Source organism: Actinosynnema sp. NPDC002837 (assembly GCF_040295345.1).
Taxonomy (GTDB): Bacteria; Actinomycetota; Actinomycetes; order Mycobacteriales; family Pseudonocardiaceae; genus Actinosynnema.
In genome coordinates this window covers 1-53,124 of the sequence record NZ_JBEOVG010000064.1, presented here as the reverse complement: position 1 = coordinate 53,124, position 53,124 = coordinate 1, and the positions used below count along the sequence as shown (strand labels likewise).

Annotated in this window: 50 protein-coding genes and 1 pseudogene; 19 read left to right on the top strand and 32 right to left on the bottom strand. The window is 72.3% G+C overall.

The window, feature by feature from the left end:
• Nucleotides 1–186: 186 nt before the first annotated feature.
• Nucleotides 187–1,575, bottom strand: a complete 1,389-nt coding sequence (locus ABTZ99_RS32075) for a class II 3-deoxy-7-phosphoheptulonate synthase (RefSeq protein ID WP_498773693.1) — start codon at nt 1,573–1,575, stop codon at nt 187–189.
• A gap of 64 nt (nt 1,576–1,639) precedes the next feature.
• Between ABTZ99_RS32075 and ABTZ99_RS32070 the strand changes: the two genes are divergently transcribed.
• Nucleotides 1,640–2,659 carry a DUF2891 domain-containing protein gene (locus ABTZ99_RS32070; protein WP_499616597.1) on the top strand — a complete coding sequence of 340 codons (1,020 nt, stop codon included), beginning with the start codon at nt 1,640–1,642 and terminating at the stop codon, nt 2,657–2,659.
• On the opposite strand, the gene ABTZ99_RS32065 is transcribed toward ABTZ99_RS32070, so the two are convergent.
• Nucleotides 2,646–4,361, bottom strand: a complete 1,716-nt coding sequence (locus ABTZ99_RS32065) for an AfsR/SARP family transcriptional regulator (RefSeq protein ID WP_499616594.1) — start codon at nt 4,359–4,361, stop codon at nt 2,646–2,648. The two genes, ABTZ99_RS32070 and ABTZ99_RS32065, sit on opposite strands and share 14 nt — an antisense overlap.
• Nucleotides 4,362–4,462: 101 nt before the next feature.
• Here ABTZ99_RS32065 and ABTZ99_RS32060 point away from each other — a divergent pair, with 101 nt between their 5' ends.
• Nucleotides 4,463–4,711 (top strand): DUF4242 domain-containing protein, encoded by a 249-nt coding sequence (locus tag ABTZ99_RS32060; RefSeq protein ID WP_498773687.1) that lies wholly within the window; start codon nt 4,463–4,465, stop codon nt 4,709–4,711.
• A gap of 22 nt (nt 4,712–4,733) precedes the next feature.
• Nucleotides 4,734–5,090, top strand: coding sequence for a cupin domain-containing protein (locus ABTZ99_RS32055; RefSeq protein ID WP_498773685.1), 357 nt, complete (start codon nt 4,734–4,736; stop codon nt 5,088–5,090).
• Between the two features lie 66 nt (nt 5,091–5,156).
• On the opposite strand, the gene ABTZ99_RS32050 is transcribed toward ABTZ99_RS32055, so the two are convergent.
• The 3 genes from ABTZ99_RS32050 to ABTZ99_RS32040 form a co-directional block, all read right to left on the bottom strand.
• Nucleotides 5,157–6,182 (bottom strand): 6-phosphofructokinase, encoded by a 1,026-nt coding sequence (locus ABTZ99_RS32050; protein WP_498773683.1) that lies wholly within the window; start codon nt 6,180–6,182, stop codon nt 5,157–5,159.
• A gap of 80 nt (nt 6,183–6,262) precedes the next feature.
• Nucleotides 6,263–6,775 (bottom strand): polyadenylate-specific 3'-exoribonuclease AS, encoded by a 513-nt coding sequence (locus tag ABTZ99_RS32045; protein ID WP_498773681.1) that lies wholly within the window; start codon nt 6,773–6,775, stop codon nt 6,263–6,265.
• 22 nt (nt 6,776–6,797) lie between these two features.
• Nucleotides 6,798–7,529: a lysophospholipid acyltransferase family protein gene (locus tag ABTZ99_RS32040; protein WP_498773679.1), complete on the bottom strand. Its 732-nt coding sequence runs from the start codon at nt 7,527–7,529 to the stop codon at nt 6,798–6,800.
• A gap of 201 nt (nt 7,530–7,730) precedes the next feature.
• On the opposite strand from ABTZ99_RS32040, the gene ABTZ99_RS32035 reads away from it, so the two are divergent.
• Complete coding sequence (locus tag ABTZ99_RS32035) at nt 7,731–8,213, top strand: hypothetical protein (protein ID WP_498773677.1); 483 nt, start codon at nt 7,731–7,733, stop codon at nt 8,211–8,213.
• Between the two features lie 43 nt (nt 8,214–8,256).
• Here ABTZ99_RS32035 and ABTZ99_RS32030 read toward each other — a convergent pair whose 3' ends face one another.
• From ABTZ99_RS32030 to ABTZ99_RS32000, 7 genes are all read right to left on the bottom strand, one after another.
• Nucleotides 8,257–9,189: an anti-sigma factor RsbA family regulatory protein gene (locus ABTZ99_RS32030; RefSeq protein ID WP_499616587.1), complete on the bottom strand. Its 933-nt coding sequence runs from the start codon at nt 9,187–9,189 to the stop codon at nt 8,257–8,259.
• A 101-nt stretch (nt 9,190–9,290) separates the two neighbouring features.
• Entirely contained in the window at nt 9,291–10,262 is a 972-nt protein-coding gene (locus tag ABTZ99_RS32025) for an ROK family protein (RefSeq protein ID WP_498773673.1), read from the bottom strand.
• Complete coding sequence (locus tag ABTZ99_RS32020) at nt 10,256–10,591, bottom strand: hypothetical protein (protein WP_498773671.1); 336 nt, start codon at nt 10,589–10,591, stop codon at nt 10,256–10,258. The genes ABTZ99_RS32025 and ABTZ99_RS32020 overlap by 7 nt, the downstream gene beginning before the upstream one ends.
• 5 nt (nt 10,592–10,596) lie before the next feature.
• The gene (locus tag ABTZ99_RS32015; RefSeq protein ID WP_498773669.1) at nt 10,597–11,805 is read right to left on the bottom strand and encodes an ArsA family ATPase; all 1,209 of its coding nucleotides are present in this window, start codon (nt 11,803–11,805) and stop codon (nt 10,597–10,599) included.
• Nucleotides 11,802–12,251 carry an SRPBCC family protein gene (locus ABTZ99_RS32010; protein WP_498773667.1) on the bottom strand — a complete coding sequence of 150 codons (450 nt, stop codon included), beginning with the start codon at nt 12,249–12,251 and terminating at the stop codon, nt 11,802–11,804. Before ABTZ99_RS32010 ends, ABTZ99_RS32015 begins: the two co-directional genes overlap by 4 nt.
• Before the next feature lie 27 nt (nt 12,252–12,278).
• Entirely contained in the window at nt 12,279–13,067 is a 789-nt protein-coding gene (locus ABTZ99_RS32005; RefSeq protein WP_498773665.1) for a metallophosphoesterase family protein, read from the bottom strand.
• A gap of 11 nt (nt 13,068–13,078) precedes the next feature.
• Nucleotides 13,079–13,459 carry a polyketide cyclase / dehydrase and lipid transport gene (locus ABTZ99_RS32000; protein WP_498773663.1) on the bottom strand — a complete coding sequence of 127 codons (381 nt, stop codon included), beginning with the start codon at nt 13,457–13,459 and terminating at the stop codon, nt 13,079–13,081.
• Between the two features lie 111 nt (nt 13,460–13,570).
• Between ABTZ99_RS32000 and ABTZ99_RS31995 the strand changes: the two genes are divergently transcribed.
• A complete protein-coding gene (locus ABTZ99_RS31995) occupies nt 13,571–15,379 on the top strand; it encodes an AMP-dependent synthetase/ligase (RefSeq protein WP_498773661.1) in 1,809 nt (602 codons plus the stop codon).
• A 427-nt stretch (nt 15,380–15,806) separates the two neighbouring features.
• The gene (locus ABTZ99_RS31990; RefSeq protein WP_498773659.1) at nt 15,807–18,752 is read left to right on the top strand and encodes an AfsR/SARP family transcriptional regulator; all 2,946 of its coding nucleotides are present in this window, start codon (nt 15,807–15,809) and stop codon (nt 18,750–18,752) included.
• 67 nt (nt 18,753–18,819) lie between these two features.
• On the opposite strand, the gene ABTZ99_RS31985 is transcribed toward ABTZ99_RS31990, so the two are convergent.
• The 4 genes from ABTZ99_RS31985 to ABTZ99_RS31970 all read right to left on the bottom strand — a co-directional run bounded on the left by ABTZ99_RS31985 (nt 18,820) and on the right by ABTZ99_RS31970 (nt 24,023).
• Nucleotides 18,820–19,950: a glycosyltransferase family 4 protein gene (locus tag ABTZ99_RS31985; RefSeq protein ID WP_498773657.1), complete on the bottom strand. Its 1,131-nt coding sequence runs from the start codon at nt 19,948–19,950 to the stop codon at nt 18,820–18,822.
• 9 nt (nt 19,951–19,959) lie between these two features.
• Nucleotides 19,960–21,273 carry a basic secretory protein-like protein gene (locus tag ABTZ99_RS31980; protein ID WP_499616580.1) on the bottom strand — a complete coding sequence of 438 codons (1,314 nt, stop codon included), beginning with the start codon at nt 21,271–21,273 and terminating at the stop codon, nt 19,960–19,962.
• A gap of 62 nt (nt 21,274–21,335) precedes the next feature.
• Nucleotides 21,336–22,376: a C40 family peptidase gene (locus ABTZ99_RS31975; protein WP_498773653.1), complete on the bottom strand. Its 1,041-nt coding sequence runs from the start codon at nt 22,374–22,376 to the stop codon at nt 21,336–21,338.
• A 297-nt stretch (nt 22,377–22,673) separates the two neighbouring features.
• Nucleotides 22,674–24,023, bottom strand: a complete 1,350-nt coding sequence (locus ABTZ99_RS31970; protein ID WP_499616578.1) for an NYN domain-containing protein — start codon at nt 24,021–24,023, stop codon at nt 22,674–22,676.
• Nucleotides 24,024–24,116: 93 nt separating this feature from the next.
• Here ABTZ99_RS31970 and ABTZ99_RS31965 point away from each other — a divergent pair, with 93 nt between their 5' ends.
• Nucleotides 24,117–25,820 carry a DEDD exonuclease domain-containing protein gene (locus ABTZ99_RS31965; RefSeq protein ID WP_498773649.1) on the top strand — a complete coding sequence of 568 codons (1,704 nt, stop codon included), beginning with the start codon at nt 24,117–24,119 and terminating at the stop codon, nt 25,818–25,820.
• 42 nt (nt 25,821–25,862) lie between these two features.
• Nucleotides 25,863–26,147 (top strand): Lrp/AsnC family transcriptional regulator, encoded by a 285-nt coding sequence (locus tag ABTZ99_RS31960; protein ID WP_053718754.1) that lies wholly within the window; start codon nt 25,863–25,865, stop codon nt 26,145–26,147.
• 13 nt (nt 26,148–26,160) lie between these two features.
• Here the strand turns inward: ABTZ99_RS31960 and ABTZ99_RS31955 are convergent, their stop codons facing one another.
• Nucleotides 26,161–26,661, bottom strand: coding sequence for an HAD domain-containing protein (locus ABTZ99_RS31955; protein ID WP_499616573.1), 501 nt, complete (start codon nt 26,659–26,661; stop codon nt 26,161–26,163).
• 180 nt (nt 26,662–26,841) lie between these two features.
• Here ABTZ99_RS31955 and ABTZ99_RS31950 point away from each other — a divergent pair, with 180 nt between their 5' ends.
• Complete coding sequence (locus ABTZ99_RS31950) at nt 26,842–27,192, top strand: hypothetical protein (RefSeq protein ID WP_499616570.1); 351 nt, start codon at nt 26,842–26,844, stop codon at nt 27,190–27,192.
• 66 nt (nt 27,193–27,258) lie between these two features.
• On the opposite strand, the gene qcrB is transcribed toward ABTZ99_RS31950, so the two are convergent.
• From qcrB to ctaE, 4 genes are read right to left on the bottom strand one after another with little or no spacing between them, the layout of a single operon-like run.
• Nucleotides 27,259–28,929 (bottom strand): cytochrome bc1 complex cytochrome b subunit, encoded by a 1,671-nt coding sequence (gene qcrB, locus ABTZ99_RS31945; protein WP_498773643.1) that lies wholly within the window; start codon nt 28,927–28,929, stop codon nt 27,259–27,261.
• The gene (gene qcrA, locus ABTZ99_RS31940) at nt 28,926–30,050 is read right to left on the bottom strand and encodes a cytochrome bc1 complex Rieske iron-sulfur subunit (protein WP_498773641.1); all 1,125 of its coding nucleotides are present in this window, start codon (nt 30,048–30,050) and stop codon (nt 28,926–28,928) included. Before qcrA ends, qcrB begins: the two co-directional genes overlap by 4 nt.
• Entirely contained in the window at nt 30,047–30,856 is an 810-nt protein-coding gene (gene qcrC / locus ABTZ99_RS31935) for a cytochrome bc1 complex diheme cytochrome c subunit (RefSeq protein ID WP_498773639.1), read from the bottom strand. The genes qcrA and qcrC overlap by 4 nt, the downstream gene beginning before the upstream one ends.
• 44 nt (nt 30,857–30,900) lie before the next feature.
• Nucleotides 30,901–31,509, bottom strand: coding sequence for an aa3-type cytochrome oxidase subunit III (gene ctaE / locus ABTZ99_RS31930; protein WP_082404045.1), 609 nt, complete (start codon nt 31,507–31,509; stop codon nt 30,901–30,903).
• A gap of 84 nt (nt 31,510–31,593) precedes the next feature.
• Between ctaE and ABTZ99_RS31925 the strand changes: the two are divergent.
• From ABTZ99_RS31925 to trpD, 3 genes and pseudogenes are all read left to right on the top strand, one after another.
• Nucleotides 31,594–31,971, top strand: a pseudogene (locus tag ABTZ99_RS31925) (hypothetical protein); the annotation flags it as partial.
• Nucleotides 31,972–32,038: 67 nt separating this feature from the next.
• Nucleotides 32,039–32,449, top strand: coding sequence for a hypothetical protein (locus ABTZ99_RS31920; RefSeq protein WP_498773637.1), 411 nt, complete (start codon nt 32,039–32,041; stop codon nt 32,447–32,449).
• Between the two features lie 7 nt (nt 32,450–32,456).
• Nucleotides 32,457–33,509, top strand: coding sequence for an anthranilate phosphoribosyltransferase (trpD, locus tag ABTZ99_RS31915; RefSeq protein WP_498773634.1), 1,053 nt, complete (start codon nt 32,457–32,459; stop codon nt 33,507–33,509).
• 193 nt (nt 33,510–33,702) lie between these two features.
• Here the strand turns inward: trpD and ABTZ99_RS31910 are convergent, their stop codons facing one another.
• Nucleotides 33,703–34,554, bottom strand: a complete 852-nt coding sequence (locus ABTZ99_RS31910) for a LysR family transcriptional regulator (RefSeq protein WP_499616564.1) — start codon at nt 34,552–34,554, stop codon at nt 33,703–33,705.
• 82 nt (nt 34,555–34,636) lie between these two features.
• On the opposite strand from ABTZ99_RS31910, the gene ABTZ99_RS31905 reads away from it, so the two are divergent.
• A complete protein-coding gene (locus ABTZ99_RS31905) occupies nt 34,637–35,533 on the top strand; it encodes an MBL fold metallo-hydrolase (protein WP_499616562.1) in 897 nt (298 codons plus the stop codon).
• 67 nt (nt 35,534–35,600) lie between these two features.
• Nucleotides 35,601–36,269 (top strand): lysophospholipid acyltransferase family protein, encoded by a 669-nt coding sequence (locus ABTZ99_RS31900; RefSeq protein WP_498773628.1) that lies wholly within the window; start codon nt 35,601–35,603, stop codon nt 36,267–36,269.
• 60 nt (nt 36,270–36,329) lie between these two features.
• On the opposite strand, the gene ABTZ99_RS31895 is transcribed toward ABTZ99_RS31900, so the two are convergent.
• The gene (locus ABTZ99_RS31895; protein ID WP_230566755.1) at nt 36,330–36,746 is read right to left on the bottom strand and encodes a cytochrome c oxidase subunit 4; all 417 of its coding nucleotides are present in this window, start codon (nt 36,744–36,746) and stop codon (nt 36,330–36,332) included.
• A gap of 12 nt (nt 36,747–36,758) precedes the next feature.
• Nucleotides 36,759–37,691 carry an aa3-type cytochrome oxidase subunit II gene (gene ctaC, locus ABTZ99_RS31890; protein WP_498773626.1) on the bottom strand — a complete coding sequence of 311 codons (933 nt, stop codon included), beginning with the start codon at nt 37,689–37,691 and terminating at the stop codon, nt 36,759–36,761.
• Nucleotides 37,692–37,898: 207 nt separating this feature from the next.
• Between ctaC and asnB the strand changes: the two genes are divergently transcribed.
• The gene (gene asnB, locus ABTZ99_RS31885) at nt 37,899–39,827 is read left to right on the top strand and encodes an asparagine synthase (glutamine-hydrolyzing) (RefSeq protein ID WP_498773624.1); all 1,929 of its coding nucleotides are present in this window, start codon (nt 37,899–37,901) and stop codon (nt 39,825–39,827) included.
• 56 nt (nt 39,828–39,883) lie between these two features.
• Here asnB and ABTZ99_RS31880 read toward each other — a convergent pair whose 3' ends face one another.
• The gene (locus ABTZ99_RS31880; RefSeq protein WP_498773622.1) at nt 39,884–40,303 is read right to left on the bottom strand and encodes a MerR family transcriptional regulator; all 420 of its coding nucleotides are present in this window, start codon (nt 40,301–40,303) and stop codon (nt 39,884–39,886) included.
• An 81-nt stretch (nt 40,304–40,384) separates the two neighbouring features.
• Between ABTZ99_RS31880 and ABTZ99_RS31875 the strand changes: the two genes are divergently transcribed.
• Together ABTZ99_RS31875 and ABTZ99_RS31870 are read left to right on the top strand one after the other, a co-directional pair.
• Nucleotides 40,385–41,563, top strand: a complete 1,179-nt coding sequence (locus ABTZ99_RS31875) for an MFS transporter (protein WP_498773620.1) — start codon at nt 40,385–40,387, stop codon at nt 41,561–41,563.
• A gap of 73 nt (nt 41,564–41,636) precedes the next feature.
• Nucleotides 41,637–41,810, top strand: coding sequence for a hypothetical protein (locus tag ABTZ99_RS31870; protein ID WP_498773618.1), 174 nt, complete (start codon nt 41,637–41,639; stop codon nt 41,808–41,810).
• 178 nt (nt 41,811–41,988) lie between these two features.
• Here ABTZ99_RS31870 and ABTZ99_RS31865 read toward each other — a convergent pair whose 3' ends face one another.
• The 3 genes from ABTZ99_RS31865 to ABTZ99_RS31855 form a co-directional block, all read right to left on the bottom strand.
• Complete coding sequence (locus ABTZ99_RS31865) at nt 41,989–42,303, bottom strand: PASTA domain-containing protein (RefSeq protein WP_499616555.1); 315 nt, start codon at nt 42,301–42,303, stop codon at nt 41,989–41,991.
• An 84-nt stretch (nt 42,304–42,387) separates the two neighbouring features.
• On the bottom strand, nt 42,388–42,762 hold the full coding sequence (locus ABTZ99_RS31860) for a HesB/IscA family protein (RefSeq protein WP_498773614.1): 375 nt from the start codon (nt 42,760–42,762) through the stop codon (nt 42,388–42,390).
• 90 nt (nt 42,763–42,852) lie between these two features.
• Nucleotides 42,853–43,872 (bottom strand): glycerate kinase family protein, encoded by a 1,020-nt coding sequence (locus tag ABTZ99_RS31855; protein WP_499616552.1) that lies wholly within the window; start codon nt 43,870–43,872, stop codon nt 42,853–42,855.
• Nucleotides 43,873–43,914: 42 nt separating this feature from the next.
• On the opposite strand from ABTZ99_RS31855, the gene ABTZ99_RS31850 reads away from it, so the two are divergent.
• On the top strand, nt 43,915–44,547 hold the full coding sequence (locus ABTZ99_RS31850) for a DUF3043 domain-containing protein (RefSeq protein WP_499616549.1): 633 nt from the start codon (nt 43,915–43,917) through the stop codon (nt 44,545–44,547).
• An 83-nt stretch (nt 44,548–44,630) separates the two neighbouring features.
• Here ABTZ99_RS31850 and ABTZ99_RS31845 read toward each other — a convergent pair whose 3' ends face one another.
• From ABTZ99_RS31845 to ABTZ99_RS31830, 4 genes are all read right to left on the bottom strand, one after another.
• Entirely contained in the window at nt 44,631–44,981 is a 351-nt protein-coding gene (locus ABTZ99_RS31845) for a hypothetical protein (protein WP_498773608.1), read from the bottom strand.
• Nucleotides 44,981–48,700, bottom strand: a complete 3,720-nt coding sequence (locus ABTZ99_RS31840) for a hypothetical protein (protein ID WP_498773606.1) — start codon at nt 48,698–48,700, stop codon at nt 44,981–44,983. Before ABTZ99_RS31840 ends, ABTZ99_RS31845 begins: the two co-directional genes overlap by 1 nt.
• Before the next feature lie 490 nt (nt 48,701–49,190).
• Complete coding sequence (locus ABTZ99_RS31835) at nt 49,191–51,191, bottom strand: FG-GAP-like repeat-containing protein (protein WP_499616546.1); 2,001 nt, start codon at nt 51,189–51,191, stop codon at nt 49,191–49,193.
• Nucleotides 51,188–51,715 carry a hypothetical protein gene (locus tag ABTZ99_RS31830; protein WP_498773602.1) on the bottom strand — a complete coding sequence of 176 codons (528 nt, stop codon included), beginning with the start codon at nt 51,713–51,715 and terminating at the stop codon, nt 51,188–51,190. Before ABTZ99_RS31830 ends, ABTZ99_RS31835 begins: the two co-directional genes overlap by 4 nt.
• Nucleotides 51,716–52,011: 296 nt before the next feature.
• Here ABTZ99_RS31830 and ABTZ99_RS31825 point away from each other — a divergent pair, with 296 nt between their 5' ends.
• Nucleotides 52,012–52,998, top strand: a complete 987-nt coding sequence (locus ABTZ99_RS31825) for an aldo/keto reductase family protein (RefSeq protein ID WP_498773600.1) — start codon at nt 52,012–52,014, stop codon at nt 52,996–52,998.
• The last annotated feature ends 126 nt before the right edge of the window (nt 52,999–53,124 follow it).

Sequence of the window (53,124 nt, the reverse complement as noted above, 5' to 3'; positions counted from 1 at the left end):
GGAGTCGGGGGCCACCGGGCGTTTCATGGTCTGCGCTGTCCCGTCGGCGGACTCGACCACCACGCGAGGTCGCGTCGATCGTTCGCGCCTCCTTTTCCGGCGATCACGCTTTTCGATCGTCGGAAAACGAGGCGCGAGCGGTCGACTTCCAGGCGACCGAGCCGCCGTCTGCGGAGCAGCGGCAATTCAACTCCGCAGCATTTCGGCGACCAGGAAGGCCAGCTCCAGCGACTGCTGCGTGTTCAGCCGCGGGTCGCAGGCGGTCTCGTAGCGGCCGGCCAGGTCCAGGTCGGAGATCTCCTGCGCGCCGCCGAGGCACTCGGTGACGTCCTCGCCGGTCAGCTCGATGTGGATGCCGCCGGGGTGGGTGCCCAGGCGCCGGTGCACCTCGAAGAAGCCCTGCACCTCGTCGACGATCCGGTCGAAGTGCCGGGTCTTGTAGCCGGTGGACGCCTCGTGCGTGTTGCCGTGCATCGGGTCGCACTGCCAGATGACCTGGTGGCCGGAGGCGGTGACCTTCTCGACGATCGGGCCGAGCACGTCGCGCACCTTGCCGTTGCCCATGCGGCTGATCAGGGTCAGCCGGCCGGGCTGGTTGTGCGGGTCGAGCCGCTCGACGTACTCGACGGCCATCTCCGGCGTGGTCGTCGGGCCGATCTTCAACCCGATCGGGTTGGACAGCAGCTCGGCGAACGCGATGTGCGCGCCGTCCAGCTGCCTGGTCCGCTCGCCGATCCACAGGAAGTGCGACGACAGGTCGTACAGCCTGGGCTGCTCGCCGTTGGTGTCCAGGCGCAGCAACGCCCGCTCGTAGTCCAGCAGCAGCGCCTCGTGCGAGGCGAAGATCTCGGTGGTGTGCAGCGAGGAGTCGTTCACGCCGCACGCCGACATGAACCGCAGGCCGCGGTCGATCTCGCCGGCCAGCGCCTCGTACCGCTCGCCGGCGGGCGACTGGCGGACGAAGTCCTTGTTCCAGTCGTGCAGCCGGTGCAGGTCGGCCATGCCCGCGGTGGTCATGGCGCGCAGCAGGTTCATCGCCGCGCCCGCGTTGGCGTAGGCGCGGATCATCCGGGACGGGTCCGGCACGCGCGCCTCGGGCGTGGCGACCAGCGAGTTCACGATGTCACCGCGGTAGGACGGCAGGCCGAGCGCGTCGATGCCCGACGAGCGCGGCTTGGCGTACTGGCCCGCGATGCGACCGATCTTCACCACCGGCAGGCTCGCCCCGTAGGTGAGCACGACGGCCATCTGGAGCAGGGTCCGGACGTTCGCGCGGATGTGCGGCTCGGTGTTGTCCGCGAACGTCTCCGCGCAGTCGCCGCCCTGCAGCAGGAACGCCTCGCCGCGGGCGACCTCGGCCAGGTTGTCGCGCAGCCGGTCGATCTCGGCCGGCACGGTGATCGGCGGCACGCTCTCCAGCACGGCGCGCACCCGGCGCACCTGCTCGGCGTCCGGCCACTCCGGTTGCTGGGCGGCGGGGCGGCCCAGGGCGTCGTCGAGCCGGTCGCGCAGCTCGGGCGGGAGGGGCGGAAGCTCGGGAAGCGTGTCCACGGGCACGTCCACGGTCCAGTTCACACGTTAAAGATAGCTGTCCACATCGAGAGACGGACGCGGGTCCGACCTGTGCATTATGTGGACCATGTCGGACACCCGATCGGATGACAACACGGCGGCGAGGCTGCTGGCGACCGCGGTGGAGAACCTCCAGCGGGACTACCCGACGCACTGGTCGCACGTGGTGAGCGGCGACGGCGACCTGGTGCCCCAGCGGGTGCTGCACCCGATCTTCGCCGGTTCGTTCGACTGGCACTCGTGCGTGCATCAGACCTGGTTGGCGGTCCGCCTGCTGCGGTTGCGGCCCGAGGTCGAGGGTGCGGCACAGGCCCGTCGGGTGCTGGACTCGTTGATCACGGTGGAGCACGCGGAGGTCGAGGCGGCGTTCTTCGACGGGCCGAGCGGCGGGTTCTGGGAGCGCCCCTACGGGTGGGCGTGGCTGCTCGTGCTCGACGCCGAACTCCGCACCTGGGGCTCGCCGCTGGCGACGGCGCTGCGGCCGTTGAGCGAGGTGCTGCGTGACCGGTATCTCGCCAAAGTGGCCAACGCGCGGCTGCCCGTGCGGACCGGCACGCACGGCAACACGGCGTTCGCGACCGGGCTCGTGCTGGACGCGGCACGCGCGGTCGGTGACGAGGAGCTGGCCTCGGCGTGCGCGGAGGCGGCGTTGCGGTGGCACCGCGAGGACGTCGGGTACGGCGGGTTCGAGCCGGACGCGGCCGACTTCCTCTCGCCCGCGCTGACCGAGGCGGACCTGATGCGGCGGGTGCTGCCGGCCGACGGGTTCACCGCGTGGTTCGAGGCGTTCCTGCCGCACCTGGAGGACTCGCGCTGGAAGGTGCTGCGCGAGCCCGTGCCCGTGGACGACCCCGGTGACCCGTACGGCTCGCACCTGGTCGGGCTGGCGCTGTCGCGGGCGTGGCAGTGGCGGGCCGTCGCCGACGCGCTGCCGCCGGAGCACCGGTACGCCGACCTGGCCCGCACGGCGGCCGAGGCGCACCGGGAGACCGGCCTGCGGCTGGTGTTCGGGCACGGCTACTACGCCGAGCACTGGCTGGGCACGTTCGCCGCCTACCTGGACGTCGGCGCGTTCACGGATCGCTGAGGGACGCGGCGGCGTCCCGGCACCGGCGCTCTTCCAGCGGTCGGCGCATCGCCGCGAACCGCTCGGCCGCCTCCAGGAACAACGCCGACGCCTGCGTGCGGTGCCCTTGGGCGCGCCGGAGCTCGGCGCGCACCTCCCACAGCGCCGCCGTCCACGGGCCGCCCTGCCAGAGGCCGCTGATCCGCTCCGCCTCGGCCAGGTGCGGCCCGGCCCGGCTCGGGCTGCCCGCGTTCGCGCACGCCGTGGCCGCCGCGATCCGGAAGCCGATCGAGCACGGGTCGCACACGTGCGGCGCCTCGCCGAGCCACCGCTCCGCCTCGCGGATCGCGCCGAGCGCGCCGCCGAGGGTGCCCGCGGCGAGCACGCGGACCCCGTGCACCCGGATGACCAGGTGCGACGGTATGCGTGACGAGCGGGCCAGCGGCAGTGCCCGGTCGAGGTCGGCGCGGGCCGCCGCGCGGTCGCCGCGCCGGGCCTCGGCCTCGGCCCGCCGTTCCAGCGCGAGGCACTGGGCGGACACGCAGCCCGCGCGCTCGGCCTCGGCCAGGGACTCGCCCAGCGCGGCCACCGCGTCGTCGAGGCGCCCGGACAGCAGCGCGAACTCGCCCAGCAGCAGGTGCGCCAGCGCCTTGCCTCCCGCGGAACCCGCCCGTGACGCGATGGCGAGCAGGTCGCGGCCGAACGACTCCGCGCCGTCGTGCCCCTCCGGCCCGTACAGGTAGAACTCCTGCAAGCACAGGTGCGCGTCGTAGACCTCGGGACGGGGCGGCTGCCGCACCGCGTCGGCGAACTCCTCCCGGAACAGCCGGTGCCACGTGCCGCGGGCGTGCGCGACGAGGGCCAGCAGGGTCGAGGCCTCGCCCAGCTCGTGCCCGAGGTCGGCGTCCAGCGCCAGCACCCGCGCCTGCCTGGCGAGCCGTTCGGCTTCGGCGAGGTGACGTCTCCCGAACGCCACCAGGCCGTTGGCCAGCGCGACCGCCGCGCGCTGCGCGGGTGACGGCGGCTCGGCGGCGTCCAGGGTGAGCGCCGACTCGTACAGCGCGACGGTCTCCGCGTCCGGCCCGACCCCGATCCGCTCGCGCAGCGTGCGGCGCAGCCGGTCGAACTGGCGCAACGCCTCACCGCGGCGACCGGCGGCCAAGTGGCGGCGCATCACCGCGCGGTGCGCCTGCTCGTCGGTCTCGTCCAGCTCGAGCAGCCGTTCCCAGGCGCCGGCGGCCCTCAGCAGCGCGACGTACCGGCCCTCGACCTTCTCGTGCGGCTCCGCGACCCAGCCCTCGTAGCGGTCGTCGACGAGCAGGCCGCCGTGGTACTCGGCGGCGACGAGCGCGCACCGGCCGGCGTCCCCCGAGGCCAGCGCGGCGTCGGCGGCCCGTTCGAACCGGTCGAGGTCCACGTCCACGACACCACCGGGCCACAACGTCAGCAGCCGTCCCTCGCAGCGGACGGCGTCGGCACGTCCCAGCGCGCGCCGCGCGTAGTACACCGCCTTGCGCAGGTTCGCCCCGGCCGCGTCGGCCGGCAGGTCGGGCCACAGCCGGTCCATCACCTGCTCGCGGTGCAGCCGGTGGTCGGGCGCCACGGCCAGCAGCTTCACCACGTCGGCCGCGCGCCGGTTGCGCCACACGTCACCGGGGACGGGCCTGCCGTCGACGGTGACGGCGAACCTGCCCAGCACGCGCACCTGGCAGGTGGACGGCATGGCGGCACCCTACGTCCGGCCCGGCGGGACCGCCGTGGGAACGGTTTGGGAACGCCGCGACGCCTAGCGTGTCCCGATCCACTCCGAGTCTGGAGGACCCCATGTTGTTCATGGACGTGCACAACCACCTGCCCGAAGGCGCCGGTCCCCAGGACGTGGCCGAGGCGCACGCCGCCGACCTCCGCACCCAGGACCAGTACGGCGTCCGGTACCTCAACTACTGGGTCGACGAGCAGGACGGGAAGGTCTTCTGCCTGGTCGACGCGCCGGACGCGGAGACGGCGCACCGGGTCCACCGCGAGGCGCACGGCTTGGTGGCGGACGAGATCTACCCCGTTGTCCAGGGCTGAGACACGACGAGAGGTGACGAAGATGTCTGTGTTGGCGTCGAAGAGCTTCACGGAGCCGGAAGAGGTGCGGGAGTTCCCGCACGGTCACGTCGACCTGGTCACCGTCGGTGACACGACGGTCGGCAGAGCCGAGTTCGAGCCGGGTTGGAAGTGGTCGCGGGACGTGAGCCCCATCGCGGGCACCGCCTCGTGCCAGGCCGCCCACACCGGGTACGTCCTGTCCGGTCGGATCCACGTCGTCATGGACGACGGCGCCGAAGGCGAGGCCGGGCCGGGCGACGCGGTCATGGTCGAGCCCGGCCACGACGCGTGGGTCGTCGGCGACGAGCCGTGCGTGATGGTCGACTTCACGGGTCTGCGCGACTACGCGAAGAAGTGAGGGGCGCGGGAAACCGAGAGCGCCCTCGGACGCGGAGTCCGAGGGCGCTCGTCGTCGTCGATCGGCTCAGCCGAAGAAGACCTCGGCCTCGGCGTAGCGGTGCACCGGAACGGTCTTCAGCTCCGCCGTCGCCTCCGCCAGCTTCACCCGGACGATCTCCGTGCCGCGCAGCGCGACCATGACGCCGAAGTCGCCCTCGGCGACCGCGTCCACCGCGTGCAGGCCGAACCGGGTGGCGAGCACGCGGTCGTAGGCGGTGGGGATGCCGCCGCGCTGGACGTGGCCCAGCACGACCGCGCGGGACTCCTTGCCGGTCCGCTCGGCGATCTCCTCGGCCAGCCAGGTGCCGACGCCGCCCAGCCGGACGTGGCCGAACGCGTCCTTCTCACCGGAGTGCAGCACCTCGGCGCCGCCCTCGGGCATCGCGCCCTCGGCGACCACGATGATCGGGGCGAACTGGCGCTCGAAGCGCCGCTCCACCCACTCGACCACCTTGTCGACGCTGAACTGCTTCTCCGGCACCAGGATCACGTTCGCGCCGCCGGCCAGGCCCGAGTGCAGCGCGATCCAGCCCGCGTGGCGGCCCATGACCTCGACCACGAGCGCCCGGTGGTGCGACTCGGCCGTCGTGCGCAGCCGGTCGATCGCCTCGGTGGCGATGTGCACGGCGGTGTCGAAGCCGAACGTGTAGTCGGTCGCGCCCAGGTCGTTGTCGATGGTCTTCGGCACGCCCACGACGCCGATGCCGTCGTCGGTGAGCCGCTTCGCGACGCCGAGGGTGTCCTCGCCGCCGATGGCGATCAGCGCGTCGACCTTGTTCGCCGCGAGGGTCTCGCGGATGCGGTCGACCCCGCCGTCGATCTTGTACGGGTTGGTGCGCGACGAGCCGAGGATGGTGCCGCCCCTGGTGAGGATGTCCTCGACGTCATCGAGCCCGATCGGCTTGGTCAGGTTCTCCACGGGGCCCTGCCACCCGTTGCGGAACCCCAGGACGTCCCAGCCGTGGGCCTCGATGCCCTTGCGGACCACGCCGCGGATGACCGCGTTGAGGCCGGGGCAGTCGCCACCGCCGGTGAGCACACCAATGCGCATTTGCTTAGCCAATCTCTTCTCGTGGCGTTGGTCACCCAAGCCTGACACGTGCTGGATCGGTGCAGCAAGCGAGGGTCCACCTACCGGACCGAGAAACCCTTCCGCAGCCGTTCGGACTCGATCACCTTCCAGCGCGCGAGGTTGTGCCGCGCGTCGGCCAGGGCGTCGTGCGCGTCCGCGGGCGCCGGCGGGAGGTGGGGTTTGCCCACGTCCTCCCAGCGTTGGCGCAGGTCGCGGGTGAACCGGGGCAGGCAGCGCGGCAAGGCCGGCATCGGGCCCCAGAGCTGCGCCAGCGCCACGTGGTCGTAGGCGGCGAACCACGCCCACAGCTCGATGTCGTCCCGGTTGGCCTTGGGCCCGCCGAGGAAGTCGAGGAGGTCCGCCCGGATCCGCTCCCGGCTGCGCCACGCCCGGTCGGCGGGCGACGGCAGCTGGTTGAGCACGTTGGCGCGCACCCACGGTCCGGCCTTGGCCGGGTCGAACTCGGTCGACACGGCGTAGAACTCGCGGCCTTCCTCGTCGACCACTCCGATGGAGACGAGGTCGATGGTGACCCCGTCCTCGATGAACTCACAGTCGTAGAAGAACCGCACCCCGCCAGCCTAGGGGTGCCGATCAGCCCGCCTTCGCCTCGGGCAGCCGATCGACCGCTTTCGCGGGCTTCTCGTCGCCCTGCCCCTCCTTGGCCTTGGCCGCGTACACGTCGACGTACTCCTGGCCGGACAGCTCCATCAGGGCGTACATGATCTCGTCGGTGATGGACCGCAGCACGAACCGGTCGCCGGACAGTCCCTCGTAGCGGGAGAAGTCCAGCGGCTTGCCGATCTTGATCCGGATCGGGTACGGCCGCCACATGCGCGAGCCGATGGGGTTGGCCTTGTCGGTGCCGAACATCGCGACCGGGATGACCGGCGCGCCGGACTCCAGCGCGATCCACGCCACGCCGACCTTGCCCTTGTACAGCCGGCCGTCGGGCGACCGCGTGCCCTCGGGGTAGATGCCGAGCAGCTTGCCCTCGCGCACGATCCGCACGCCGGTGTCGAGCGCGCCCTGGGCGGCCGACGCGCTGGAGCGGTCGATCGGCACCTGACCGACGCCGTAGAAGAACCAGCGCTGGAACCGGCCCTTGAGCCCCTTGCCGGTGAAGTACTCGATCTTGGCCGGGAACGTGACCCGGCGTGACAGCTTCAGCGGGAGGAAGAACGAGTCGGAGACCGCGAGGTGGTTGCTCGCCAGGATGGCGCCGCCGTCCTTGGGGATGTTCTCCGCGCCCTCGATGATCCGGGGTCGGAAGAACAGCTTCAGGAGCGGCCCGAGAAAGATGTGTTTCATCAACCAGTAGAGCACCGCTGCCAGCGCCTCCTCGACGTGCTTGATCCCCGGCGCCAGCCTACGGAGCCGGCGCCGAAACACACAACGAACACCCGCGCGGAGGCGGTACGGTCCCAAGTGCCACCGGCTGCCGTAATCCGCGACACAACGGGCTCGTGGGACGATGGACCCTGGCAGAGGATTGGCCTTCACGACCCGGAGGGCTGGAGCACGCCGATGAACTCCCGACGCGACTCGACCGACGGCCCGGAGGACGTCGACGCGACCTTCGCCGAGATCGTGGCGGGTCTCGAACGCGAGGGCGTGGGCCGACAGGCCTACTCCGACGAGGCCGAGCCGGACGAGGACGACGAGGCCGAGCCGGCGCGGTCGGTGCGGCCCGAGGGCCAGCCCGCCGTGGCCACGGCGGACGACGACCCCGACGCGTACCCGGACCCCGACTCGGACGACCCGAACGACCACTACGTGCCGCCGGAGCCGCCTCCGCTGCCCGCGTTGCGGCCGGGCACGATCGCGGCGCTGCTGCTGATCGCGCTGGGCGTGGTCGTCCTGCTCTTCCCGGGCCTGTTCGGCCTGACCGGCGTGATCGGCACCCCGCTGGCGCTGATCGTGATGTGCTCGGGCGCCGGCTGGCTGATCCTGCGCATGCGCAACACCCAACCCCCGGACTCGGGCTGGGACGACGGCGCCGTCCTCTGAACCCCCGCGCGTGTCCGACGTGGAGGTAGGACGCGCGCGAGGGTCAGGTGCCGCAGAGGATGCGGATGGTGAAGCCCTCGGCGTCGCGGCTCATGCTCACGTCGCGGCACGTCCGGTGCGTCAGCCACAGGCCAACGCCCGCCGTCGCGGTCCGGTCGGTCGGCACGAGGCCGGCCAGCGGTGACGCGGGCCCGTCGCCCCGGTCCGTCACGGCCACCAGCACGTGCGTCGGCCCCGCCCACGCCCGCAGCCGCACGGGCGGCCTGCCGTGCGCCTGCGCGTTGGTCACGGCCTCGCTCGCCGCGTACACGATGTCGTCCACCTCGTCGTGGCTCAGCCGGGTGCCGACGCACGCCGTGGTCACCGCACGCCTGGCCTCCGCGGGCGTCGGGTCGGTCAGCTCGACCAGCGGCCACCCGGCCTCGAACGCCGTCGGCCCGGTCGGCGGCAACGTCCACGACGACCGGTACCGAGGGTTCGGCAGGTGCGAGCCGTCCGTGCCGGCCACGTGCGGGTGGGTGCGCACCACGTCCGCCAGCACGCGCGCCGGGGTGGTCCGCAGGTCGTACGGGCACAGGCCCCACAGCGGGTACTCCGCGAAGACCTCGTTCACCGCCGCCTCGTAGCGCGACCACCAGTCCCACGCCGCGCCGACGCCGGGGTGCGGCACGTCGCCCACCACCCGGATCTGCGCCGCGCCCGCGTACTCGGCGAACAGCTTCCGGTAGCCCATGATCGCCTCGGTCGGCCGGTCGTACTGGTCGCCGCCGGGCAGGAACACGACGCCGGACGGGTCGGCCACCGCGTCCCGGATCAACCGCTCGTTGGCCGGGCGGCACGCCACCAGCACCGGCTCGCACGCACCCACGCCCTCGTCCACGAACGGCACGACGACCGACCGGTAGTCCTCGTCGCTGCCGTAGAACGCGGTCTCGTGGAAGTAGCCGACGTGCCCGCTCGCCGCGCCGGACCTCATCGGCGCACCACGAAGTCGACGGAGGACTCGCGGACGTGGTGGTCGCGCGGTCCCCTGATGACGGCGGTCCGCATTCCGCGATGCTACGCGGAACGCGGGGCTCAGCGGTGCCTGCCGTTGCGGGCCGTGCTCGCCGCCACGTCACGCGCCAGCGTGGCCACGCCGACGATCCCGGCGTCGTCACCGAGCTGCGCGGTCCGGATGCGGGCCAGCGGCCGGTGCCCGGCGCCGGTCACCACGGCCGCGTACCGCTCGCGCGCGTCGTCCAGGAACAGCGGCGCGGACTCCGACACACCGCCGCCGATCACCACGACCTCGGGGTCGTACACGTCCGCGACCAGCGCCAACCCCTCGCCCAGCCACCGGGCCAGGTCCGCCATCGCCCGTTGCGCCAACGGGTCGCCGTCACGCGCCGCGCCCGCCACCCGACGCCCGGTGACGGCCCGCGAGTCGCCCAACGCCTCCCGCGCCAGCACGGTCGACTGGCCGGGGTAGCGGGCCAGCAGCTCGACCGCCGTCGTGCTCAACGCCGTGCCGCTGCAGTACCGCTCCCAGCAGCCGTGCTTGCCGCACGGGCAGGGCCGGCCGTCCGGCACCAGCCGCAGGTGACCCAGTTCGGGGGCCACGCCGTGCGCGCCGCGGAACACCTGCCCGTCGATCAGCAGCGCGCCGCCGATCCCGGTGCCGATCGCGACCAGCGCGGCGATCTTCGCCCCGCGCGCCGCCCCGAACCGGTGCTCGGCCAGCGCCGCGGCGTTCGCGTCGTGCTCCAGCACCACCGGCATGCCGATCCGCCGCGAGATCCGGTCCGCCACCGGCGCCTGCCGCCACGCGAGGTGCGGCGCGAACCGCACGGTCCGCCGGTCCGAGGCCACGAACCCGGCCACGGCCAGGCCGACGCCGGAGATCCGGTGCCGGGCCGCCAGCTCGGCGACGGCCTGCCCGATCGCCTCCTCCAACGCCTCCTCGCCGCTCGGCGTGGCCGCGCGCGCCGTGTCGAGCACCGCGCCGTCGCCGTCGACCACCCCCGCGCGCACGCTCGTCCCGCCGACGTCGACGCCGACAGTCAGCACTGCGCCCCCCGGTCACGCCGCACCACGGGGATGTGCTGGACCCGCGGCTTCTCCGGCCGCACCGGCTCGTCCTCCGACACCGGCGGGGACGGCTCGGCCAACGCCGCCCGCAGCACCGCGATCAGCCCGGCGACGTGCTCGGCCGCCTTGGCGGCCAGCTCGGACCGGTCGCCGCGGGCCAGCGCCACCGCGTTGCACAGCGGGCACCAGCCGCACGTTCTCGTGTCGTGCTCGCCCTCGGCGGCGGCCACCCGGTGCAGCCACGGCTGCGCCCGCTCGGCGGCGGCGTCGAGCAGCAGGCGCAGCTCTTCGGCGAGCTTCGAGTCCACGTGCCTCACCGCATCCACAGATCGGGGTCGGGTGCGAACCGCACCGCCAACCCGGCCTCGTCCAGCTCCGCGCCGGTCACCAGGCAGCGCTTGAGCAGCGACGGCAGCGCGACCAGCCGCCGCCTGCCGTCCACCGTCACGGCCAGGTCGTCGCCCACCCGCGCCAGGTCGAGCGACGAGTCGCCGACCGGCAGCGCGACGCGCAACGTGTACTCCAGCTCGCCGGTCCGCTCCACGGTGAGCAACTGCCGGTCGTCGTCGGCGCCGTCCAGCGGGTCTCGCCCCTGGTAGAGGCCTTCGGCGACGTCCAGCAACGCGGCCGTGCCGACCGGTTCGGCCGCCCGGTGCTCCACCGTGCGCACCGACCCGAGGTCGGCCAGCCCGGCGAGCACGGCGTCCTGCTCGGCGCGACGGGTGCGCAGCCACTCGGCGGCCGGACCGCCCTCGGCGCCGGGGTCCGGCACGACCCGGTTGGCCACCACGCCGTCGACCCGGATGCCCTGCAGCGCGAGCGCCGTCACGGTCCGCCTGGTCTCCGCCGCGACCACCCGCTCGGGGGTCAGCACCAGCCGGACGCTGGTCGTCGGCGAGGTCAGCAGGCCGCGCAGCTGCTCCAGGTTCTCCGCCAGCCTGCCGAGCGCGTCGGCGGTGGCGTCCCACTTCTCCACCGCGTCGCTGCCCGCGACACCGGCCAGCAGCCCGCGCACCACCCGGCGGTGGGTCGGGAACAGCCGTTCCAGGTAGGAGGCGAACGCCTCGGGCAGCGCCAGCAGGCGCAGCGTCTCGGCGGTCGGACCGCAGTCGACGACCACCACGTCCCACGGCCCGGTCGCGGCCAGCCGCCGCACCTCCGAGAGCGCGAGCAGCTCCTCGACGCCGGGCAGGACGGTCAGCTCCTCGGCGTCCAGCTCGTCCACGCCCGCGCCCGCGAGCACGGTCCGCAGGTGTCCGCGCAGGTCGCGCCACGCGTCGTCGACCAACGCGCGCGGGTCGAGCTGGGCCGCGTGCAGCGACGCGAAGGACCGGCCGCCGTCGACCTCGGCGACGTCCCCGGACAGCGGCACGCCGAACGCGTCGCCCAGCGAGTGGGCCGGATCGGTGGACACGACCAGCGCCTTGCGGCCACCGGCGGCGAGCGCGGTGGCGGTGGCGGCGGCCAAGGTCGTCTTGCCGACCCCGCCCTTGCCGGTGAAGAGCAGCAGGCGGGCGCTCATCCCGCCTCGTCCACCCGGTTTTCCACCCGGCGCTTGAGCTCCTTGAGCGCGGTGTCCATGATCATCTTCTCGGCCTTGCGCCGGAACAGGCCGATCATGGGCACGACCAGCTGCACCGACAGGGTGTAGGTGACCTCGGTCGAGCCGCCCTTGGGCGCCAGCGCGTAGCTGCCCTCCTGCGACTTCTGCATCTGGCCCTTGACCAGGTGCCACGAGATGCGGCTCGGCGACCACTCGTCGTAGGCGAGCACGTACTCGTCCTTGATCGGGCCCTGGTCGATGTTGAACTTGACCTGCGCCGCGCGACCGTCCGCCCCGGTCTCCAGCACCTCGGCGCGCTTCACCCCGTTGGCCCACTCCGGGTAGGCGTCGAAGTCGGCGATGACCGCCGCGATCTCCTCGGGCGTCGCGTCGATGACGATGGACTGGGTGGACTCGTCGGCCATGTCGGGGAGGCTACCCGGTGGTTCGGCTCACCAACGCAGGACGTGGGGCGTGCCGGTGCGCTGGAAGTGGCCGACGTTGACGCACTCGGTCCAGCCGACCCGGACCCGGCGGGACAGGGGCTGGTGCACGTGCCCGAACACCGACCACCGCGGCCGGTCGCGCTCGATCACCTTCAGCAACGACGTCGAGCCGAGCTCGGGCCGGCGGGCCACCACGTCGTAGGTCAGCTCGGCCACGGCGGGCGGCACGTGCGTGCACAGCACGTCGACCTCGCCCAGCCCGGCGAGGCACGCGCCGAACTCCTCCTCGGTGCGCAGGTAGGGCCGCCACGGACCGCGCCTGCTCGGCACGAAACCGGGGTGCAGCAGCGCGCCGCCCGCGAAGCCGAACCGCAGCCCGCCGATCTCGGCCACCTGCCCGTCCAGCACGTGCACGCCGTCGTGGGCGAACAGCGGCCACAGCTCGGGGCTGTCGACGTTGCCCGGCGTGGCGTAGGTGGGCGCGCTCATCACCGCGAACAGCGCGGCGTACTGCTCCATGACCGCCTCTTGGACGACGTCCGCCGCGTTGTCCAGGCTCTCCCACAGCGACCGCATGTAGCGGACCGTCTCCGCGCCGAACCGGCCGCGCCGCAGCCGGGCGAACACCTCGACCTTCTCCGCGCCGAACACCCGGCCCAGGATGCCCTTGCCGTGGTCGTAGTAGTCGACGAAGTCGACCAGGTCGCCGAGGACGACCAGCGCGTCGGCCCCCTCGCCGGCGCGCGCGAGCGCCTCCGCGTTGCCGTGGACATCCGAGACGACGTGAACCCGCACAAGACCCGAATCTACGGCAGCACGGGCGGCTCACCAGGCGGCCGACCGGCTTCCAAGATCATTTTGAGGCCGAGTGACACCTCTTTGGCGGCCAACTGGCGGCGCCGCACCTCGCGGCGTATCCGCTGGTCGGACGCCTCGCCCGGCAAGTCGGCACGCAGGAAGTAGTGCAGCAGGGTGCCGTCCAGGACCGGCTCCAGCCACACCTCCATCGTTCCGACCAACGCGCCCGCGACCGTCCAGCGCAACCCCTGAGTGCCCCGATCGGCGTACACGTCCAGCGTCAGGTCCGGCCAGAACTCCGCCCACGCGGCGGGCGGCGCGAAAGCGGCGGCGACCACCGGCGGAGGCACTGCGAGGAACGTCTCGTCAACGACGTCGACACTGGGCACGGGTGGGAAGAGTGCCACGACACGGTCACGGAACGACCCGCCGGCCTGGTGTATCGCCGGAATCACAGGCTAAGTTTCCCCACCGGTAACAAACAACGTCCGGAGGTCGACGTGCGCGAGTTCAGCGTCCCCGCCACCGCCACTGTGGCTGCCGAGGAGAACCTCACCGACATGGTGTGGGCGAACGCGGAGCGCTTCGGCAACGCCGTCAGCTTCCGCCGCCGCGTGGACGGCACGTGGGTGGACGTCACCGCCCGCGACTTCGCCGCCCAGGTCCTCGCGGTCGCCAAGGGGTTGGTCGCGGCGGGCTTGCAGCCAGGCGAGCGGGTGGGCCTGATGTCCAAGACCCGCTACGAGTGGACCCTCCTCGACTTCGCCATCTGGCACGCGGGCGGTGTCGTGGTCCCGATCTACGAGACCTCCTCGGCCGAGCAGGTCGAGTGGATCCTGTCCGACTCCTCGGCCAAGGCCGTGTTCGTGGAGACCTCCGAGCACCGCGCCACAGTGGACTCGGTGGTGGCCGGCCTGCCCGAGGTGCGGCACGTGTGGCAGGTCGACGGGCCGTCCGGCGACGCGGCGGGCGCGATCGACGAGCTGACCGCGCTGGGCGCCTCGGTGTCCGACGACGACGCGCGGGCCCGGCGCAAGGTGGTCGGCGCGGACGACACCGCGACCATCGTCTACACCTCGGGCACCACCGGCCGCCCCAAGGGCTGCGAGCTGACCCACCGCAACCTGCTGTCCGAGGTGCGGGCCGGGATCACCGCGTTCCCGCAGCTCATGCAGGCCGGCAACTCGCTGCTGGTGTTCCTGCCGCTGGCGCACATCCTGGCCCGCGCGCTGGCCCTGTGCGGCGTGTACACGCGGGTGACCATGGGCCACACGTCGGACGTGAAGACCCTGGTGCAGGACCTCCAGTCGTTCCGGCCCACGTTCGTGGTGGCCGTGCCGCGCGTGTTCGAGAAGGTCTACAACGGCGCGAAGCAGAAGGCGCACGCGGCGGGCAAGGGCAAGATCTTCGACGCCGCCGAGGCGACCGCGGTGGCCTACAGCGAGGCGCTCGACAAGAGCGGCCCCGGCCTCGGGCTCAAGATCAAGCACGCGCTGTTCGCGAAGCTCGTCTACAGCAAGCTCCTCGCGGCGCTCGGCGGCCGGTGCACCAACGCGGTGTCGGGCGGCGCGCCGCTGGGCGAGCGGCTGGCGCACTTCTTCCGCGGCATCGGCGTGCCGGTGTTCGAGGGTTACGGCCTGACCGAGACCAGCGCCGCGTCGAACCTGAACACCGCGTCGGCGTTCCGGGTCGGCACGGTGGGCCGGCCGGTCAGCGGCACGTCGATCCGCATCGGCGAGGACGGCGAGGTCCTGATCAAGGGCGGCGTCGTGTTCCGCGGCTACTGGAACAACCCGGAGGCGACGGCGGAGGCGCTGGAGGACGGCTGGTTCCACACCGGTGACATCGGCGAGCTGGACGACGACGGCTTCCTGAAGATCACCGGGCGCAAGAAGGAGATCATCGTCACCGCCGGCGGCAAGAACGTCTCGCCCGCCGTGCTGGAGGACCGCCTGCGCGCCCACCCGTTGATCAGCCAGTGCATGGTGGTCGGTGACGCGCAGCCGTTCATCGGCGCGCTGATCACGATCGACCCGGAGTTCTTCCCGGCGTGGAAGGAGCAGAACGGCAAGCCGGGGTCGGCGACCGTGGCCGACCTGATCGACGACGAGACGCTGCGCGGCGAGATCCAGGCCGCGGTGGACGAGGCCAACCAGGCGGTGTCCAAGGCGGAGGCGATCAAGAAGTTCCGCATCCTGCCGGTGGACTTCACCGAGGCCGGCGGCGAGATGACCCCGAGCCTGAAGCTCCGCCGCTCGGTGGTCGCCTCGACCTACAAGCAGGACATCGAAGCCATCTACAGTGCCTGATTGCCGCTGCTCCGCAGACGGCGGCGAGGTCGCCTGGAAGTCGGCCGCTCGCGCCTGATTTTCCGGCGATCGAAAAGCGTGATCGCCGGAAAATGAGTCGCGAACGACCGACGCGACCTCGCGGGGTGGTCGCGGCCATCCAACACAGACGAGTGGCCTGCGTCCGAAGACGCAGGCCACTCGACCCCCAGTGATCGCGTATCCGCTGACGCGGACCCGAGAAGTTCTGTTGTCCCGGTCCCCCAACCGGGACGCTTCATAGCGTGCCGCAGCGCGCTGTCGTATCGCTGACGCGGCGATGACTCGTGCCGTCAGCGCCCGCCCTAGGCTGTGCCACAGCGAGGCGGAACGAGGGGACGCAAGGATGGGCGCTGGGCCGTGGTTCGGCCTTCTCGGCCCGCTCGAGGTGCGCATACAGGGTCGACCGGTGCCCGTTCGGGCAGGTAAGCACCGGGCGCTGCTGGCTGCCCTGTCGCTGCGCGCGGGCCGTGCCGTCTCAATTGGCGAGCTGGTCTCCTTCCTGTGGGGCGGCGACCCGCCCGCGCGCACCCGCGGCACGCTGCAGACCTACGTCATGCGGCTGCGGCAGCTGCTCGGCGACCCGTCGCTGATCCGGACCACTTCGGACGGCTACCGGTTGGTGGTGCCGCCGGAGCAGGTGGACGTGCACCGGTTCACCACCACGGCGGGGCTGGCGAGGCAGGCCGCGCAGTCCGGGCACCTGGCCGACGCCGCCGAGCTGTACGCCGAGGCGCTCGGCCTGTGGCGCGGGCCGGCGCTGTCGGACGTGCCGTCGGAGGCGTTGCGCGACGAGGAGGTGCCGCGGCTGGCCGAGCGGCTGCTGGTGGTGCACGAGGAGCGCAACGACGTCGAGCTGGCGCTGGGCAACCACGAGCGGCTGGTGCCCGTGCTGCGGTCGTTGACCGCGGACCACCCGCTGAGGGAGCGGTTCTGGGCGCAGCTGATGGTGGCGCTGTACCGGGGCAGCAGGCAGGCCGAGGCGCTGGAGGCGTTCCGGCTGGTCGACCGGCTGCTCGGCGAGCAGCTGGGCATCGAGCCCGGCCCGGCGCTGCGCGAGCTGCACCAGGCGATCCTGGTCGGCGACCCGAGCCTGGCCGCGCCCGCCGAGCGGGTCGACCCGGACGTGCCCGACCAGCTGCCGCCGGACGTGCCGGGCTTCGTCGGCCGGACCGAGCTGGTCGAGCGGATCTCCCGACTGATCGCGCCGGACGGCCCGCGCACGGCCGTGCCGATCGTGACGCTGACCGGCGTGCCCGGCGTGGGCAAGACGGCGTTGGCGGTGCACGTGGCGCACCGGCTGCGCGACCGGTTCCCGGACGGTCGGCTGTACGTGGACCTGCGCGGGTACGCCTCCGGCCCGGCCACGCCGGTGGTGGAGGTGCTGACCCGGTTCCTGCGCGCGCTCGGCGTGCCGCCGGAGCAGATCCCGGTGGACTCCGACGAGCAGAGCACCCTGTTCCGGTCGCTGCTGACGGGCCGGCGGATGCTGCTGGTGCTGGACAACGCCGCCGCGCCGGACCAGGTGCGCCCGCTGCTGCCCGGCGCGGCGAGCTGCCCGGTGCTGGTGACCAGCCGCGACGACCTGCGCGGGCTGATCGCCGTCGACGGCGCCCGGCGGGTCGGGCTGGACGTGTTCGGGCCGGACGAGTCGCTGGCCGTGCTGCGCCGGTCCGGGCCGGCGGCGGAGGAGCTGGCGCGGCGGTGCGGGCACCTGCCGCTGACGCTGCACATCGCGGCGGCGTCGGTGGCCGGCGGTTCGGTGGTGCGGTACCTGGAGAAGCTGGGCGACCGCCGTCCGCTCGACCTGGCGCACGCCGCCCTGACGCCGGGCGCGCGGCGACTGTTCGCGCTGCTCAGCGTGGTGCCGGGACCGGACTTCACGACGGAGGCGGCGGCGAACGCGGCCGAGCTGACCGTGCCGGAGGCCGCCGCGCTGCTCGGGCAGCTGACCAGGGCACGGCTGGTGGCCGCCGACCGCGGCCGGTACGCGTTCCACGACGAGCTGGCGCGGTTCGCGGCCGAGATGGCGGAGGCCGGGAACGAGGACGTGGCCGCGGCGCGCGTGCGGCTGCTGGAGTTCTACGTGCGCGCCGTCGACCACTGCGCCGAGCTGCTGTACCCGGACCTGATGCGGCTGCCTGCGCCCGCCGGGCGGGCGGTGCGGCTGCCGCGGATCGAGACGACGACGCAGGCGCGGGCGTGGCTGGACGCGGAGCGGCCGAACCTGACCGCGGCGATCCGCTCGGCGGCCGAACGGGGGCCGGCCGCGATGTCGTGGCAGCTGGCCGACGGGCTGCGCGGCTACCTGTGGAGCGGCAAGCACGTCACCGAGTGGCTGACGACCGCGCAGTACGGGCTGGACGCCGCGCACGAGCAGCGGGACGTGGCGGGCGAGGCGGCGATGCACCAGAACCTGGCCACCCTGCACTGGCGGCTCGGCGACTTCACCACGTCCATCGCGCACTACATGCGGGCGGTGGAGCTGCACCGCGTGTCCGGTGACCTCGCGTCGGAGGCGGGCGTGCGCAGCTACCTCGGCGTGGTGCGGATGGAAGCGGGCGACCTGGCGGGCGCCCGCGACGACCTGGAGATGTGCCTGGCGCTCAAGCGCGAGTCCGGCGAGCCGAGGTCGGGCGAGACGGGCGTGCTGACCGGGTTGGGCGTGCTGGCCATCGAGACCGGTGAGCTGGCAGAGGCGGTGGACCTGCTGGGCGAGGTGCTGGCGATCAGCGTGGAGCACGGGTTGCGGGGCAGCGAGATCACCGCGTTGACGCTCCTCGGCGTGGCGTCACAGCTCATGGGCGAGCCACAGCGCGCGCTCGCCCACCTGTCCGAGGCGTTGCGCCTGTCGGTGGAGGCGGGATTCCGCGAGGCCGCCGCACGGGTGCTGGAGAGCACCGCGTCCGTGCGGCTGGACTTGGGCGAGCACGCGGCGGCGCTGGACCTGGCCGACCGGGCGCTGGCCGAGCTGCGGGAGGGCGGCGACCAGCGGATCACCACGAACGTGCTGGTGGTGATGGCGTCGGCGAACCGGGGCCTGGGTTCCCTGCGGACGGCCGACGAGCAGTTCCAGCAGGCGCTGACCAAGGCGCGCCGGATCGGCTACCTGCCCGGCGAGGCGCGGGCCCTGATCGGCCTGGCGGGCGTGCGCCGGCAGCTGGGCCAGGTCGCGGAGGCCAAGGCGCTGGCCACCCAGGCCGTCACCCTGACGTCCAGCCTCGGCCTGCGGATCACCGAACGCACCGCCCGCACCGAGCTCGCCACCATCCACGATGCCCTGGGCGACCACACCGCCGCCGCCACCGAGACGACCCGCGCCGCCGACCTGCAAGACCAGATCGGCCACCCCTGACCACACCGCGCGTGTCCCACGTCCAGGACCCGCGTGTCCCTCGTTCAGGGACCCCCGGGTTCAACGCTCAGGAGTCGATCAAGCCGACCAGGCGGTCGGCCAGGTCGTCCCAGCGCCAGTTCCCGGTGACCCACTCGCGGCCCGCCGCGCCCATCTTCGCGGCCGTGCCCGGGTCGGCCAGCAGCGCGGCGACGGCGTTGGCCACCTCCGCCACCTCGCGCCCGTCGACCACCCGCCCCGTCACGCCGTCGCGCACGGTCTCCGGCGCACCGCCCGAACGCCCCGCCACGACCGGCAGGCCGGTGGCCGACGCCTCCAGGTACACGATCCCCAGGCCCTCGACGTCCAGCCCACGCCCGCGCGTCCGGCACGGCATCGCGAACACGTCACCGGCGTTGTAGTGCGCGGGCAGCTCCTCCCACGGCACCGACCCGGTCAGCACCACGTGCTCCGACACGCCGACCGACGCCGCCAGCCGCTCCAGCGTGCCCCGGTACGGCCCGCCGCCCACCAGCAGCAACGCCGCGCCCGGCACCTGCCGCCGGATCTCCGGCAACGCGCGCACCAGCACGTCCTGCCCCTTGCGCGGCACGAGCCGCGACACGCACACCACCACCGGCCGGTCGCCCAACCCGTACCGGGCCCGCATCTCCGCCCGCGCCTCCGCGGAAGGCGCGAACACCGACGTGTCCACCCCCGACGGCAGGTGCTCCAACGCCGCCATCGGACCGAACGCCGCCGCGAACCGCGACCGCGTGTACCGGCTCACGAACGTCACCACGTCCGCGTCCGACCCGATCCGCCGCAACGCCTGCCGCGCGCCCGGCAGCATCGACCACCCGACCTCGTGCCCGTGCGTCGACGCCAACACCCGCGAAGCGCCCGCGGCACGCAGCCGTGACGCCATCAGCGCCAACGGCGCCGCTGCCCCGAACCACACGGCGTCACAGCGCGCCCCGCGCAGGATGTCCGACGCGCGCCGCACGACGTCCGGCGTGGGCAGCATCAACGTCCCCGGGTGCCGCACCACCTCGAACGGCTGCGCCGCGTCGAACTCCGGGTGCGAGCCGGACGACGACTCCCACGACGGCGCGTACACCACCAGCTCGGGCAGCCGCACGGCCAGAGCGTGCAGGTAGGCCTGGATTCCGCCGGGCCGAGGCGGGAAGTCATTGGTCACCAGCAGGGTCCGACGCACGCGACCACGTTACGGGAACGACCGCCGCAGGAACTCCTGCCACCCGCGCACCAGCGCCGCGGTGTCCCCACCGGTCACCTCCAGCAGCACGCCGTCCACTTCGGACGCCCGAACCCGCGCCAGCCGCCGGTACAGCGCCACCAGCCCCGGCTCGCCGAGCGACGACGCCAGGTACAGGTTCAGCGACCACGCCTGCTGGTAGGCCAGCTCCATCCCGTCGCCGCGGAAGTCGGCGTCCGAGGGCAGCGACGAGGGCAACGACTGCCGCACCCGCGCGGCCAGCAGCGGCGCGGCCTTGGGCGGCGGCACGTCGCTGCGCCGGTAGCCCACGTAGTCCGCGAACCCCTCCAGCACCCACATCGGCGCGCCGTCCACGGTCTCGCCGCGCGCGGCGACGTGCGTGATCTCGTGCCGCAGCAGCACCCGCAACGCCAACGGCGACAACGCCCCCGCGCTGTCCGGGTTCAACACCACCCGTTGGCCGCGGGCGGTGTGCGTGTCCGGGTCCACCCGGTCGGCCACCGCGACGCCCGCGATCGCGCCGGTGGCGAACCCCGGTCCGACCAGCGCGACCATCTCCTGCGGGCTCGCCGGGATCAGCACGGCCACCTGGCGCGCCCAGGCCTGGCCCCACACCTCGGTCACGGCCGTGACGGCGCCGTCCAGCTCCGCCAGCACCCGTGCGGCGAGCACCTCGCCGCCGGGGTGGCTCAGCACGAACCCGCCGGTGCCCGTGAGCACGTGGCTCGGCCCGAAGTCCCACGGCCCGCGCCACGTGCGCTTGCCCAAGGGCTCCAGCGCGGTGTCGGAGTTGAGGTACCAGCGGTCGCCGCGCCGGGTGAACAGGTAGGCCATGCCCTGGCTGCTCGGCTCCACGTCCACGCCGCGGAGCCGGTACGACAGCCGCACGTCCGGCGCCCACACCTCGTCGGCTGCGGGCAGGTCCAGCCCAGCGAGGTGGGCACCGGTGACGTCGGCGCCCGTGGCACCGGCCCGCCCGTCGGCGCCGGGTTCCCGGTCGGCCACGTACTCCCACTCCGCCAACGGCACCGAGGCGAGGTTGCGGAACAGGTCGCGCTGCCGCTGCCGGAACCCGGCGTCGGCGAGGGGGTCGAGGTCCGCGGTGAAGGCCGTCTCGTCCCGGTCCAGCACGGCCCGCGCGCGCCGTTCGAGCAGCGCCCGCACGGCCTCCGAGCGCGAGGTGGCGGCGGTGTCGGCCGACGCGGGCGGCGCGGACGGGGTCGCCGGGACCACGGCCGTGACCAGTCCGGCGAGGAACGTCACGGCCACCAACGCGGCCAGCACACCCCGAAAACGGCTCACGAGCCTCCAAAGTCAACGGCAGGGCCACCCCCGTAGAGGATGGCCCTGCCGGACGACGACTGTCAGCCCGCGATGCGCCGCATCGCGTAGATGCTGCCGGGGTTCTCCAGCGGCACCACCTTGACCGGGACGCCGTCGGTGGACGCGTGCACGACCCGCGCGTTGTCCACCGCCATGCCCACGTGGTTGCCACCGTTGTAGATGATCAGGTCGCCCGCCTGGACCTCGCCGCGGCTGACGGGACGCCCGGCGCCCGCCTGACCGCCGGAGGTGCGCGGGATCGTCACGCCGGCGTACGCGTAGGCCTTGGACGTCAGGCCGGAGCAGTCCCAGCGGTCCGGACCGGTCGCGCCGTACAGGTACATGTCGCCCTGCTGCTCCAGCGCGAACTGCAGCGCCGCACCCGCCGCGCCTGCGGGCACGTTGGTGGTGACGCGCTGGCCGACGCTGGTCAGCGTGTTGCGCTCCTGCGCGGTCAGCCGGTTGAGCTGGTTCCTGACCTCGGTGATCTGGCCCTGCAGGTCGGTCTGCCGCTTCTTGACGTCGTCGGCGATCTTGATCGCCTCGTCGGTCGCGGCCTGCGCGCGGGCCTGGGCGTCCGCCGCCTTCTGCCGGGCGTCCTCGGCCGCGTCGACGGCGCCGGAGAGCCGTTCGAGGGACTCGGTGTTGTCCGACGCGAGCACGCCGAGCGCGGACATGCGGTTCAGGAAGTCCTGCTGGGAGTCGGACACCAGCAGCGCCGACAGCTGGTTGAACCGGGCGCCCTCGAACGACGCCTCCGTCAGCTTGTCGACCTGGACCCGGAAGGTCTCCTCGTCGGTCCGCGCCTGCTCGCCGGCCTGGGTCGCCTGCGCCAGGTCGGCGTTGGCCTTGTCCAGCTCGGTCTGGTTGGCGTTGCGCTGCTCTTCGGCGCGCAGGAGTTCTTCGTTGAGCTTGGTGGCCTGCTCGGCCAGCTCGTTGTACTTCTTCAGCGCCTCGGAGGCGTTCGCGGGGGTGTTCGGCTGGGCTCCGGCGGGTACGGGCAGGACGCCCACCGCGGCAGCGGCCACCGCCGTGGCCGCCATCGCCCCGCGCAGGCCGCGCTTGAGTCGTTGCGACGCCACAGTCGCGTGTGTCTCCTTCGTCTGATCCCGCCTGCCGGCCGGGCGCAGGACGCAACCCGACACACCTCTGGTGAGAGATTCCGGCTCGGCTCCCCGACAGGCCGATTCGGCGGTGAACCCGCGTCGCGGCCCAGGATGGACCACTGCTCGCCGCGAGATCTCGGCTAGGTTACGAAAAGTGAGGTCCGGCGTCCACTAGCGAGGCAAGGAAATCACGTCGAGTTCACCTTTGTTCTCAAACGGCCTAGCTGTGACCTGGTCGTGTGACCACCGGTGGTGTTAAAAACACGATCTGTGTCACACACGGCCCAGGCGTGCGAGCAGCACCGCGGACGGCACCGGGTGCGCGCCGCGCCGCCGGACGGAATCGGCCACCGCCCGGTCGGACGTCACCACGACCACCGGACGGCCCTCGGGCTCGGCGGTCACCAGCGCCCGGATCACGTCGTCGGCCAGCACGCCCGGATCGCTGAACAGCACCCGCACCCCGCGCGGCGCCGACGTCGGCACGGCCACCACGCCCGCGCCGTCGAACACCAGCGTCACCTCCGCGCCGGTGCGCGCCGCCAGCACGGCCAACTGGTGCACCAACCGGTCCCGCTGGTCCGACAGCGACAGCTCCGGGTAGCCCGTCTTGGTGACGTTGTAGCCGTCCACGATCAAGTGCACGGCGGGCAGCGCCAGCAACCGGTCCAGCGCCGCCGGGTCCTCCACCCGGCCGACCGCGCCCTGCGCCGCGCTGGCCCCGCGCACCAGGTCCGCCGGCCGCGGGCCCGCGCCGCCCAGGGCCAGCTCCCGGCGCAGCCCGTTCACCGCGCCGTCCAGCGTGTCGACCAGCAGGGCCAGCCGCACCTCGTCGGCCTGCCGCGCCTCCTTGGCCGACTGGCGCGCCACCTCCGCGTCCGACTCGGCCCGCTGCGCCTTGGCGCGCTCGTGCTCGGCGCGCTCGCGCTCGCGGTCCCGTTCGGCGGTCAACCGGCGCAGCGCGGCCTCGGCCTCCGCGCGCACCCGGTCCGCCTCCGCCGACGACGACTCGGCCCGGTCCTTGGCCTCGCGCAGCCGCACGCCCTGCTCGCGCAACCGTTTGCGCAGCCGTTCCAGCTCGGCCTCGGACGCCTCGCGGATCTTGTCCACCGCGCCGCCCGCCTCGGCCCGCTCCGCCTTGAGCCGCTCCAGCTCGACTTCGAGCCGCTCGGCCCGCTGCACGGCCAGGTCGCGCTCGGAGCGCAGCGCCGCGTCCGCCACGCGCCTGCCGACCAGCTCGATGAAGTGGGACGCGACCTCCTCGCCCTGCAGGATCGCCGCCGCGCCGGCCGCCACCGGGTCGGGCGAGGTCACCTCCAGCGCCGCCGGCCGGTTGCGCCGCAGCCACTCGACGACCGCGGCCCGGAAGTTCGCCGACGACTTCAGGCCGCCGACGAGCACCGGCGCGCCCAGTCGGGCCCGCTTGGTGGGCGCGAACCGGGCGACCGCGCGCAAGGACTGCGGGATGTCGACCTTCGCCAAGTCCCCCAACGCATCCGCGCTCAACTCCGCGAGCCGCGCGCGCAGCGGCTCGGGCAGGGCGGACCAGTCCACAGTGGACTCGACGGCCTGGGCCGGTCCCAGGTCGTCCGCGTCGGCCGGTGGCTCGATCGGGTCTTGCACCCGTACAGGCTAGCTGTGCCGCGTGACGTCGCTGTGCTCGATCACCGCCGCTCCGCGCCGGACTGTCGGTGGGTGCCGCTACGGTGCGCCGCGATGACTACTCAGCTCACGTTCGACGAACTGGGCACACCGCTGCGCGAGACCACGTTCGTCGTGTTCGACCTGGAGACCACCGGCGGCCGGGCGGACGGCGACGCGATCACCGAGATCGGTGCGGTCAAGGTGCGCGGCGGGCGGGTGATCGGCGAGTTCGGCACCCTCGTCGACCCCGAGCGGGGCATTCCGCCGCAGGTCGCGGCCCTGACCGGGATCACCCAGATGATGGTGACCGGCGCGCCGAAGCTCACCACGGTGCTGCCCGCGTTCCTCGAGTTCGCCGCCGGCGCGGTCCTGGTCGCGCACAACTCCGGCTTCGACGTGGGGTTCATCAAGGCCGCCTGCGCCCGGCACGGGTACACGTGGCCCAAGCCGACCGTCGTGTGCACGGTGAAGCTGGCCCGCCGGGTGCTCAGCCGGGACGAGGCGCCGAGCTGCCGGTTGTCCGCGCTGGCCCAGCTGTTCGGCGTGTCCGTGCAGCCGAACCACCGCGCGCTGATCGACGCCCGCGCGACCGTCGAGGTGCTGCACCACCTGCTGGAGCGGGTCGGTTCGGTCGGCGTGCACTCGCTGGAGGAGCTGGTCGCCTACCTGCCCGAGGTGACGCCGGCGCAGCGGCGCAAGCGGACGCTCGCGTCGCACCTGCCGTCCACCCCGGGCGTCTACCTGTTCCGCGGGCCGTCGGAGGAGGTGCTGTACGTCGGCACGGCGTCGGACCTGCGGCGGCGGGTGCGGCAGTACTTCACCGCGAGCGAGGGCCGCAAGCGGCTGCGGGAGATGGTGTCGCTGGCCGTGCGGGTGGACGCGGTGGAGTGCGCGCACTCGTTGGAGGCGGAGGTGCGGGAGCTGCGGCTGCTGACCGCGCACAAGCCCGCCTACAACCGGCGCTCCAAGAACCAGGGGCAGGCGTGGTGGCTCGTGCTGACGGACGAGGCGTTCCCGCGCCTCTCCGTGGTCCGCACGCCGCGTGAGGGCGCGCTCGGCCCGTTCCGGTCCCGGCGGCTCGCCGAGACGGCGCTGGAGGCGGCGCTGGAGGCCGTGCCGCTGCGGGCGTGCTCGATCCGGATCCCGGCGCGCAACGCCTCCGCCACGCCGTGCGCGCTGTTCGAGCTGGGCAAGTGCAAGGCGCCGTGCGCGGGACGCCAGTCGGTGGACGACTACTCCCCCGCCGCGTCGGCGTTCCGCCGGCTGGTCGCCGGTGCGGACGTCGCGCCGCTGCGGGAGCTGACCGCGCAGATCGACGCGCTCGCCCTCGCGCACCGGTTCGAGGACGCCGCCACCCGCCGTGACCGGATGTCGTCGTTGGTGCGCTCGTTGGACCGGGCTCAGCGGCTCGCGGGGCTGGCGGCGCTGCCCGAGGTGGTGGCCGCGCGGCCGGACGGGTCCGGCGGGTGGGAGTTCGCCGTGGTGCGGCACGGGCGGCTGGCGTCGGCCGGGGTGGCGCGGCGCGGCACGCGGCCGATGCCGGTGGTCGACGCGCTGGTGGCGTCGGCGGAGACGGTGATCCCGGGCGAGGGCCCGCTGTTCGGCGCGCCCGCCGAGGAGGTCGGCGTGGTGCTGCGGTGGATCGACCGGCCGGGCACGCGGCTCGTCTACTGCGAGCGCCCGTGGACCTCGCCCGCGTTCGCCGCCGGCGCGTGGCGGGAGTGGGTGGCGCGCGCCGAGGCCGGTCGCGACCAGTACCGGATGGCCGGCCACTAGCATGTGGTCGGTCGATACCCCGACGACTTGTGGAGGACCGCTGTGATCACCGCGATCGTGCTGATCCAGGCCGCCGCCGAGACCATCCCGGACGCGGCGCAGGCGATCGCCGACATCGAGGGCGTCACCGAGGTCTACTCGTGCGCCGGCGACGTCGACCTGATCGCCCTGGTCAAGGTCGCCCGGCACGAGGACCTCGCCGACCTGGTGCCCGGCCACATCTCCAAGGTGCCCGGCGTGCTGAACACGGACACCCACATCTCGTTCCGGTCGTACTCGAAGCGCGACACGGACGCGGCGTTCGCCATCGGCCTCGAAGACGCCTGACCGACCACCCCGGTCAGACCGCCCCCAACCACTCGCGGAGCACGGCGTAGTCGTCGTCCGCGAGCCCTCGGCGCGGGTCCACCCGGTGCAGCAGGGCCGGGCCGGGGTGGTGCTCGGCCACCCACGCGCGGTCGGCGTCGGTCAGCTCGTCGTCCACCCAGGCGAACGGCCGGCCCGCCGCCCGGGCCACGAGGGCGCGGGTCTTCCAGTGCAGCCCGGCGCGTTCGCCGTGCTCATCGGCCTCGGACGGCTCCGGCCACACCACCACCGGCAGCCGCGGCAGCCCGATCCGCGGCGCCACGTCGTCGTTCGCGTCGGCCATCCACGTGGTCGCCCAGACCAGCTCGCACGGCAGCGCCGCCAACCGCGGGCCGTGCCGGGGGTCGAGCCTGGCCACCAGCGGGTTCGCCCCGGCCGGGACCGTGCCGAAGGTCGGGTACCGGTCGCCGCCGAACGGGATGAGCGGCCCGTCCACGTCGAGGAACAACAACGGGCGCCGGTCGAGGTCTGCCACGACGGCACGATAGCCGCCGGCGCCGGGAGCAGGGGTTCGCCGGCGCGCGCCGGGAGCAGGGTTCGCCAGCGTCCGCCGGGAGCAGGGGTTTGCCGGCGAGGGTCGGGAGCAAGGGGTCGCCGGCGCGGGCCGGGAGCGCGCGCACCTGCGGCGACCCGCGTCCCGGCTAGGGTCACTCCCGTGTGCGAGTACTTTGCGATCCGCGCCGCCGACGGCGGGGCGTTGCCGCTCGCGGACGTCGGTGAGCGGCTCGTCGCGCTCGGGCTCAGGCACGACCGCGCCGCCACCTGGCTCACCGGGGACGAGACCGGCGCCATGATGGTCAACGCCGAGGTCGACGCCTCCGGCCGGTTCGCGACGGCGCCGGACGACCTCGTGGTCAGCCTCGACGTCACGCGGTGGTGCCCGCACTCCCACCGCACGGCGCTGTGGCCCGACGAGGCCACCACCCGGGCCCAGCACCACCTGCTGGACGCCCTCGCGCGCACGCTGGGGTGGACGCTGCTCGACCAGGACGACCCGGCCTACTGACCCCGACCCGGGCACGACGAGGGCCCCGCACCTGGAGCAGGTGCGGGGCCCTCGTCGTCAGAACCGTCAGTCCTCCGGCTGGGCCGGCTTCCCGGCCAGCTCGCCCGCCGGCTTGTTCTCGGCGGTCAGCGAGTCCGCCGCGACACCGCGCTCGGCCCGCGCGCGGGACAAGGCGGCGGTCTCCTCCTGCGGGTCCGGGGTCAGGAAGCTGCCCGGCACCGGGTGGCCGGCCGAACCCAGCTTGTTCATCTTCTTCGGCACCGACGCGCCCTGGTAGGCCAGCGGCAGCGGGTGGCCGTGCTCGTCCACCGGGCCCAGCGGCTGGTGGACCTCGATGAACTCGCCGTGCGGCAGGCGCTTGATGATGCCCGTCTCGACGCCGTGCTCCAGCACCTCGCGGTCCGCGCGCTGCAAGCCGATGCAGATGCGGTAGGTGATGAAGTACGCCAGCGGCGGGACGAGGAGCATGCCGATGCGGCCCATCCACGTCATCGCGTTCAGCGAGATGTCGAACTTCATCGCGATGATGTCGTTGCCGCCCGAGAGCAGCAGCACCATGAAGTACGAGATCGCCATGGCGCCGAGCGACGTCCGGACCGGCACGTCGCGCGGGCGCTGCAGCAGGTTGTGGTGCGCGTAGTCCTTGGTCATCTTGCGCTCGATCCACGGGTACACCGCCGCGAGACCGGTCAGCAGCGGCAGGCCCAGGAGGAACGGCAGGAACGGCGCGGGCACCGTGTAGTTGCCCAGGTACAGCTCCCACGCGGGCCACAGGCGGATCAGGCCGTCGGTCCAGCCCATGTACCAGTCGGGCTGCACGCCCGCCGACACCTGCGCCGCGTTGTACGGGCCGAAGTTCCAGATCGGGTTGATCTGGAAGATGCCGCCCATGATCGCCGTGACCGCCACGACCACGGCGAAGAACCCGCCGCCCTTGGCCGCGAACACCGGCATGATGCGCACGCCGACGACGTTGGTCTCCTTGCGGCCCACGCCCGGGAACTGCGTGTGCTTCTGGTACCAGACCACGCCGAGGTGCACCGCGATCAGCGCCAGGATGATGCCCGGGATGACCAGGATGTGCAGCGTGTAGAGCCGCGGGATGATCTCCGTGCCGGGGAACTCGCCGCCGAACGCCAGCCAGTTGATCCACGTGCCGACCACCGGGAACGAGATCAGCAGCGCCGCCATCACCCGCAGGCCGGTGCCGGAGAGCAGGTCGTCGGGCAGCGAGTAGCCGAGGAAGCCCTCGATCGCGCCCAGCATGAACAGCACGATGCCGATGACCCAGTTGATCTCACGCGGGCGGCGGAACGCGCCGGTGAAGAAGATCCGGAACATGTGCACGACGATCGCGCCCATGAACAGCAGCGCGGCCCAGTGGTGGACCTGGCGGACGAACAGGCCGCCGCGCACCTCGAACGAGATGTGCAGGGTCGACTCGAACGCCCGGGACATCTCGATGCCCTGGAGGTTCACGAAGCTGCCGTTGTAGACGACCTCCTCCATGGAGGGGTCGAAGAACAGCGCCAGGTAGGTGCCCGACAGCAGCAGGACGATGAAGCTGTACAGCGCGATCTCGCCGAGCAGGAACGACCAGTGCGTCGGGAAGACCTTGTTCAACTGCTTCCGCATGCCGGAAGCCATGTGGAACCGGTCGTCGGCCCACTTGGCGGCGCCACCCGCCACGCGGGCGCCCGCGCCCTGCCGTTTCGTCGGCGTGGTGATGCCACTCATGACTTACGCTCCCAGAACGCCGGACCCACGGCCTCGATGAAGTCGCCGCGGGCAATCAAGTATCCGTCCTCGTCAACCGTGATCGGAAGCTGCGGCAGGGCACGGGTCGCCGGACCGAACCGGGGCTTGGCGTAGTGGAAGACGTCGAACTGCGACTGGTGGCAGGGGCACAGGAGCAGGCCGGTCTGCTGCTCGTACAGCGAAGTGGGGCACCCGAGGTGGGTGCAGATCTTCGAGTACGCGTAGAAGTCGCCGTAGTTGAAGTCCTCCTGGCCCGCGCGCTTGGTCACGGCCTGGCCGGGGCGCAGGCGGATGAGCATGACCGGGCTGTCGGCCCGCTTCAGCGCGTGCACCAGGGCTTCTTCGTCGTCGCGCTCCGACTCGCGGAACGGGAACACCGTTTCGAAACCACCGGCTTCGAGGTCCTCCGGGCGCACCAGCGCGACGTCGTGGAAGTTGCCCGTGTGCCGGCGCAGGTAGACCTTCTCGCCGTTCTCGGACTTCCACGCGGTGTGCCAGAGCGAGTCCTTCGAGTCGCTGTCCGCCCACGGGTTCTTGATCAGGCCGCCGAGCGGCACGGCCAGCACGCCGAGGCCGAACACGCCGGCGCCGAGGCCCGCGGTCCGCTTGATGAGCGAGCGGCGGCCGATCGTGGAGCGCTCGCCGGCGTCGGCCAGCTGCGCCACGATCGTGGCCTTGTCCACCTCGGACGAGCCGCCCTCGTGGCGCTGCTGGACGGACAGCTCCTCGGGGATGAACTTCTTCGTGTACAGCAGCGCGCCGACGCCGAGGCCGAGGATCGACAGGCCCAGCGTGAAACCGATGACCGGCGTGTAGAGGCTGTACAGGATGTGCTCGTTCGTGTGCGGAGCCTCGTACTTCCACGGCCACCAGATGAACGCCACGAGGAAGGCGATGCCGGCGAGCGCGGCGATGGCGAACCAGAGGGCCACCAGTCGCTCGGCGCGCTTCTCCGCGCGCGTGCCCTTGACCGGCCAGCGGTCCTCGTAGTGGACGATCTCGACGCCGTCCAGCGCGGTGCCGAGCTTGACCAGCTCGTCCCGGCTCATCTCGGCGAGTTCCGCCTCGTCTGGCAGCTCGTTCGGCTTCACGCCGCTCATGCCTTGGCTCCGATCCAGAGGGTCACGCCGATGAGTGCGGCGATACCCACGATGAACGCGATCAGACCCTCCGATACCGGCCCTAGGCCGCCGAGGGGGGCGCCGCCGGGGTTGTTGTTCCCGTCGGTCACCGACTTGATGTAAGCGATGATGTCCTTCTTCTCCTCCGGCGTGAGCTGCCGGTCGGAGAACTTCGGCATGTTCTGCGGGCCCGTGAGCATCGCGGTGTACAGCTGCTCCTCGGACACGCCGTCGAGCTCGGGCGCGAACTTGCCGGACGACAGCGCCCCGCCGCGGCCGGTGAAGTTGTGGCACGCCGAGCAGTTGAGCCGGAACAGCTCGCCGCCGCGGGCCGGGTCCTCGCCGCGCAGCGCCTCGCCGCGCTCCGCGGGGGTCTGCGGGCCGCCGCCGCGGGTCTGGATGAACGCGCCGATCGCGTCCACCTCCTCCGGCGTGAACTTGGCGGGCTTGCGCTGCGCCTGCGCCTCCTGGCGGGCCATCGGCATGCGACCGGAGGACACCTGGAAGAACACGGCCGCCTCGCCGACGCCGATCAGGCTGGGTCCGCGGTCCTCGACGCCGTCGAGGTTCTCGCCGTGGCAGGTGATGCAGGTGTTGTTGTAGAGCTGCTCGCCCAGTCGCACCTGCGCCGGGTCGTCCTGCGCCTGCGCGGTCTGCGGCTGCGGCGCGAGGGCGCTGAACAGGAAGCCCGCGGCCAGCAGCGCGAAGCCCAGCGCGAGCAGGCCCGAGATCCGCCTGCGCAGCTTCGTGCCGCGCTTCCGGGCCCGTGTGGTGTTGGTGGTCATGTGTGCGGCAACCCTTGCTGGTGTGAGTTCGGGGTACGAGCTGGTCAGGGCACGATGTAGATGATGGCGAACAAGCCGATCCAGACGACGTCGACGAAGTGCCAGTAGTACGACACGACGATCGCGGAGGTCGCCTGCGCGGGCGTGAACTTGCTCAGCTTCGTGCGGACCAGCAGGTAGCCGAACGCGATCAGGCCACCGATCACGTGCAGGCCGTGGAAGCCGGTCGTCAGGTAGAAGACGGTGCCGTAGGCCGAGGCCGGGATCGTCGTACCCTCGCTCACGAGGGTGACGTACTCACCGGCCTGACCGGCGACGAAGATCGCGCCCATGATCAGCGTCACGATGTACCAGCGGCGCAGCCCGAACACGTCACCCCGCTCGGCGGCGAACACGCCCCACTGGCACGTGAACGAGGACGCCACCAGGATGATCGTGAAGAACAGTGCGTAAGGCACGTTCAAGTGGGTCGGTGCTGGTGGCCAGTGCCCTTCGTTCTGGGCCTTCACCGTGAAGAACATGGCGAAGAGCCCGGCGAAGAACATGAGCTCACTGGACAGCCAGACGATCGTGCCGACGCTGACCATGTTCGGGCGGTTCAGCGAGTGCACGCGCTGGCCGATTGAGGGCGCTGCCGTTGTCACACGACGCATTATTGCTTGCAGGTTTTCGTCCCGCCCATCGGGTCCGGGGCACGTACGCAGGTCATCTGGGTCACACGCACGGTGAGGACGGTCATGGGGTTGTTGAGCCGGTGGCGTGATCGACGCGCGCGACGGGGTGTACCCGCACTGGAGATCGATTCACCCGGCCTGGCGGTGGTGGTGGAGGCGTTCGACGTCGCGGAGGCCGACTCGGCTGCGCTGGCCAGGTCGCCCCGGTGGCGACCGGACGAGCCCGCGGTCCTGCGCCACCACCTCGAACTGCCGCCTGACCAGGTAGAACGCGCGCGTGAGCTGCTCGCGCCGGACGGCTGGGCGCTCCGCCGCGAAGATCGCTGGCACGCGTTGCGGGTGCAGCGGTTGGACGCGTTGGGCTGCGCTCAGGAGCGGGCCCGGATGGCGAGCCTGGCCCAGCGGCTCGGCGGCGACTGGATCGGGTGGGACGCACTGCAAGTCACGCACGGTCAGCCGGATAACATCTGGGTCACCTCGCACCCCGACCCGCCGGAGGATCGCGCCGATGAGCACGCAGACGACCAGGATCCTGGTGTTCAGCCACCGCCCCGAGGTGCGTGAGACGATCATCACTGCGGTGGGCCGCCGACCCGCGCCCGACCTGGGTCGCGTCGAGTACGTCGAGGTCGGCAAGATCGCCGACGTCCTGTACGAGATGGACAACGGCGGCGTCGACCTGGCGATCCTGGACGGCGAGGCGCAGCCCACCGGCGGCATGGGCCTGTCCCGGCAGCTGAAGAACGAGATCACCGACTGCCCGCCGATCGTGGTCGCGGTGCGCCGCAAGGACGACCGGTGGCTGGCGACGTGGTCGCAGGCGGACGCGGTGCTGGTGCACCCGCTCGACCCGCTGGCCGCCGCCGAGACCGTGGCCGAGGTGCTGCGCTCGACGGCGCTGCCCGCCGTCCGGGGCTGAGGTCGCCGTGGAGCGCACCTGGCCGTTACTGCTGAACCAGCTCGTCGACCGCGTCGACCTGTCCCAGGGCGACACGGCGTGGGCGATGGACCAAGTGATGTCCGGCGCCGCGACGCCCGCGCAGATCGCCGCGTTCGCGGTGGCGCTGCGGGCCAAGGGCGAGACGCCGGAAGAGGTCGACGGCATCGCCACGATGATGCTGCGGCACGCCCGCCGGTTCACCGTGGACGTGCGCGCGGCGGACATCGTCGGCACGGGCGGTGACAACTCCGGGTCGGTGAACATCTCGACCATGGCGGCGATCGTCGCGTCCGCCGCCGGCGTGCCGGTGGTCAAGCACGGCAACCGCGCGGCGTCGTCCAAGTGCGGCACGGCGGACGTGCTCGAAGCGCTCGGCGTGGCCATCGACCTGCCGCCGCTGGGCGTGCAGCAGACGGTGGAGGAGCTGGGCATCGGGTTCTGCTTCGCGCCGGTGTTCCACCCCGGTTTCCGGCACGCGGGCGCGCCGCGGCGCGAGATCGGCATCCCGACCTCGTTCAACCTGCTCGGCCCGCTGACCAACCCGGCGCAGCCGAAGGTCGGTCTGGTGGGGTGCGCCCGGGTGGCGTTCGCGCCGCTGATCTCGGGCGTCTTCGCCCGTCGGGGCAACACCGTGCTGGTCGTGCGCGGTGACGACGGGATGGACGAGATCACCACGACCACCACGACGTCGGTCTGGGTCGCCGACGGCGGCGAGGTGCGGACCGACCGGATCGACCCGTCGGCGCTGGGCATCGCACCGGCGCTGGCCGACGACCTCAAGGGCGGCGACGCCTCGGTGAACGCCGAGGTCGTGCGCGACCTGCTGGCCGGGAAGCCGGGCGCGGTGCGGGACGCGGTGCTGCTCAACGCGGCGGGCGCGCTCGCCGCGCACGGCGGGCTGTCGGGCGACCTGCACGCGGACCTCGCCGGCGCGATGGGCCGGGCCGCCGCGGCGATCGACTCCGGCGCGGCGGCGGACCTGCTGCGGCGGTGGGCGGCGCGGTCGTCGGAGCTGAAGGCGTCCCTCGCGGACGGGTGACCTCGACGGCTGCGTGACCGCCCGAACCGACGGGTGAACGCCCGCGCGGCCGGGTGCCCCAGGCGGCCGGGCAACCCCGGCGGTCAGGTGACCCAGGCGGGTCAGGTGCGCGCCCGAGCCGTCGACCAACCCCCAGCGGCCAGCGGCCGGGTGAACGCCCGAGCCGTCGTCGTCAGCGGTCCTCTTGCGACGCTCACGCGCCGTAGGCGGCCGCGGCGATGCGGGCGAACGAGCGCACGAGCGGGCCCGGTTCGGCGCCGACCCAGGCCACGACCAGGCGGCTCGGCGGCAGGTCGACCAGCGGCACCGTGGTGAGCCCCTCGGGCAGCGCGTGGCCCAGCGGGGCCAACCCCACCGAGCCGTTCCACAGCACGGCTTGCAGGCACTCGTGCGCGGTGCGCACGACCGGTCCCTCACGGTGCTTCCCGCCGCTCCAATAAGCCCGCCAGACCGGGTCCGCGCCCTCCGGCAGGCGGAACCACCGCCGGTCGGCCAACTCGTCGGAGTGCACGCTCCCCCGGCCGGCCAAGGGGTCGTCCACGCGCAGGACCACGCCGACCGGATCGCTGCGCAGCACGTGCGTGACGATGCCCGTGTCGTCGAACGGCGCCCTGGTGAGGGCCACGTCGGCCAAGCCCGCCCGCAGCCCCGTGGTCGGGTCGGCGAAGTCCGCCTCGCGGATCCGGACCCGCACGCCGGGGTGGCGCGCGCGGTAGGTGGCGGCCAGCCGGGCGCCCACCTGCTCGGCGCTGTCGGCGAGGGTGCCGATCGTGATCGTCTCCGCGCCCGCCGCGGCGGCCACCTTGGCGCGGACCTCGTCGGCCCGCGCCAGCAGCGTGCGCGCCTCGTCGTAGAGCGACGCGCCCGCCGGGGTGAGGGCCACCCCGGCCGGCGAGCGGTGCAGCAGCACGTGGCCGAGCTCGGTTTCGAGCTGCTTGATCGCACGGCTGAGCGGCGGCTGGGTCATGTGCAGCCGGGTGGCGGCTCGTCCGAAGTGGAGTTCTTCGGCGACGGCGACGAAGTAGCGCAGCTCGCGGAGGTCCATCACCGGCGACGATACCGGGGCGGTATCGGCGGTGCGGTACGGGTCTTGGACGCCTCCACCCGGTCCGGAGTGGACTGGTCGCATGACCGGACCCACTTCGTTGCCCGACCCCGCCGTGCGGGTCTCCGACGCCCGTGACCTCGCCCGTGACCTCGTGGTGGTCCCGGACGGTGGCGTGCCGCTCGTGCCCAACATCGGCGTCATCGGCGGCTCGCACTCCGTGCTCGTGGTCGAGACCGGGTTGGGCGTGCGCAACGCGGAAGCCGTGCTGGAGTTCGCGGTCGAGCACGCCCGCGGCCGCAGGCTGTACCTGACCACGACCCACTTCCACCCCGAGCACGCGTTCGGCGCGCAGGTCTTCGCGGGCGAGGCGACCTTCCTGCTCAACCGCGACCAGGCCGACGACCTGGCGCGGAAGGGCCCCGGCTACCTGGAGATGTTCCGCGGGCTCGGCGAGTCGGTCGCCCGGCGGCTCGTCGGCGTCGAGCTCGTGCGGCCCGACGTCGTCTACGACCGCGAGCACACCCTGGACCTCGGCGGCCGGGTGGTGGAGCTGCGCGCCACGGGCCGTGCGCACAGCCGGGGCGACCAGGTCGTCCGGGTGCCGGACGCGGACGTGCTGTTCACCGGCGACCTGGTGGAGGCGGGCCAGTTCGCGATCTTCCCGTGGTTCCCGCCGCACGACACCGACGTCTCGGGCACCCGCTGGCTCGCGGTGCTGGAACGCCTCGCCGCGACCGGCGCGCGCACCGTCGTGCCCGGTCACGGCGAGGTCGGCGACGCGCGGCTGCTCGCCGACGTCCGCGACTACCTCAGGCTGCTGCGCGACGAGACGTGGGCACGCCGCGGTTCGGCGATGGGCGAACAGGCGATCGCCGCGGAGGTCGAGGCGTTGATGGTCGAACGCCACCCCGGGTGGACCGGTCGCGAGTGGATCGGGAAGGGCGTCGGCTGCCTGTGCGCCGAGCACCCCGCGTGAACGACCGCGCCAGAGATTGCGGCCACCTTTTCACCGCCGCGCAACGGGGGCCAGTCATGCTGTCCACATGCTCTACACGGTGATGAAACGAGTGGTGGCGCCCACGGCGCGGCTGGTCTACCGGCCGACGGTCGAAGGGCTGGAGAACGTGCCCGCCGACGGTCCGGTGATCCTCGCGCCGAACCACCTGTCGTTCATCGACAGCGTCGTCATCCCGATGGTGGTGCCGCGCCGCGTCTCGTTCCTCGCCAAGGCCGAGTACTTCGAGGGCAAGGGCGCCAAGGGCGCGCTGTCCCGCTACTTCTTCGGCTCCCTCGGCCACGTCCCCGTGCGCCGGGGCCTGGGCCGGGCCGCCAGGGCGTCGCTGGACACCGCCAAGGACATCCTCGACCGCGGCGGCGCGTTCGCCATCTACCCCGAGGGCACGCGCTCGCTGGACGGCCGCCTGCACCGCGGTCGCACCGGCGTGGCCCGGATGGCGCTGGAGTCCGGCGCGCCGGTCGTCCCGGTCGGGATCATCGGCACCGACCAGGTGCAGCCGGTCGACCGCAGGCTGCCCCGCGTCCGCCCGATCACCGTCCGGTTCGGCGAGCCGCTGCGCTTCGACCGCTACGCGGGCATGCAGGAGTCGCTGCCGGTGCTGCGCTCGGTCACCGACGAGATCGTCTACCGCATCCTGGAGCTGTCCGAACAGGAGTACGTGGACAGCTACCAGAGCTCGAACGCCGCCGCCTGACGGCCCGGACACGACGAAGGGGCCCACCTCGCGAGGTGGGCCCCTTCGTCGACGTCGGGCTCAGTCGTGGCTCGGACCGGTGTGGTACTCGAACACCAGACCGCCGACGGCGATCAGCACGAGCACCACGGCGATCACCAGCAGCCAGATGTGCCAGAACGCGAGGGCGACACCCGCCGTCGCGGCGGCCGCCGCGAGGCCGATCGGCCAGTAGCTGCCGGGGCTGAAGAAGCCCAGCTCACCGGCGCCGTCGCTGACCTCGGCGTCCGCGTTGTCCTCGGGCCGCACCTCGATGCGCCGGGCGACGAACCGGAAGTACGTGCCGACGATCAGCGCCAACCCGCCGGTCAGCGCGAGCGCCACCGTGCCGGTCGGCTCGACGAAACCGGTGTCCGCCCAGGTCCAGTAGCCGTACACGACGGCCATCAGGAACGAGAACGCCATCACCAAGTCAAAAATGCGGGCTTCGACCTTCATCGCAGCGTCCTCCTACTTCCCACCGTCGGACGCCTCGCGGACAGTCCGGTCGGTGTCGAAGGGCTTGGTCGTCACGGCGTGCGGCGTGCACAGCTCACCGCAGTCCAGCTCGGTCAACGCCTCGGCGGCGCTGTAGGGCTGCCCGGTGTCCGGGTTCGTCTCCTGCCGCAGCTGCATGTACCGGTCGAAGTCGGCCGACTCCAGCGCCCTGACCTCGAAGTTCATCACGGCGTGGTAGACGCCGCACAGCTCGGCGCAGCGACCGACGAACGACCCGGTCCGGTCGATCTGGTCGATCTGGAACGAGTTGTCCTGGTTGTTCTTCTCCGGCTCGGGGAAGACGTCCCGCTTGAAGTGGAACTCCGGCACGTAGAACGAGTGGATGACGTCGGTCGACCGCAGGTTGAAGCGGATCGACTTGCCCTGCGGCACCACCAGGAGCGGGATCTCGCCGGACGTGCCGACGGTGCTCACGGGCAGGTCCGCGGTCTCGGTCTTGAACTGGGGGTACTGGAACTCCCAGTTCCACTGGAACGCGATCACGTCCACCGTGACGTCCGGGGTCTTGGACTTGTCGGTGACGTAGTTCTGCGTCACCGCGGTGAAGTAGAACAACACCGCGACGATGATCGTCGGCACGACCAGCAGCACGAGCTCCAGCGGCAGGTTGTAGGCGACCTGGCGGGGCAGCTCCTCGCTCTTCTTGCGGTGGAACGCGACCGACCAGAGGATCAGGCCCCACACGATCACGCCGACCGCGAGAGCCGCGACGACCGACCAGGTCCACAGCTCGCGCATCGCCTCGGCCTGCGGCGTCACGGCCACCGGCCAACCGAAGCGCAGCACCTCTTCCGTGGAGCAACCCGTGGCCCCGACGCCGACCAGGCCGACCAGCCCGCCGACCTTCGCCAGCCGGGCTGCCCTGGTGCCCTCCTTCAGGCCCACTGCTCGCCGCCTCCTCAGTCGCCCTCAACGTCAAAAAGCTCGCAGGCAGGGACGTGGAAGCGCCCCATGCCGGATCATGCGGGAGCGTAGCTCAGCGCACGGCGCGTCACCCGTCGGGGGCTGCCCCCTTGGAGTGCAGTTTCGGTCACACACCGGCCCCCCGGCATACTGGAGTCTTCTCCACACGACACGAAGGGTGTTTACGGCGTGTGCGGCCTGGTAGGACTGGTTTGCCCTGGCGAGAACGAGGCCGAGCGGGCGCGCTCGGCGGTGGCGGGGGCACTGCGCTGCATGCGCCACCGCGGCCCCGACGAGAGCGGCACCTGGCAGGGCGGTGAGGTCGTCTTCGGCTTCAACCGCCTGTCCATCATCGACATCGAGCACTCGCACCAACCCCTGCACTGGGGTCCGCACGACCAGCAGGGTCGCTACGCGATCCTGTTCAACGGCGAGATCTACAACTACGTGGAGCTGCGCGCGGAGCTGACCAAGCAGTTCGGCGCCGTGTTCGCCACCGACGGCGACACCGAGACGATCGTGGCCGCCTACCACTACTGGGGCCCGGCCGCCGTGGCCAGGCTGCGCGGCATGTTCGCGTTCCTGATCTGGGACAAGGCGCGCCGGGTCGTCTTCGGCGCGCGCGACCCGTTCGGCATCAAGCCGCTGTACTACGCGGCCGGTCCGGGCGGCGTGGCGTTCTCCAGCGAGAAGAAGTCGGTGCTGGAGCTGGCGCCGGCGATCGGCATCCGCCCGAAGGTCGACGAGAAGGCGCTGCAGCACTACCTGATCCTGCAGTACGTGCCGGAGCCCGAGTCGCTGCAGAGCGAGATCCACCGCATCGAGTCCGGCACGTCGTTCACGCTCAAGCCGGGCGGCAAGCCGGTGGTCGAGCGGTACTTCCCGGCCACGTTCCGGCCGCGCGCGGTGCGCGGCGAGGCGGACGAGAACCGGCTGTACGACGAGATCACCGAGGCGTTGCGCGACTCGGTGGCCAAGCACATGCGCGCGGACGTGACGGTCGGCTCGTTCCTGTCCGGCGGCATCGACTCGACCGTGGTCGCGGCGCTGGCCAAGGAGCACAACCCGGACCTGATCACGTTCACCACGGGGTTCGAGCGGCAGGGCTACTCCGAGATCGACGTGGCCGCCGAGTCTGCCGCCGCGATCGGGGTCAAGCACGTGGTCCGGGCGGTGACGGCGCAGGAGATGATGGACGCCCTGCCGCTGATCACGTGGTACCTGGACGACCCGGTGGCCGACCCCGCGCTGGTGCCGTTGTGGTTCATCGCCCGCGAGGCGCGTGAGCACGTGAAGGTCGTGCTGTCGGGCGAGGGCGCGGACGAGCTGTTCGGCGGCTACACGATCTACCGCGAGCCGCTGTCGCTGGCGCCGTTCGAGAAGGTGCCGGGCGCGTTGCGCAAGGCCATGGGCAAGGTGTCCACGAAGATCCCGCAGGGCGTGCGCGGCAAGGACCTGCTGCGGCGCGGGGCGCTCACGCTGGAGGAGCGCTACTACGGCAACGCGCGGATCTTCATGGACGACCAGATCCAGCAGGTGCTGCGCACGTACGACCCGAGCGTGTCGCACAAGGACGTGACGGCGCACGTGTACCGGGAGTCGGAGGGCTGGGACCCGGTGACCCGGATGCAGCACGTGGACCTGTTCACGTGGCTGCGCGGCGACATCCTGGTCAAGGCCGACAAGATGACGATGGCGAACTCGCTCGAGCTGCGGGTGCCGTTCCTGGACCCCGAGGTGTTCCGGATCGCGTCGCAGGTGCCGTCGGAGCTGAAGCTCACCAAGGAGACGACCAAGCACGCGTTGCGCCGGGCGATCCGCGACATCGTGCCCGCGCACGTGCTCAACCGGCGCAAGCTGGGCTTCCCGGTGCCGATCCGGCACTGGCTGAAGGACGAGATGCACGACTGGGCGGTGGAGACCGTGCGCCAGTCGCAGACCGACCAGTACCTCGACAAGGGCGCGGTGCTGCGGATCATCGAGGAGCACCGGTCGGGTGTCGCGGACCACAGCAGGCGGATCTGGGCGCTGCTGGTGTTCATGATCTGGCACGGGATCTTCGTGGAGGGCCGGATCCGCCCGGTCGTCCCCGAGCCGCACTACCCCGTCAAGCTCTAGCTCCCCCGCGGTGAAGGCCCCCGGCGCGCGCGTGCCGGGGGCCTTCGCGCGTGGTCTCAGCCGGCCTTCTGCACCGGTTCCGACTCGCACCTCGCGTCGGCCTTCTCGGCCATGATCCGGCTGACGTCGCCGACCAGCCTGGTCAGGTGCTCCTTGGTGCGGGCCAGTTGCTCGATGCGGCCCTCGACGGACGCGAGCTCGTCGTTGAGCATGCGCAGGAGGGGCACGCAGCCCGCCTCGTCCTCGGGCAGCTGGACGTCCTGGTCGAACGCGTGCGCGAGCACCAGCTTGGCCAGGCGCACGTTCAGGCCGGAGTTGATGAGGCAGCGGACGCTGCGGACGCGTTCCACATCGGACTCGTCGTAGACGCGGTAGCGGGAATCCGTGCGCTGGGGCGTGAGCAGGCCCTGTTGGTCGTAGTAGCGCAGCATGCGCACGGTGGCGCCGGTCTTCTCCGCGAGCTCCCCGATCAGCACTTATTCCCACCCCTGTCCAGAAGAGCGCTTGATCACGCAACCTTGACCCTGACGTCAGTGTCACACTTTAGCGTCGTCGTCGTGATCGCCTTCATCCTGATGCTCAGCGCCTTCGCGGTGGGCACCTCCGAGTTCATCATCGTCGGCGTGCTGCCCGAGGTGGCCGCCGACCTCGGCGTCGACGTGCCGACCGCGGGCCTGCTGGTGACCGCCTACGCCATCTCGGTCGCCCTGGGCGGTCCGGTGCTCACCGTGCTCACCGGGCGCATCGCGCGTCGCAAGCTCCTGATCTCCGTCATGGCGCTGGCCCTGGTGGCGTCCCTGGGCAGCGCCCTGGCCGACGACTACACCCTGCTCATGGTCGCGCGCATGGTGGCCGCGCTCGCCCAGGGCCTGTTCTTCGCGGTGGCGTCCCAGATCGCCATCGCCGCCGTGCCGCCGGAGAAGCAGACCGCGGCCATCGCCAAGGTCGTCAACGGTGTCGCCCTGTCCACCATCCTCGGCATCCCGCTCGGCACGCTGATCGGCCAGAACTACGGCTGGCGGGCGTCGTTCGTGCTGGTCAGCGCGTTGACCGCGATCGGGCTGGTCGGGGTCGTGCTCGGCACGCCGAAGGTCGCGCACGAGCCGGAACCCGGCGTGCGGGCCAGCCTGTTCGCGTTCGGCAGGCGGACCGTGCTGCTGGGCCTGGCCACCACGATCCTGTCGTTCACCGGTCTGATCACGGCGTTCACGTACGTGGCGCCCGCGTTGCGCGAGGTGAGCGGTTTCGAGCCGGGTTGGGTGACCGGCGTGCTGCTCGTGTACGGCCTCGGGACGCTCGTCGGCAGCACGCTGGCGGGCAAGGTGGCGCCGGACCGGATCGCCCGCGTGCTGCCGATCCCGCTGGCCGTGCTCGGCGTGATGCTGCTGGCGCAGGGCCTGATGCTGGAGAGCAAGGTGGCGGCCGTGGTGAGCGTGTTCGTGCTGGGCGCGAGCGCGTTCACGGCGGGTCCGCTGATCCACACCTACCTGATGGGGCAGGCGGGTTCGGCGGCCGGGCTGGTCGCCTCGGTGAACATCTCCGCGTTCAACGTGGCCGCGGCGCTGGGCCCGATGCTCGGCGGCGTGGTGCTGACCAGCGGGCTCGGCCTGCGGTGGGTCGGGACCGTCGGCGGCCTGTCGACCGTGCTGGGCGTGGCGGTGGCCCTGGTGGTCGGCAAGGTGACCGCCCGTCCCGCAACGTCCACCGCACCCACACCGCTGGCCGCACACGTGTGAGCGGGCCCTACCGAGCGGTACTACCGCCCGGTAGGGCTTCTGTCAAGCCCTCGGCACGAATACGGTCGCCGATGTGAGGAACACCGAGGCGGACACGTTGGCCGAACTGATCGAGGACTGCACCGACCTGCCGCGCGAGCTGCGCGGCGCGGAGGCCGAGCCCCACCCCGAGCCCGGGGCCGCGACGCCGTGGCGGGTGGACGACGCCAACTACGCCCAGGTCGCCGACCTGGACGCCTACGTCTGAAGCTGCGACCGCACGCGCTTCAGCCTTCGCACGGCGTCGGCGGCGGTCCGCACGAGCCGAGCGACCTCCAGCAGTTCCCGAGCGCGTCCGGCCGACGCCGGGTCACGCACGCGGCCGACGCGGGCGCCGAGACTCACTCGGCAAGGCTGACCAGAGCCCGGCGGCAAGGCGCCGTCGCTCACTCGGCGTGGTCCTCGATCGGGTCGGCCTCGAGTTCGTCCTGCGTGGGCGGTGGGTGGCGTGGTTCGCGGTCGCCCGCGCCGCCCTCGTCGGGACGCTCCTCGAAGTCGATCATGACCGGCGTGCCGCGGCGCACCCGTCGGCCGGCGGTGGGGTCCTGCGCGGTGACGACCCAGATCCCGGGCCAGGTCAGCTCGCCCAGCGGCGGCCCGTCCAGGTGACGAGAGGTCACGACCACACCCGCGTCGTGGCCCGTCGTCCGCGCCTGCCGGACGGTCAGGCCTACTAAGTGGGGCACTTCCGCGTGCGTCATGGTCGCCAGCGTCCCACCCGGAGCAACGGAAAAGGCCCCCGCCGTGGCGGGGGCCTCTCCGTGAACCGCGGTCCAGCGGGTCGATCAGTGGAACGAGTCGCCGCAGGCGCACGAACCGCCGGCGTTCGGGTTGTCGATCGTGAAACCCTGCTTCTCGATCGTGTCGACGAAGTCGATCACGGCACCCTCGACGTACGGCGCGCTCATGCGGTCGACGGCCACCTTCATGCCGTTGAAGTCGCGCAGCGCGTCACCGTCGAGCGTGCGCTCGTCGAAGAACAGCTGGTAACGTAGCCCCGCGCAACCACCGGGCTGGACGGCGATGCGCAGGTGCATGTCGTCGCGCCCCTCCTGGTCCAGCAGCGCCTTGGCCTTCACGGCAGCCGCCTCGGTCAGCGTCACGCCGTGGGTGGGCGGGGCGTCAGGAGTCGTGGTGACTGCGTCCTGAGCGGTCGTCATGGCTCTCCCTCAGAGGTCCTTTGCGGGCATCTATCTCCGGGCAACACGGGAAGTACCCGCTTTGTTCCTACCCCCATGGTCGCACAGACGTCACGGCCGGGAGTGTGACCACTGCCTCGCCACGCGGGCGGCGAGGTCGGCCAGCGTCCCGTACGGGTCCGCGAGGCTGCGCTCCACCGATCCGGAGTGCTCGGCCACCGAGTACGACTCCTGCACGCCCACCGCCGCTGCCTCCCGCCTGCCCACCGTGACCTGGCCCGCGAGCACCACGCAGGGCACGCCGCGCTCGGCCGCGCCACCGGCCACGGCGGTCACCAGCTTCCCGCGCAGCGACTGCCAGTCGAAGCTCCCCTCACCGGTCACGGCCAGGTCGGCGTGGTCCAGCGCTTCATCCAACCGGGTGAGCTCCCGCACCATTCCCGCGCCGGACGCCACCTCGGCCCCGAGCGCCATCAGCGCGGCTCCGAGGCCACCCGCCGCACCCGCACCGGGCCGGTCGCGGACCTCGGCCAACTCGTCCATCGCCGCCAGCCGCGCCTCCAGCCGCGCCACCGCCTCGGGTGACGCGCCCTTCTGCGGGCCGAACGTGCGCGCGGCGCCGTGCGGGCCCAGCAGCGGGTTCTCCACGTCGGCGGCGGCGACCAGCCGGGCGGTGACGGCGCGGACGGTCTCCCGCAGCCCCGCGCCGCCGTCCGTCGTCCCCGAGCCGCCGAGGCCGACCACGATCGTGTGCACGAGGGCGTCGCCGGCCGCGTTGACCAGCTCGCCGACACCCCTGGTGGTGGCGGTCTCGGCGGCCCGCGCGCGCTCGTCGACGGGGACGAGGTGCAGGCCACAGGCCTGGGCGGACTCGACGTACGCGGACCCGTCGTGCTCCAGCCACGTCGCCTCGACGGGCGCGCCGAGCGGTCCGGTGACGGTCGTCGTGTGGAGCGTGCCGCCCAGCGCGGCGTGCAGGACGTCCACGAAACCCGGCCCGCCGTCGGCCAGCGGGCGCAGCCGGAGGTCGTCGTCGGGAGCGGTGCGGCGCCAGCCCTCGGCCACGGCCTCGGCGACCTCACGCGCGGTCAGCGTGCCGCCGAAGCAGTCCGGCGCAATGACAACTCGCACCTCGCGAACAGTACTTATCGGGGCATCTCCTACTCTGGTGTGGTGAGGTTCCTGCGCCGCAACGCCGACGAAGCCGCCGAGACCACCACCGAGGACGCTCCCGCGGAGGTGAACCCGGCCGATCCGTCGCGCACGCCAGGCAAGGGGCGGCCCACGCCGAAGCGACGCGAGGCCGAGGGCAAGCGGCGCGGCCCGGTGCCGCCGCCGCCCCGGACGCAGCGGGAGGCGTTGAAGCGGGCGCGCGGGAACAAGGTGTCCAAGGAGGAGCGCCGCGCGGCGGCGGCCGAGCGCCGGCAGCGGATGATGGCGGGCGAGGACAAGTACCTCCTGCCCCGCGACCGCGGCCCGGTGAAGGCCTACATCCGCGACGTGGTCGACTCGCGGCGCAACCTCATGGGCCTGTTCATGCCGCTGGCCATCCTGGTGTTCGTCGCGCTGCTCGTGCCGATGCCGGCCGTCCAGCAGTACGCGACGCTGCTCACCACGTTCATGCTGCTGGCGATGATCGTGGAGGGCTTCGTGCTCGGCCGGATGGTGAACCGGCGGGTGCGGCTGAAGTTCCCCAACGACACGACCCGGGGCCTGTCCATCGGCTGGTACTCGTTCATCCGCGCGAGCCAGCTGCGCCGCCTGCGCGTCCCCAAGCCGCGGGTGAGCCCCGGCGACAAGGTCTGACCGACCACGGAAAGCCATCATTCCCGCTACGGCATGTAGCGGGAATGATGGCTTTCCGTAACGAATCACGTCGTGCGATCAGGTCAGAGCAGGCCGTGGGCCCGTGCCCACCTGGTCGTCTGCTCGATCAGCTCACGGAAGTTGGCCCCTGCGCCGTACTCGTCCGGCGGCGGCCACTCGACCTCCACCACCGGTGGCAGGTCGTCGCGGATCACGCGCACCATCTCCCGCACCTCGTCATCGGTGTAGGAGCCGAAGTCCAGCCAGCCCAGCTCCTGATCCACGGACTTGGCGAGCCGGGCAGCGGCCACCGGGTCGCCGACCCGCTCGGCGATGAAGCGCATGAGCCACCAGAGCCCCGCTCTCGACGTATCCCACGACTCCTCCTCGTCGCGGCTCTCGCCCACCCTTCGGAAGAACACGTCACCTGACATCAGAGCGGCTGTCCTTCCAGGACCATGAACACGCGGGGCGAGTACGGCTTGATCAACGCGCGCAGCGCGTCGAGTTGATAGGGCTTCAAGGTGCGCACGTCGATCGGGACGTAGTGCGCCTTGGTCAGGTGTTTCAAGATGCTCCGCTCGAAGTTGCCCGACGCGATCTCGGCGTCGATGAAGTGCTCGCGGGCCGCCATCGTGTCCCAGATGTAACCGTTCCGCCCGTCCACCCATTCCGGCCCTTTCGCGTGCGGCCACCGCATGAGGGTCAAGCCGAGCTTCTGCTCCAGGTACAGCGCGACGTCGAGTTCCTGCTGGATGAACTGCTGCTTGGCGAAGTCCCAGCCGAGCGCCTGCTGCCTCGCCGCCTCCGACAGCCGGGCGGTGGCCGCGGTCTGCCGCGCGATCGCGGCCTCCACGACGCTCGCCTCGATCTTGATGCCCTGCAACGACGCGACTTGGCGGAGGGTGGAGACACCGATGAGCGCCGTCGCCGACGACCCGTAGACGCCCGCGACCCACGACGGGAAGAAGGCCATCCCGTCCGGTGCGAAAGCCAGCGCCAGACCACCGCAGACCACGGATGCCGCGCACAGCGTGCCCGCGAGGACCACCCCGCCGACCACCGCCGCGACGGTCAGGGTCGTGGCGGCGGCGTTCATGAGGTCGATGAACGGCTGGGCGAACTGCATTTCGAGCCGCGCGGTGAAGTCCGGCCGCAGGACGCTCGCGACGCAGTTCTTGAACAGCGCACTCGTCCGCTGCTCACCGAACAGCACGTCGCAGAGGTGGCCGTTCTCGATCGCCCGGTCGGTCTGCTCCTCCGGCGTGGCGGTGATCTGCCGGATGCAGTCGTCCATCTTCGCCTGGTCGTAGTAGTACCGGCCCTGGCAGTAGTCGTGCTGGGCGAGCGCGGCCTGGACGATCTCGTCCTTCGACTTCTGGACGGCTTGGTCGTACGCCTCGTTAGCCGCCGCGACCGCCGCGGCGGCGCTCTCGTTCGCCGCGACCGCCTGCTCGTACGCGTGCCGGGCGCTGCCCACCGCTTCGTTGGCGAACCCGGCGGCCTGGGTCGCGGACGCCTGCGCCCACACCGCCGACCGGGTGGCCTGCCCGGCGGAAGCGCGGGCCGAGTTGGCGGCGTTGCGGGCGGTGCGGGCCGAATCGGCCGCGCGCTGGGCGGACTGCTCGGCCGCCACAGCCGACTCGTGCGCGTCCTGGGCGTAACCTGCCGCTTCGTCGGCGGAGATCTGCGCCTGCTGGGCGTAGCCGGCCGCCTCGGCGGCCGCGTCACGGGCGAGCGCCGCCGCGGCCTGGGCGTCGAAGCTGTGCTTGACCGCGGTGGCCGCGGCGCCCGCCGCTTGGGCGAGGTGTCCGGAGACCTCGGCCTGGTGCGCCGCCGAGTCCGCGTCGTGGCGCATCGCGGTGAACCGGCCGACGTCCAGGAACCGCTTGATCGTGACCGGTGGGCCGGCCAGGGCGGCCTGGGCCATCGCCTTGGTCTCCGGACCGCTGTCCGGGGCGGAGGCGATCTGGTTGACCTTGATCCGGTCGTCGGTGGTCGAGGCCGTGTACTGGCCCTTGGCCAGGAAGTCGCGATAGGCCGTGCCGGTGCCCGCGTCGAGCGCCCGCTGGGCCGCGTTCACGGTGACCACGCGGTTCTGGGCACGGGCGTCGGCCTGCACCTGGTTGACCTTGATCCGGTCCTCGCTGTCGCGGCCGGGGTAGTTGCGCTCACGCAGGAAACGCGTGACGTCCGCATCCGAGCCGTTCAGCGCGGCGGCTGAGGCGTCCTTGAGCGCCTGGCTGCCGGATTGGTCGGCGACGGTCCCGAGCGTCACGCGGTCGTCCTGGCCCGCGGCCTTGGCCAGGCCGGCGCGCAGGTACTCGCGTACTTCGTCGTCGGACCCGGTCAGCGCGGCGCCGGCGGCGGCCTTGGTCCACGGGCCGGCCGAGCCGGTCAACCGCAGGGCGACCTTGCGGCCGTTGGCCACGGCCAGCGCCGGGTTCGCCACCGCCTCGTCGATCAGCCGGTTGGTCTCGGCGTCACGCAGGGCTGCCTGGTCGGCGTCCCACGCGGGCGCGGCCGGCACCGTCCGGATCGAGTCCCTGGCGGTGACCGCGGCGGCGCGGGCCTGGTCGGCCTGGACGGCCAACCGCTCGCTGTCGGCGGTGCGGGCCGCGTCGAAGATCTCGCGGGCCTGCACCGCGGCGTCGACCGCGGTCTGGGCGGCGGCGGAGGCCGCGTTGGCGTGCCGGGTGGCGGCTGCCGCGGCGTCGGCGGAGTTACCCGCGTGCGCGGCAGCCTCTTCCGCCGCGACGGCCGACGCGATGGCGTTTTCCGAGGCACGCTGGGCAGCGGCGCCCGCCTGGCCGGCCGCGTGGGCGGCCACAGCCGCGAAGGCGGTGGCAGCCGCGGCGGCCCGGGTGGCGCGGTCGGCCATCGCGCGGGCGGTCGCGGCCGCGTTGGTGGCCACGCTCGCATCGGCGCCGGCCTGGGCCGCGTAGTTGCCCGCGTCGATCGCGGCCTGCGCCGCCGCGCCCGCCTGCTGCCCGGCACTGTTGGCCGAGGACGCCGCGACGCCCGCGTTCAACGCGGCCGACTGCGCGGCGAGGGCGGCTTGACCCGCGGTGTCGGCGCTCGCCGCGTTGTCCCGCGCGGCCTGGGCGGCCGATCGGGCGCCCGCGGCGTCGCTCGCGTTCACCGTCGCCGCGATGGCGGCCGAGTACGCCTTGACCGCGGAGTTGCCCGCCATCGAGGCGGCCGTGGCGGCACGGGCCGCAGCGCCAGCGGCGATCCACGCGGCGTTGCCGGCGGAGTTCGCCGCACCCACCGCGTCCCGGGCCGCGGTGGCGGCGCGGTCGGCGGCGTCCGCCGCAACACCGGCGGCCGCCGCGGCCTCGGCGGCATTGCCCTGGGCGTTCCGCGTCGCTTCCGCCGCCCGCAGCGCGGCGTGCTTGGCCAACTCGGCTTCGACCACCGCGCGGTCACCCGCGTCCTTGGCGGCCTGCGTCTCCTGCGCGGCCAGCTCACCCGCGACCTTGGCGACGCCGGCGAGTTCCGCGATGGTCGCGGTTTCCTGGTCACGCGCCTGCGCGACCGGCCAGTCGAGGTCCAGGAACTCCTGGAACGCGTCCTGCGTGCCTAGGTCCAGCGCGACCTGGGCCTTCTCCCGAACCTTCGGCCCGCCGACGGACATGATCTGGTTGACCCGGATGCGCAGGTCCGCGGTCTGCGGCGCGCGCCAGCCGGTGTCGATGAAGGTCTGGAGCGCTTCGTCGGTCCCTGCGTCGAGCGCGGCTTGGGCGGCGGCGCGCAGCTCAGCGCCGCCGATGGACATCATCTGGTTGACGCGGATGCGCATGTCCTGCCGGCGGGGCGTCACCCAGCCGCTCTCCAGGAACGTGCGCACCGCCTCCGCGGTGCCTGCGTCCAGCGCGCGCTGGGCGGCGTCCTTCACCACGTAGCCGCTGGAGTCGAGCATCGCGGTCACCCGACGGCGGTCATCCGCGTCCGCGGCGGCCTGCCAGCCGTTGGCCAGGAACTCACGGACGGACGTGTCGTCGCCGATCAGCGCCCGGCCCGCGGCTTCCCGCAGGGCAGGACCGCCGAGGCGCCACATGAGTTCCGCCCGGCCGCGATCGGTCGCGGTGTGGCCGGTCTCGGCGGACGCGGCCGGCACGACGAGCGTGCCCGCGAGTGCGACCAAGGCCATGACCACGCTGGTGAAGCGCAGACGTCTACCACGACGGTTCACACGTTCCCCCGGATTCCCGGGTGCGCCCGGCGCACCCGACGTCGACGGTGGGCCGATCGGCCCACCGGGTTGCGGCACGGACGTCGTCGCCGTCGGATGCGGCGCGACCGCCCGGGACGCGGAGCGGTCGAGCCGGCGGACCTCAGCCGTGAGGTGTCCGCCGGCACGACCGGTCAGGGCACGAGCAGGTGGAAGTCCGGCTCGGCGGACGCGTAGCGCTCGGCGTTCCGGCCACGACACCGCGTCCGCTGGGCCACGCGCGCTGCCGTCGGTGTTGTCGGAGCGCTCGAACCAGCGCCGGCGCTGCCCTCGCTCCCGGGCCGGGAGGTCGTACCGGAAGCGCACCAGGTCGCCACCAGCTCCCGCGTGTGGATCACGCGGTCACCCGGCGCGGTGATCGAGCCGGACGGCCCGGTCGCCCGCGCCGGTCGTCTCGCCGGCGGGACTGTCACAGGATCCGCGCCCCTTGGGCTTCCCAGTTCTGCGGGCCGCCGTCCCACTGCTGCACCATCGGGTCGAACCCGGTGGCGTTGCCGTACCAGACGAACGCGCGCGTCACGCCACCGTCGTAGTTGTAGAAGGTAGCGATGTCGGCCCGGCCGTCACCGTTGAAGTCACCCGCGACCCAGCGGGCCAGTTCCGCGTAGAAGTTCCCCGCGCCGCTGCTCCACTTCAGCACCGGCGGTGTGATGCCGTTGGCGTTGGCGTAGAACACGAACATCGAGGTAGAGCCGCCGGAGTAGTTGTAGAGCGCGGCGATGTCCGCCCGACCGTCACCGTTGAAGTCACCGGGGACCCAGCGGGCCAGTTCCCCGTAGAAGTTCCCCGCGCCGCTGTTCCACTGCGGTGCCAACGGCGCGAACCCGGTGGCGTTGGCGTGGAACACGAACAACCCGGTCGTCCCGCTGCCGTAGTCGTAGGCCGCACCGATGTCCATGCGGCCGTCACCGTTGAAATCACCGGTGACGAACGTGGCCCGCCACTGCTCGAAGTTGCCCGGACCGCTGTCCCACTTCAACACCGGCGGCGCGAAGCCGGTGGCGGCGGCCTGCCACAGGTACAGCCGCGTCACGCCGCCGCCGAGGTCGTAGAACGCGGCGATGTCGACGCGCCCGTCACCGTTGAAGTCACCGGAGACCACCTTGGCGGACTGCGCCAGCCAGTTCTCCGGACCACTGTTCCACTTCTCCACCCACGGGTCGAACCCGGTGGCGTTGGAGTAGAGCACCACCAGCGCCGTCTCGCCACCGCTGCGGTTGTAGAACGCGCCGAGGTCCGCCCGACCGTCACCGTTGAAGTCACCCGTGACCCAGCGGGCCTGCGAAGCCGTGAACTGCCCCGCGCCGCTGTCCCACTTGAACTCGGGCAGGCCGATGCCGGCCGGGCCGCCGGGCCACACGGGCACCCGCGTCCGGTCGTTACCGGAGTCATAGACGGCGGCGATGTCGTCGTCGCCGTCGTGGTCGAAGTCGCTACGGGTGGGCAGCGCCGTCGTCGCGGAGACCACCTCCGACTCCGAAGCCTGGCCGTCCTTGACCCCGACCACCCGGTAGTACCAGGTCTGCTCAGCCGCCAGGGCGGTGTGCGTGAACGACCGGGTGGTGACCGTGCCGACCAGGGTGGAGGGTCCGACCGGCACGTCCGCAGACTGCGACGCGTACACCCGGAACGACTGGTAGTCGCGCGGGGTCCAGTTGAGGTGGATGGCGTGCCGCTGCGCGGGAGTCGCGGACACTTCGAGCATTCGCGCCTGGAACCAGCCGGCGAGGTCGTCCGCGCGGGTCTCCGTGGAGCCCTGGCGGGTCTCGGTCACCTCCAGGCAACCGTGCTGCCAGGAGGTCCTGTGCACGCCGACCAACTGCGGGACCCCACCGACCTCGCGGAATGCGGGACCACCGGCGTCGCCCTTGCAGGTGTCCGCCGGACCCGTCAACACCGCGTCCGCGGTGTTCAGCGACGAAACGGTCAACGACGAGACGTGTGGGCGGTTCGGCACCCACTCGGTCGCCGTGCGGCCGAACCCGCCGACCTTCACCGTCTCGCCCACCGCCAGCGCACCGGTGCTCAACGCGATCGGCGTGACGTTGGTCGGGGTCGTCAGCAGCTTCACCATCGCGAGGTCGCGCTCGGCGTGCCGCACGACCTTGACGACCTTCGTGCGGTGCCCCCTACCGGTCCCGAGGTCCACGGCGCCCACGAGCACGCCGACGTCCCCGGTCTCCGGCAGGCATGAAGCCGAGGTGACCACCCATCGCGGGTCGATCAGCGCGCCCGAGCACACTTTGCCCGCGGCGCTGATCCGGGCGAGGAACTGGTAGGAGCCGTCCGGCACGACGTTGCCGCCGGAGACGGCTTGCGAGGAGCCCGACGTCAGCAAGCCCGCCACCACGACGCCCGCCGCCGTCATCGCCGTCCAGCGCGTCAGCCGGTTCCCGATCGAGGTGCTCAACGCTGGACCTCCAAGCGCAGCAGCGTCTCCGGCGTGCCGCCGGTCGTGCCGATGCCGACCTGGATGCTGCCGTCCGGGTCCAACGCCACGGTCTTGTGCTGCCCGGATTCGCCGACCACCTCGGCGGTGCCGTTGTGACCCGCGCCCGGCTCGTAGCCGTCGCCGCGGATCTCGTAGACGTCGGGCAGCAGCATGGTCACGTAGCCGGTGTCGAGGACCTTGAAGCACACGCGGCCCTCGTCGTTACGGCCGACGTTGAGGTCCGACGAGTAGACCTCGATGAACCTCACCGGGCCGCTCGGCGGCTGCGCGCAATCCACGTGCAGGACGTGCCCGTCGCCGGCGACGAGTCTGAAGCCGTACTCCAGTTCCACTCTCTCTTTTCCCGGGTAGGCGTAGTCCTCCACCAACGACTGCTGCTCGTCGGCCGCGGTGGTCTGGTTCGCGTGTGCCACGAGGACGCCCCCGGACACCACCGCCCCGACCGCCACCGCGGTCACGAGGGCGCGCGACAACGACATCATCTGGATAGCCTCCAGGTTGTTTGTTCGGCGAGTGCCGGACGTCGACAGCGGCGCAGCCGGGTGCCGCGGTCCTCAGATCACCGTCCGGCGTGCCGCCGAACCCGCGGGAACGTCCACCGCGCCTTCCCCCAGACCGCACGTCCCCAGCCGTGCCGAGGTCAAGTAGCTCATATGGCACCGCTCGAATCGACGTGGGACACCTCACAGACCGTTTCTCGCGCTCGCGTAACGCCCAGGTCCCGACCCGGAGGAGAGTTCATTAGCAACCCGAACGACCCGGTACTAGGCTTGGCCGCATGGAGTTCCGACGCCTCGGCCGCAGTGGCCTGAACATCAGCGAGATCTCGTACGGCAACTGGCTCACCCACGGGTCCCAGGTCGAGGAGGACCAGGCGACGGCCTGCGTCCGGGCCGCGCTCGACGCGGGCATCACCACGTTCGACACCGCCGACGTCTACGCCAACACCAAGGCGGAGTCGGTGCTGGGCCGCGCGCTGACCGGCCAGCGCCGCGAGTCGCTGGAGATCTTCACCAAGGTCTTCTGGCCGACCGGCCCCGGCGGCCCGAACGACAAGGGCCTCGGTCGCAAGCACATCATGGAGTCGATCAACGGCTCGCTGGAGCGGCTGCAGACCGACTACGTCGACCTCTACCAGGCGCACCGGTACGACAAGTCCGTGCCGCTGGAGGAGACGATGCTGGCCTTCGCCGACGTCGTCCGCTCCGGCAAGGCCCTCTACATCGGCGTGTCCGAGTGGAACGCCGACCAGATCGCCCGCGGCGCGGCGCTCGCGCGTGAGCTGAACGTGCCGTTCATCTCGAACCAGCCCCAGTACTCGATGCTGTGGCGCGTCATCGAGTCGCAGGTCGTGCCGACCTCGGAGCGCGAGGGCATCAGCCAGATCGTGTGGTCGCCCATCGCCCAGGGCGTGCTGACCGGCAAGTACCTGCCGGGGCAGCCGGTGCCGGAGGGCTCGCGGGCGACCGACGAGACCGGGTCGAAGTTCATCCAGCGCTTCCTGCGCGACGAGGTGCTGACCAAGGTCCAGCAGCTCAAGCCGCTGGCCGACGAGGCCGGTCTGTCGCTGGCCCAGCTCGCGGTCGCGTGGACCCTGCAGAACCCGAACGTGGCCAGCGCGATCATCGGCGCGTCCCGCCCGGAGCAGGTGCACGAGAACGTGAAGGCCGCCGGTGTGAAGCTGGAGGACGAGCTGCTGAAGAAGATCGACGACGTGCTCGAAGGCGTCGTCGAGTCCGACCCGCGGTTCACCGTCACCCCCTGACGCGCGCCACCTCGCGAAGCCCCGCACGGGACGGGCGAATTCCAGGGGTGATCGCAACACCGCTGCTAGGTGGTGGTGGCGAGAAGGGTAGCGAAGCGCTCGGCTGGGGTGTCCCAGCCGAGCGTT

What these genes read in the sequence shown, in the direction of transcription:
- ABTZ99_RS32070 (WP_499616597.1), top strand. Translation starts at nt 1,640, where the DNA reads ATGTCGGACACCCGATCGGATGACAACACGGCGGCGAGGCTGCTGGCG.
- ABTZ99_RS32065 (WP_499616594.1), bottom strand. Translation starts at nt 4,361, where the DNA reads ATGCCGTCCACCTGCCAGGTGCGCGTGCTGGGCAGGTTCGCCGTCACC.
- ABTZ99_RS32060 (WP_498773687.1), top strand. Translation starts at nt 4,463, where the DNA reads ATGTTGTTCATGGACGTGCACAACCACCTGCCCGAAGGCGCCGGTCCC.
- ABTZ99_RS32055 (WP_498773685.1), top strand. Translation starts at nt 4,734, where the DNA reads ATGTCTGTGTTGGCGTCGAAGAGCTTCACGGAGCCGGAAGAGGTGCGG.
- ABTZ99_RS32050 (WP_498773683.1), bottom strand. Translation starts at nt 6,182, where the DNA reads ATGCGCATTGGTGTGCTCACCGGCGGTGGCGACTGCCCCGGCCTCAAC.
- ABTZ99_RS32035 (WP_498773677.1), top strand. Translation starts at nt 7,731, where the DNA reads ATGAACTCCCGACGCGACTCGACCGACGGCCCGGAGGACGTCGACGCG.
- ABTZ99_RS32030 (WP_499616587.1), bottom strand. Translation starts at nt 9,189, where the DNA reads ATGAGGTCCGGCGCGGCGAGCGGGCACGTCGGCTACTTCCACGAGACC.
- ABTZ99_RS32015 (WP_498773669.1), bottom strand. Translation starts at nt 11,805, where the DNA reads ATGAGCGCCCGCCTGCTGCTCTTCACCGGCAAGGGCGGGGTCGGCAAG.
- ABTZ99_RS32010 (WP_498773667.1), bottom strand. Translation starts at nt 12,251, where the DNA reads ATGGCCGACGAGTCCACCCAGTCCATCGTCATCGACGCGACGCCCGAG.
- ABTZ99_RS31965 (WP_498773649.1), top strand. Translation starts at nt 24,117, where the DNA reads ATGACTACTCAGCTCACGTTCGACGAACTGGGCACACCGCTGCGCGAG.
- qcrB (WP_498773643.1), bottom strand. Translation starts at nt 28,929, where the DNA reads ATGAGTGGCATCACCACGCCGACGAAACGGCAGGGCGCGGGCGCCCGC.
- qcrA (WP_498773641.1), bottom strand. Translation starts at nt 30,050, where the DNA reads ATGAGCGGCGTGAAGCCGAACGAGCTGCCAGACGAGGCGGAACTCGCC.
- qcrC (WP_498773639.1), bottom strand. Translation starts at nt 30,856, where the DNA reads ATGACCACCAACACCACACGGGCCCGGAAGCGCGGCACGAAGCTGCGC.
- ctaE (WP_082404045.1), bottom strand. Translation starts at nt 31,509, where the DNA reads ATGCGTCGTGTGACAACGGCAGCGCCCTCAATCGGCCAGCGCGTGCAC.
- ABTZ99_RS31920 (WP_498773637.1), top strand. Translation starts at nt 32,039, where the DNA reads ATGAGCACGCAGACGACCAGGATCCTGGTGTTCAGCCACCGCCCCGAG.
- ABTZ99_RS31910 (WP_499616564.1), bottom strand. Translation starts at nt 34,554, where the DNA reads ATGGACCTCCGCGAGCTGCGCTACTTCGTCGCCGTCGCCGAAGAACTC.
- ABTZ99_RS31905 (WP_499616562.1), top strand. Translation starts at nt 34,637, where the DNA reads ATGACCGGACCCACTTCGTTGCCCGACCCCGCCGTGCGGGTCTCCGAC.
- ABTZ99_RS31900 (WP_498773628.1), top strand. Translation starts at nt 35,601, where the DNA reads ATGCTCTACACGGTGATGAAACGAGTGGTGGCGCCCACGGCGCGGCTG.
- ABTZ99_RS31895 (WP_230566755.1), bottom strand. Translation starts at nt 36,746, where the DNA reads ATGAAGGTCGAAGCCCGCATTTTTGACTTGGTGATGGCGTTCTCGTTC.
- ABTZ99_RS31865 (WP_499616555.1), bottom strand. Translation starts at nt 42,303, where the DNA reads ATGACGCACGCGGAAGTGCCCCACTTAGTAGGCCTGACCGTCCGGCAG.
- ABTZ99_RS31860 (WP_498773614.1), bottom strand. Translation starts at nt 42,762, where the DNA reads ATGACGACCGCTCAGGACGCAGTCACCACGACTCCTGACGCCCCGCCC.
- ABTZ99_RS31845 (WP_498773608.1), bottom strand. Translation starts at nt 44,981, where the DNA reads ATGTCAGGTGACGTGTTCTTCCGAAGGGTGGGCGAGAGCCGCGACGAG.
- ABTZ99_RS31840 (WP_498773606.1), bottom strand. Translation starts at nt 48,700, where the DNA reads ATGGCCTTGGTCGCACTCGCGGGCACGCTCGTCGTGCCGGCCGCGTCC.
- ABTZ99_RS31830 (WP_498773602.1), bottom strand. Translation starts at nt 51,715, where the DNA reads ATGATGTCGTTGTCGCGCGCCCTCGTGACCGCGGTGGCGGTCGGGGCG.
- ABTZ99_RS31825 (WP_498773600.1), top strand. Translation starts at nt 52,012, where the DNA reads ATGGAGTTCCGACGCCTCGGCCGCAGTGGCCTGAACATCAGCGAGATC.